This is a genomic window from Salinimicrobium catena (assembly GCF_900102915.1).
GTDB lineage: Bacteria > Bacteroidota > Bacteroidia > Flavobacteriales > Flavobacteriaceae > Salinimicrobium > Salinimicrobium catena.
This window is the reverse complement of record NZ_FNGG01000002.1, coordinates 230,687-288,357: the sequence shown is the minus strand read 5'-3', so window position 1 is coordinate 288,357 and position 57,671 is coordinate 230,687. Positions and strand designations below refer to the sequence as shown.

The following is a 57,671-nucleotide window of genomic DNA, read 5'->3' as shown; positions in this document are numbered from 1 at the left end:
CTTACTGCCAGGTACGCCCGGCAGCCCAATATTCTTCTTCCAAATTGCAGGACATCTCCTGGGTTTATATCGATCACATGATTGTTTTCAACCGGCTTTCCGTTCACCTCCGGTGACAAAACCGCTCCGGTAATAGCAATAGCTGTGGCTGCCGAAAATCGTACTTTAGGGCCCATCTGGGTGACCTCCATGACAGAGGCATCTTCCGGATTATTGAGCAGCAAATTTGCCATTTTAGAAGAAAAGGAATCCATTGCCCCGCTTACCGGTACTCCGTACTTCATGAAGCCATACCTCCCGCCGTCCTGGATAGAGGTGAAAAGACCGGGATGTAAAACCTCTACTTCAGCCGACATACAGTTCGTTTTTAAATTTGAAAATTCCATCATCCACCTCCTTTTGAATTCTCTCATGCTCCTCCAGATCTATCGCATAAAATTTCAGTTTATCACCGGGAGAAATTTCGCAGGGCGGGATCTTATTTTTGTCAAAAAGAGGTACCGGGGAATTACCAATAATTTGCCATCCGCCGGGACTGGTTTTGGGATAAATTCCGGTCTGATTTTTACCTATGCCAACAGCCCCCTTTTCGACCCTCATTCTTGGCTGCTCCTTACGCGGAAATTGCAGTTTTTTATCGAGTCCTCCCAGGTATAAAAATCCGGGTAAAAATCCGATGAAATAGACGGTATAAATTGGCGCAGAGTGAAGCCTGATTATTTCCTCTTTTGAGATCTTCTTCTGCTGTGAAATGAGTTCCAGGTCAAGAGCAAAAGCCTCCTCATAACACACCGGAATTTGAAAAATTTGCTGTTCAGTTTTATTGTGTATATTAGCCTTCTCCACAAGGGTTTTCACCTTTAAAACCTCATTATAAACATCCTCTATAGCTAAAGGGTAATTTATTAATAATGAACTAAATGTGTTTATCACTTCAACCTTTTCTTTAAGTAATTCTTTTTGCAGGAATATTTTTAGCCGGAGCAGTTTTTCAAGCAACTGTTCACTGATCTCAGGTTGAAAATCAATGAGGATCCCCCGCTCTCCCAATGGTTTGATCTCCGGAAAATACCTCATGAAACATTCTTTATTGTAATGTCATTTTCGAGGAACTTACGATGCAGGAATTGAAGAATTTCGACGGAATTTGGAGTGTCGCTGTGCAGACAAAAAGTATCTGCCCTACAGTCTATTTTTTCACCGGAATTGGTGGTAATTTTCCGGTCATTGAACATGGCAAAAAGATGGTCAAAAACTTCTTTTTTTTGAGTGATGAGCGCGTTGGATTTTAGTCGCGAAACAAGGCTGTGATCGGAGTTGTAATTCCGGTCTGCAAAAGCCTCGAAAATCACCCGAAATTCCCCTTCTGCCATCCTCACGATCACCGAATTTTCGGGAGAGTAAAGCACGGGCAGATCATCAAATTCCCGAAGCGCATCGAGTACAACAGCTGCCGTTTTTTCATCTTTCTGACAGTCGTTGTAAAGAGCGCCGTGAGGTTTTACATGTACAAGGCGTGCACCTTCAGCTTCAGTGATCTGTTTTAAAGACAGGATCTGGGCCACGAGAGAACGCTTCAGTTCTTTAGGATCTATTTTGATGCTGATCCTTCCGAAGTTCTCCTTATCGGGATAGGAAGGATGTGCTCCTATTTCCACCCCATGTTTCATCGCCAGGTCAACGGTATGCTGCATAGTCTCCAGGTTCCCGGCGTGACCTCCGCAGGCAATATTACAGGCAGAGATAAGTGGCATGATCTCCTTATCATGGTTTCCTCCTTCTCCCAGGTCACAGTTGATATGAATACTTCGCATTTTTCTGGCTTTTTTAAATTCCTTCTAATACCGTGTAAATTGATTTCGCGCCCAGGAAAATGGTCACAGCGATGATCAATGTTCCCAGAACATTCTGAAGGACAGAATTTTTATGTTCTCCCATTACTGAAGCTCTGTTCACGATCCAGAACAGGAAGATGGCAACTACCGGCAACAGGATACCGTTAGCAACCTGCGCAAACTGAATGATCTCTACCGGCTTAAGCCCTAGCGATGAAAAGAACACGCCAAGCAATAGGACTCCGGCCCAGACCATTTTGAACTTTATTGAATTTAATCCTTTTTTCCATCCTAAACAACCTCTTACCACATAAGCTGCTGCCAAAGGAGCGGTAATAGAGGAAGAAATTCCTGCAGCGAACAGGCCAAGGGCAATGAAAAAAGTAGCGTAACTGCCGAACAGAGGTTCCAGGCCGGCAGCAAAATCGGCTGCTGTGGTTACGCTGGTAATCCCTGAAGCGGCCGCTGTTATAACAATGGACATGCTAACAACTCCACCCAGCAAAATGGCCCAGAAAAGCTCTTTTCGGGCGATCTTCAAAGCCTGCTGTCCCTTCCACTTTTCGCCTACCAGTGATGCGTGCAGAAAGAGATTATAAGGCACCACTGTAGTTCCTATTAAAGCCATAACAGTTAGCAAACCAGCACTTCCGCTTTTGGGAATAAAAAGGCCTTTTAGAAGAGGGATTACTTCAGGCCGGGTCATTACGGCGGTAACCACAAATGAAATGCTCATAATAGCTACGAGAGCAATAAATACTTTTTCAAGGATCTTGTAATTTCCTATTGCCAGTAAAATAAAGGCGATCAACCCTATCACCAGGCTCCAGAGATCCAGGCTTATTGCACCTATTTCAAGGACGGGCGAGGGCACCACGGCCGACATTCCCAGCACGGCGCCGGTGATATTTCCCGCTTCATAAGCCGCGTTGCCCAGAACAATGGCGGCAAAAATGAGGATAATGGATAACCATTTAAAGATGGGATTTTTGACCTCTTCCCTTATCACTTCGCTTAGCCCTCTACCTGTGATGATCCCGAGTCTTGCGGCCATTTCCTGCAGAACTATGCAGGCAATGATAGACAATAACAGCGCCCATAGCAGGGAGAAACCAAAATCAACTCCTGCAAGGGTACAAACGGTGACCGTACCGGGGCCAATAAAAGCTGCCGAAACAAGCACCCCCGGCCCCACATTTTTTAACCAGTTTCTCACTGCTTAGGCCTTGATTCCTGAAGCGCATACAGCGCAAACGATCCCAACCAGTGGCCGCCTTCGTATGTGTCTCCTACCAGGTTTGGAAACGAATAGGAGATGTGCTGATTTGCCACAGTTTTCAAATGGCTGTAACGCTTTGGATATTGATTTGCCAGGCCGTGAAGCACCCAGGCACGACTAAAATTAAGTCCGTCCAGGTGTACCAGTTTCCCGTCTGTCCTATCAGAAACTTCGGCCACCTCAAGGGCGAATTCCTTGGTCTTGAGCTGCGGCATGAAATCTTCCATCCATAACCTGAAGGCATTTTCGGGAAGGACGCGACGCATGATATCAATTTCCGAAAAACAGGGAGAAAGGAAATCAAATCCACTTGGCTCCCATGCCAGCGGACAGTTGTCATCATTCAGATAAAAATCCCTGGCTCTTTTTTCGATGAGCTTCTGGAAATCCTCTTTTTGGGTAGCTTTGGCATAGTCATAAGCCAGCGATAGCGCGAAAGCCGTGTTAGTATGCTCTCCTACTCTAATTGGGTAAACCAGCTTCGGAAGGAATTCCTTGAATTTCGTGGTGATCAGGTCAGTTAGAGGCTGTAGGTTCTGCTCCAACTCCCTGGCCAATGGATCGTCCCAGGTATGCAGCTCTTCCGCCAGCTTCAGCAGCCATGCCCATCCATAAGTGCGCTCATAAGAACCCTCTTCAGCATTCTGAAAATACTGCACCTCTGCCTGAATGTTTTCAGCAGAAAGGGAAGCCTGCAGCTTCTCTCTTATTTCCTGCTCCTTTTTAAGTTCAGGGAATCCTTTCAGCAAACTCACCAGGGTCCAGTGCCCATGTACTGATGAATGCCAGTCAAAACAACCATAAAAGGCGGGGTGCAGCTCTTTTGGCTCGCCAATCTCAGAAGAATTAGCTAAGGTCTGATTAAGTTTATTGGGATATTCGACATTTATACAGTCCAGCGGAAGCTGAGCAAGCTTGTTTGCCTGCTCCAGACTTAGCTGCACCGGTTTTTGTCCCTCCAGAACAGAGGTGGCTTCCTCGATAAGCGTAGAATCTTCTTTGGTCTCCATCACCTGTTGTGGTTCGTTATCATTTCCTTTACAGTTCACCATTGCTATGGCAGTTAGTAATAAAATTATTCTTTTCATTTTAAGTAGGTTTTCATGTTTCTTTTAGCCCAGCCATCCTTCCCGGTCAAGGCTTCGGTATTGAATGGCCTCACTGATGTGTGCACCTTGAATTTGTTCTGTGTTCTCAAGATCGGCAATGGTCCTGGCCACTTTCAGGATCCTGTCATATGCCCTGGCAGAAAGATTCAAACGTTCCATAGCCGTTTTGAGCAGGCCTGAAGAAGTGGCGTCCAGGCCACAATGTTCCCTTATCTGCCTGCTGCTCATCTGCGCGTTGTAATGCACCTTTTCATCATTTTCAAACCGCTGGGTTTGCTTTTCTCTTGCCGCCGTGACCCTTTTCCTGATCTCTTTACTGCTCTCTCCCCTTCTCTCTTCGCTAAGTTTTTCAAACGGCACAGGCGTTACTTCGATGTGTATATCAATTCGGTCGAGTAAAGGTCCGCTGATCTTGCTCAAATATCGCTGCATCTCTGAAGCCGAGGTAGTAACAGGAGCGTTAGGATCATTGAAATACCCTCCCGGACTCGGGTTCATACTGGCCACCAGCATGAAGCTAGACGGATAGGTAACGGTGAACTTGGCACGGGAAATGGTCACTTCCCGATCTTCCAACGGCTGTCTCATCACCTCTAAAACACTTCTTTTAAACTCCGGAAGTTCATCTAAAAAGAGAACTCCATTATGTGATAAGGAGATCTCCCCGGGTTGCGGATAGGCTCCGCCGCCGACTAAAGCTACGTCTGAGATCGTGTGGTGCGGACTCCTGAATGGGCGGTGCGCCATTAACCCTGCGCTTTCCTTTAATCTACCCACCACGCTGTGGATCTTGGTGGTTTCCAAGGCCTCGTGAAGGGTCATTGGCGGCAGGATACTGGGAAGTCGCTTTGCCAGCATGGTCTTTCCCGCTCCCGGAGGACCGATAAGAATTATATTATGTCCGCCTGCTGCAGCGATCTCCATACAACGTTTAATGGATTCCTGCCCCTTGACATCGGCGAAATCATGCTCGGGGTTCTCGAGTTCGTTGTAAAATTCCTGCCGGGTATCGATCACCGTTTTTTCCAGTTCTTCGCCTTCATCAAAGAACCTGATCACCTCCTCGATATTTTCGACTCCATAAACATCCAGGCCTTTTACAATAGCCGCTTCTTTTACGTTCTGCTTTGGCAGAATAAAACCTTTAAAGCCCTCCTGTTTAGCCTTTATAGCTATGGGAAGTGCTCCTTTTATGGGCTGCAGGCTTCCGTCAAGGGAAAGCTCTCCCATAATGATAAAGTCTGAAAGATTTTCGGCCCTTATCTGGCCCGAGGCGGTGAGGATGCCAATGGCAAAAGTAAGGTCATAGGCCGATCCTTCCTTCCGAAGATCGGCAGGGGCCATATTCACAGTGATCTTCTTTCCCGGAAAGTTGCGGCCGACATTTTTCAAGGCGGCCGCTATCCGGAAACTGCTTTCTTTTATGGCAATGTCGGGTAACCCGACGAGGTGATATCCAATACCGGAGTCTACGTTCACCTCTACCGTTATGGTAGTGGCTTCCACGCCAAATACAGCACTCCCGTAAACCTTTACCAGCATTTAAAAAAATGTTTTTTTAAATGTAGTAAAATTATGAATAAGGGTCCTTAACCCTGCACCTTTAACACATTTTTGCGATAGTAGTCAAGAATACCATCTATAGGACGTTGTACAAAATTTCCCGGTTCAAGTCGGTAAGGCTGTAAAGCGTCTTTTATGATATCCTGGGAAAAATATGCTATAGATCCTACAAAATGAATTGGAACATTCTGAGCTTCCTTGAAACACAACACCCTGTGCTCAATGAAGTTCTGCATTCCTTCTGCGATCAGCTGATAGAAATAGCCGTTTCGTTCATTTTTAAAGATGAATTCGGCAAAATGCGCCAGGTAGGTATTAGGATTTTCCTTTTTGTAGATATTCTCTTTGATGGTGTCTGAAGAAAGATCGTATTCTTTTTCAAATTTATCTGCCAGTTCCTTTGGCATTTTCTTGTAATAGTAATCCCTGATCAACCTTTTTCCGAAGTAATTTCCGCTGGCTTCATCCATAAGGATATATCCGAGAGAGTCAACTGCGGTTCGCACGGTCTTGCCGTCAAAGTAACAGCTGTTGGAACCGGTACCAAGAATACAAACAATTCCCGGTTTATCGGTCACGGCATAAGCCGCCGCAACCATATCCTCCTGAACCTGGACCTCACTGGCGCTAGCAAAATACGCTTCCAGTATCTCCTTTAATTTAGCGGTGGGTTTTGGGGTACCACAACCTGCACCATAAAAATGAACCCGCTCTACCCTGTCCCTTACCTGTTGAAGGTCAAGGTTCTCTTCCAGTCTTTCCTGAAGCACTTCGGCTTTGAAAACTGCAGGATTCAATCCTTTGGTGCGTGTTTTAAGCAGCTGCTTTCCTTCAGAATCCAATAAGATCCAGTCACATTTGGTTGAGCCGCCGTCTGCAATTAAAATCATAGTAAAAAATTAATAAAAAACCCTGAACGCGGTTCAGGGTTTTTAAATATTATTAAAGTGAAGCTACATGTGCAGACATTTCAACAAGCTTAGCCGAATATCCATACTCGTTATCATACCAGGCGATCAATTTGAAGAAGTTGTCATTGAGCGCGATCCCTGCCCCTGCGTCAAAATTACAGGTATGAGCATCAGACACGAAATCCTGTGACACCACTTCTTGTTCGGTATAGGAGATCACTCCTTTGTAGTCACCTTCGGCAGCCTCTTTAAAGGCTTTTTTGATCTCTTCGTAAGTAGTTTCTTTTTCGGTCCTTACAGTAAGGTCAACCACAGAAACATCGGCAGTCGGTATCCTGAAAGCCATTCCGGTAAGTTTTCCTTTTAGTTCAGGAATTACTTTAGTTACTGCTACGGCCGCACCGGTAGTACTTGGAATGATGTTTTGCAAGGCGCTTCTACCCAAACGGTAATTCTTGCGAGAAGGTGAATCTACAGTGAATTGCGTCGCGGTTGCGGCGTGAACGGTAGTCATCAATCCTTCTACCAGGCCAAATTTATCATTGATCACTTTGGCAAGCGGCGCAAGACAGTTAGTTGTACATGAAGCGTTAGAGATCAAAGTATCTTCAGCTTTAATGTCCTGGTGGTTAACCCCCATCACATACATTGGAAGGTCTTTGGAAGGCGCAGAGATAACCACTTTTTTGGCCCCTGCGGTAAGGTGCTTACCGGCTCCTTCTTTCCCGGTAAAAATTCCGGTACATTCCATTACTACTTCTACTCCTGCTTCATCCCATTTAAGATCTTCAGGATTCTTTTCTGCGGAAACACGGATCTTCTTACCGTTCACCACCAAATGCCCGTCCTGAACTTCAACAGTCCCATCAAATCTTCCGTGCACGGAATCATACTGAAGTAAATATGCCAAATGCTCAACATCAAGCAGGTCGTTTACGGCAACTACCTCTACATCTTCTCTTTTGGAAGCGATCCTGAAAGCGATCCTTCCAATTCTCCCAAATCCGTTTATTCCTATTTTAGTACTCATAATTCAATTGTTTGTAATTATACTGTGGTGATATTTAACACCCTTCTTAATTCCTTATCTAAAGGTTTTTGTTCCTTTATAGCTACCTCAAAATCTACCGAGGTTACTATTTTGTTAGTGATTCCGATCATGACATTGCTTTCTCCTCGCAACAGCGCTTCTATTGCGCCAACACCAAGCCTGCTGGCCAACACCCTGTCATAACAGCTTGGAGCGCCACCACGCTGAATGTGCCCTAAAACAGAGACACGAATGTCATATCCTTCAAGATTTTCCCCTATGAAATCGGCCAGTTCAAAGATGTTCTTACCACTCTTTTCTCCTTCAGCCACTACGATGATGCTTGAAGTTTTTCCGGCCTTACGGCTTTTCTCCAGAGAATACATCATTTGCTCCACTCCCTTGTCTTCTTCTGGGATCAGGATCTCTTCAGCTCCTGCTCCAACTCCGCTGTTCAAGGCAATGTCACCGGCATCGCGGCCCATCACCTCCACCAGGAAAAGTCGGTTATGAGAACTCGCTGTATCACGGATCTTGTCAATGGCATCTACCACCGTGTTCAAAGCGGTGTCATACCCAATGGTGTAATCGGTTCCGTTGATATCGTTGTCTATGGTCGCAGGAATTCCCACTACCGGAAAGCCGTGCTCCTGTTGCAGAAGCATGGCACCTGTAAAGGTACCGTCCCCTCCAATAACCACCAGCGCATCAATGCCGGCCCTTGTAAGGTTGCGGGCAGCTTTCTCCCTTCCTTCTTTGGTGCGGAATTCTGCAGAACGTGCAGACTTGAGGAAAGTTCCTCCCCTGTTGATCACGTTCCTTACAGACCTTGCGGTCAATAGCTCAAAATCATTTTCGATAAGGCCCTGATAGCCTCTGTATATCCCGATGCAATCGAGGTTGAAGTAAGCGCAGCTTCTGGCTACCGCTCTTATCGCTGCGTTCATTCCGGGGGCATCTCCTCCGGAAGTCAATACACCTATTTTCTTGATCTTTTCTAACATTAATGTAAAGCTATTTTAATTAGAGAATATAACCTAATTTGCCTATAAACTCAAACGTTTTCGGTTAATAAAAAATAAAAATGCTCCTTTTTAGGAGCATTTTTGCAATTATTTTTGAGAAATTTTAGTTATTTAATAATACTACATATTCCCAGGGTGAAAATTTATGATCGGGCTTGTCCGAAGCGAAATCTTGCTTACCCATGTAGACCTGAAATTCACCTTCAAGTTCTAAGGTAAACTCGGTTGGCTCATCGCTCATATTGGCGATATACACCATTTTCTCCCCGTTCGCACTTCGTTCAAAAGCAAGTATGGATTCGTCTGCCGAAGTGGTCAGTCTGTTATAAGCTGCTGCTTCCTTGCCGCCGTGCAGCGCCGGATTTTCATTTTTCAGCTCTCCCAGCTTCTTGAGGATAGGCCACATCTTTCCTTTTGTTTTAGGAATAGTATCTTTTTCAAAGAACAATAACCGCTTGTCCATATCGTATTCCTGCCCGCTGTAGATCAAAGGCATTCCGGGAATGGTATAGGTCAAAGCCACCATAGCTTCAGATGCTTCTCCCATTCTCTCTCTCACTGTTCCGTTCCAGGAATTCTCATCGTGATTGGTCACAAAGTTCATTAAGTAATCATCTTCCTGATAAGTAGTGTCGATCTTCTTCATGTACGCATCCCATTCTTTTACAGTGATCTCTCCCTTTGCCAGCTGGTTCATCAAATGGTGGCCTTCCCAGTTGTAACCCATGTCAAAGGCATTGTGAAAAAGCTCCTTTTCTTCAGATTCCGCCAGCATGAAGACCGGTTTTGTTTCCTCGAGCTGCGGCAAAGCCTGCTCCCAGAACTCAGTTGGTACTTCCCCGGCAACATCAGCCCTAAAGCCGTCGATGTCGTGCTCGTCGATCCAGTATTTCATTTCGGCGGTCATGTCTTTCCATAACTCCTTGTTTTCATAGTTAAGATCGGCAACGTCTGTCCAGCCCCAGGATTCCCCTGTCGCAGGATTTAGAGGATCTACAGGTTCCCCTTTTTCGTTCTGAGTGTAATATTCAGGATGTTCCTCCAGCCAGTGATGGTCCCACCCGGTATGGTTCGCCACCCAGTCAAGGATCACGTACATCCCATTTTCATGGGCCGTCGCCACTAATTCGTCGAGATCTTCCTTGGTCCCGAAATTCGGGTTTACTTCAGTATAGTCTGAAATCGCGTAATAACTTCCCAGGTATTTTTTCCTTTCTTCAGGGTCCTCGATATCCTCCACGCTCAGATCACCCGTAGCCTTGCGCTTTGTTTCTGAGATCGGATAGATAGGCATTAACCATATCACCTTCACACCCAGCTCTTTCAGCTGCGGAATGTCTTCGGTAAAGGCGTCAAAAGTACCTTCGGGCGAGTATTGCCTTATATTGGCTTCATAGATCACTGCCGACTCCATAGCTTCGTTGGAAACCGGCTCAATTCGCTCTTCCTGAACGACCTCTTCCTGCACCTGTTGCCTAGGTTCGTCTTTACAGGACACAAGAGTCATGAGCCCCAGTAGAAAAATGCTTATTTTCTTCATAAAATTGGTTTTTTAATTGATAATAATCGTGGTTTTGTCCCCTTTTACTCTAACGGGAACCGTTAATTGCTTTTTTTCGTTGAATTCAGGTTTTACTTTGCTGCCGTTCACCTCTATTTTCTTCGGAAGAAAATTCAGGTTATGGATGATAAGTTCAGTTTCCTGAATTTCCGGATCTTTTTTCGCTTTTCCGGGCTGTCTTTCCATCTCAATGAGCCATTTTTCACCCTCTCTTTTACTGCGGAAAAGAAGCAGCTCAAAATTGCCTTTTTCAATAGTATTGGCAGTTATCCCATCATCCTGGAACAGGCTGCCTGAACTTTCCTTTACCTCCTCATCGAAAAAGTAATGAATCTCGATCTTTTCTGCGGAAAAATCTTCAGTGGTCTGTACGATTTCAGACATAGGAACAAAAGCTCCGCCCCTTATGAAGGTAGGAATGTGCTCTTTTTTCAGCTGAACTGTGGCTGATTCACCTCCAGGGTACTTTTCGCCGGAATAAAAGTCGAACCAGTTGGATTTCCCCGGAAAGTAGATCTCCTTTTCGGAAATATTCGGTCTTACGACAGGTGAGACCAAAAAGGCATCTCCCCAGAGATAGGTATTGGAAACAGCATAAAGTCTGTAATTGTCAGGTTCTTCAAAGAACAGCGGCCGCATTAAAGGCAACCCCTCAACCGAATTTTTAAAGGACAGCGTGTAATTGTACGGCAACAGCCTGTAGCGCAGCTCAATGGCTTTTTTAGCCAGTTCCATCACTTCAGGTGTCCTGAAAACAGGTTCAGAAGGCACGGCTTCCTGCGCATGCGGTCTGAAAACCGGCTGAAAAACCCCGTACTGAAGCCAGCGCACGTACAGCTCATCATCATAATGATCCCCGGCAAAGCCGCCGAGATCTGAATGCATATAAGCCAAGCCCTGTAATCCCATTTGCAGGGAGATCTCGGACTGAGCTTTGAGTCCGCCCCAGCTTCGGCTCACATCGCCAGACCATGGAATAAGGCCATAGCGCTGGGAACCCGCGGCCCCGGCACGCATGAGAATAAACGGTCTTTTTAACGGGTAATTCTCCTGATATCCTTCATACAACATTTTTGCCCAGTAATGCCCGTAGATGTTATGAACCTCATCAGCTGTTCCGCCATGGTGCTGTAATTCTTCCGGGTGCACCTCGGGTTCTCCCAGGTCGCCCCACCATCCGGCCACGCCCATTTCTGCCAGGCCTTCATAGATATCCCAGAACCATTTGCGGGCTGTGTGATCAAAAATGTCAATTAGGCCGGTGTTTCCGAAGTAAAAATCATAAGTAAAAGGATTTCCTAAAGTATCAGTCGCGAGCACATTTTCAGACACTGCCTCCTCCCACCTGTTGGAAGTGGTTAGAACAAAGGGTTCTGTGACGAGGATGGTCTTCACCCCTTTTTCAGCAAGCTCACTGATCATCTTTTCAGGTTGGGGAAAAGAATCTCTTACAAAAGCGAGATTTCCCATAGTGCCTTTGATATCATGCCCAAACCAGAAAAGGTCAAGGATCACGGCATCAACAGGGATTTTCTCATTTTTAAACTTTTCAATGGTCTGCTCTACCTCTTTTTGGGAATGGTAACCAAAACGACTGGAAAAATTACCCAAAGTCCAACGTGGCGGGAGCGGCTGTCTACCCGTCAACAGCGTGTAATTGCCAACAACAGCTTCCCAGGAGTCGCCAGCCACAAGCTGGTAAACTTTTCTGCCGTTAATGGTCTCATATGCAAGTGTGTTGTCACGACCACTGTCCAGATCAAGATAGCCGATGGGTGCATTGTCAAAATGAAGCGCGTACTTCTTGGAAGACAATACTACCGGCAAAGTATAGTTCAAAAGTTCACTTTTCGAACCATATCCGTAATGCGCCTGGTTATACAGTTTCAACCTGTGGCCACGGCGGTTCATACCCAGTGCCCGGGCGCCTCCTCCAAACAGCATTTCAGGTTCGGTAAGATTGAAATCTAGTTTTTCGTGATCTTCGGTTCTTGAATATCCTGTCTTTTCTGAAATGATCTTTTCTCCTTTGAAAAAATACGAGACCTGAAAAGGGCTTTTTTGGATCACCACATCAATTCCTTCTGAATCTATGAGCACCGACAAAGAGTCTTCAGTAAGCTCAAAAGGAACCTGCTGCGGCTGCAGTACCACAGCGTGTGATCCTGTTGAAATTTCTTCTCCCGAAGGCAAAAAGCTGGTTTCAATGATCTCCGGCGTGTAGGGTGTAAAAATGTATTTCCCGTCACCGGTCTTTACCTCTACAGAATTCTCAACCTGCCTTACCTCCAAAAATTCCCTTTCCGGATTCTGTCCATACAGGGTGATCGAAAACAGAAAAGCAAGGCAAAAGCTATATTTTATAAGACCGGTGTAGAAATTCATTTTCAAATCTTACTCAGTCTTAGTTGTGAACATATATGCTCCTTCGGCAGGCAGCTCCAGGGTTTTGTCCCATAAAAATTCTTCTTCTGTAATTATGTTCTGCAGCGTAGCACCTTCAAGTCCTAGCTCCTCAAATCGCTTCAGATCCAGTTTCACGGATTCTTCGTTCTTGTTCAGGATGATGATCACCTTTTCATTATCTGAACTTCTGGTAAGGAGATAAATTCCGTTTTCCGGAGCAAAGTGAACGGTCTTTCCTGAATGTATGGCCTCACTGTCCTTTCTGTAGTTCAGGACCTTTTTCAGGTACTCCTGCATTTCTTTTTGTTCCGCAGAAAGACCCTCTCCCGAAAATGCATTGACCGAATCATTTTTCCAGCCGCCGGGAAAATCGGTCCTGATAAGGCCGTGGTCTCCGGGTTTGGCAGTATCATTCATCAGGATCTCAGTTCCGTAGTAGATCTGCGGGATCCTGGGCAACATCAACAGGTAGGAAACTGCCATTTTTGTCCTGGTCACGTCTTCGTTCAGCTGGGTAAAGATGCGGCTCATGTCATGGTTATCTGGGAAGATCATGATGTTCTCCGGCGAGGCATAGGCAAAGTCATTGGCAAGCCCCTCATAGATCTTCACCAACCCGGTATCCCAGCGTTCCTCTTCATTAAGCGCCTGTACGATTTTGGATTGCATGGCAAAGTCCATGGTGGCCGGTAGATTGGGATCATACCCGTCTTTATTGTCCACCCCTTCCTGCCAGTATCTTATCAGCAACGGATTATTGCTCCACTCTTCCCCAACAATGGTGAAGTTGGGATATTCGGTCATGATGGCTCCCGCCCAGTCACTCATGAATTCCTTTTCGGGGTAAGGGTACGTGTCCTGGCGAATGCCGCCAAGGCCAAGGGTCTCGATCCACCAGATGCTGTTCTGCGTAATATAATTGGCCATAAAAGGATTACGCTGATTAAGATCGGGCATGGAATCCACGAACCAGCCCCGGGTCATACCTTTTTTATCTGCTTCGGAAGCATACAGATCCTGGTTTGTAGTGCGCCTGTGGTTGGAATAGACCACCGGCTCATTGTCTTCATATCGTTCCTGAAAGTTGATCCAGTCATTGAACGGAAGGTCTTCCATCCACCAGTGCTCCACGCCTGAGTGGTTAGCAACCTGGTCCATTATAAGCTTTATACCTTTTTCACGGGCTTTATCGGCAAGTTCTTTGTATTCTGCCAGGGTCCCAAACCTGGGATCCACTTTATAGAAATCGGTCATAGCGTAGCCGTGATAAGACCCGGAATGCATATCATTGATCAATAACGGAGAAGACCAGAGTGCCGTGAAGCCCATATCCTCGATGTAATCCAGGTGCTGAATGATCCCCCTTATGTCACCGCCGTGACGGGCGTAATCATCTTTACGGTCAATGGTAGTTTCGTTAAGGTGGTTGAAAATGTCGTTAGAAGGATCACCGTTGGCAAACCTGTCTGGAGTGATAAGGTAAACAGCATCTGAACTATCAAAACCAACATAATCTTCCGCCGGTTTTGAACGCTCTTTCAGTTCATATTGGATCGTCTCCTTCTTCCCATTCTCGTATTGAAAAACTATTGGAAATTTCCCTGCCTTGGCTCCTTTTTCGATCTTAAGGTCCAGGAACAGGTAATTAGGGCTATCGGCCCGGGTTATCCTTTCTAGCTCAATTCCGTCCTTGGTGATCTTTGGAGTTGCAGAACCTATATTTTCACCATAGACCATTAATTGCAAAGAAGGATCTTTAAAACCTGTCCACCAGTTTGGCGGCTCTACCCTTTCGATTTGTCCAAAGGTAATTCCGCTTAACAACAAGAACAGAAATAAGAGAGGTCTTTTCATTTTTAGAAATATTTAAAAAGCTCCCCGACGCATCAGGAAGCTTTTTGATTTTAAACTGTTATTAGATTATTTGGTTCAACTACAATAGAATTTCCTTTTACCAGGATCTCGAGATTTTGGTCTCCTTCCAGAATAAAGCTGGTCTTCTCTGGAGCCACATTTATCTTAAGGATCTGGTTCCTGAAATTGATCTTAAAAGAAAAGCTCTTCCAGCCATTTGGGATCTGCGGATCAAAAGACAATTTCCCGTTTCTGATCCTCATCCCTCCGAAGCCTTCTACAACGCTCATCCAGGTACCGGCCATACTGGTAATGTGACAGCCCTCTTTCACTTCATTATTGTAATCATCAAGATCCAGCCTTGAGGTTCTTAAATAGAACTGGTACGCCTGCTCCATTCTTCCCAAAGCCGCAGCCTGAATGCTATGCACACAAGGTGAAAGGGAAGATTCATGCACGGTCAAAGGTTCATAAAAATCAAAGTGCTTCTCCAGGTCTTCTTTTGAAAAGTGGTCTTCAAAGAAGTAGAAGCCCTGCAGCACATCGGCTTGTTTAATATAGCAGGAGCGCAGAATACGATCCCAGCTCCATTTCTGGTTAATGGGCCTTTGCGCTTTGGAAAGTTCAGAAACCGGTACGATCTCTTTGTCAAGGAAATTATCCTGCTGTAAAAAAACCTGGTATTCTTCGGAATAAGGGAAATACATCTTATCTGCAACTTCCTGCCATCCGGCGATCTCTTCCGCAGAAAGTTTGGTTTTTGACATTATCCTTTCATAGTCTGAAGAATAGTCGCTCTTTACCTTCTCCAGGTTCTCGATACAGTATTCCATACACCATTTTGCGATATAATTGGTGTACCAGTTGTTATTGATGTTGTTCTCGTACTCATTAGGACCTGTAACCCCAAGAATCACATATTTATCTTTCTGGCGACTGTAGTTGGCTCTTTGCTGCCAAAAGCGTGCAATGGCGATCATCACTTCGAGACCCTTTTCAGGAATATAATCGTAATCTCCGGTATAATCCACATATCTTTTTATGGCAACCACCATGGCACCGTTACGGTGTATTTCTTCAAAGGTGATCTCCCACTCGTTATGGCTTTCTTCCCCGTTCATGGTCACCATTGGGTAAAGGGCGGCCCCATTTGAAAAGCCGAGTTTTTCAGCATTTTCTATGGCCTTGTCCAGGTGATTGTACCTGTAGGTCAAAAGATTCCTGGCCACATGCTGGTCTTTGGTAGCCATATAAAAAGGAATACAATAGGCTTCTGTGTCCCAATAGGTGCTTCCGCCGTATTTCTCCCCGGTGAAACCTTTAGGCCCTATGTTAAGACGGGCATCTTCCCCAAGGTAGGTCTGGTTAAGTTGAAAAATGTTGAACCTTATTCCCTGCTGTGCCTTGACGTCACCTTCAATAGAAATATCGGCCATTTCCCAGATCTTCGCCCAGGCCAGTTTTTGTTCCTGAAGCAATTTTTCGAATCCGCTATCTACAGCATTATCCAAAACTTTCCCAGCTGCCGCGGTAAGTTCCTCACGTTTGTGGTTCATGTCTGTAACGTAACCTCCAAACTTGTGCAGGTTCACCTTTTCGCCCTTTTTGGCTTCGGTAGTGTACCTAAAAGAGATCTTTTCTTCAAATAATACTTCCTTGGCTTCGGTATTGATTTCACTCCCGTTCCTAAACAATTGAGACTGCATGAAAACGGTAGCATGAAATTCGGTTTTAAGGGTCTTTGAGGTAATAAAGGCCTTATGATCAACGGTTTTCACCTCCAGGGTTTCCCAGAATTTTTCCTCCCAGTTGGCATCTTCATTGGTGATCCCGCTGTCAATATAGGGTTCAAACACTATGGTGGCATCTGAATTCAATGGCTCCACCTCAAAATTGATCGCCCCCAGCTCGTTCCTGCTAATGGAAAGGAAACGCGTGATCTTCACTCTCATTTCAATATTATTAGGCAGGGTGGCCACAAAACTGCGCTCATACCAGCCTTCTTTCATATTGAGTTCTCTTCGGAAATCCCTAACCTCCTTACAAGTGAACAGGTCCAATGACTCTCCGTTTACCAGTACATTGATCCCTATCCAGTTGGGGGCATTGAGCACTTTGGCAAAATACTCGGGGTAGCCGTTCTTCCACCACCCTACTTTGGTCTTATCTGGATAATAGACTCCTGCAATATAGCTTCCCTGAAAGGTCGCACCTGAATACTGCTCCTCAAAATTGGCACGCTGACCCATGGCCCCGTTCCCAAGGCTAAAAAGGCTTTCAGATGATTCTACTCTGCCGGCCTCAAATCCTTCTTCAATTATTGACCAATCGTTTGGTTTTATATAATCCTGATTCATTTCTTCTAGTTTGTAACAATTTTTTCAATAAACTCCAGTTCGATCTGTGTGAAATCGGCAAAAATATGGTCTGCTTCCCGCAGCACATCTTCCTGCCCAATTCCAATACTCAGCATATTCGCTCTCTTAGCTGCCTCGACTCCGGCTACCGAATCCTCAAAAACCACACAATTCTCAGGTTTTATCTTCAGTTTTTCCGAAGCGATCAAGAAAACTTCCGGATCAGGTTTAGCTTTAGAGACATCATTCCCGTCTACAATAGCCTCAAAACGATCATAAATATTCAGGCTTTTAAGAATAGGACGAGCATTTTTGCTGGCCGATCCCAGGGAGTACGGAATATTATTTTCGGTAAGATAGTCAAGCACCTTTTTCACACCGGGCAAGAGGTCTTTTTCAGACATTCCCGAAATACGGGAAAGATAATCCTCGTTTTTGGTGATCATCAATCGGTCAAACTCCTCCTTTGAAATGGATTTACCACCCCAGTTAAGGATCTGTTCCAGCGAATGAATTCGACTCACTCCTTTTAATTGTTCGTTCTGTTCAAGAGTGATGTCAAATCCAAGGTCATTGGCTAGTTTTCGCCAGGCCAGAAAATGGAATTTCGCGGTATCCACGATCACTCCATCCAGGTCAAAGATCACTCCTCTCTGCTCATTCATTAATGTTCAATCTTTTATTTGTTTTTACCCTTAATGTCAGCAATCCTGAAAGGATCATGGATAAACCACCGATGATAAGGGCATACACCGGTTCATTGCAGAAAATTTCTTTTACCAAATATCCTAATATCGTTGCCGCCACAATTTGCGGGATCACGATAAAAAAGTTAAAGACTCCCATGTAATACCCCATTTTGGCTGAAGGCAGGGAACCTGAAAGCATGGCGTATGGGAGGGACAAAATACTGGCCCAGGCTATACCCACGCCGATCATGGAAAGCAAAAGTCCTGCTTTACTGCTCAAAAAGTAAATAGAGATCAATCCTATACCACCCAAACAAAGGGCGATCAAATGGGTGACCTTATTATTTGTCTTTTGTGCCATTACAGGAAGTAAAAAAGCAACGGCTGCCGCAACCCCATTATAAACGGTAAACATCACCGGCACCCAGTCGGCCGCATCGTTATACAATTCAGACGTCGGATCGGTGGTACCAAAAACATGACCAGTAACAGCGGCAGTGGTGTAGATCCACATTGAGAACAATGCGAACCAGGAAAAGAATTGCACCCACGCCAGCTGCTTCATGGTATCGGGCATGTTCAGCATGTCTGTAACGATGACCGTAAAACCGTTCTTTACGTTCTTTTTCCGAAGCCGTGAAGTAAGCATGAACAACACGCCCACGATCACAAGGCCGACAAAAAGAATATATAATTCCTTGGTAAGACTGTTGGCATAAATGTACCAAGAAACAACGGCGCCTATTACAGCCATTGCTATTCCTGCGTACAATTGATTTTTAATGTTCTTTTCTTTGTCTGCCGCGGTTTCCTTTACGGGACGTGCGGCTTCTTTATCTCTTTTTTCAAAGGCAGCCAGTTCTTCGGGAGTATATTCTTTCGATTTAATGACCGTCCAAAGCACCGTAAGCAGGAAGACGATTCCTCCTACGTAAAAGGACCATTTTACAGAATCCGGGATAACTCCTTCGGGCGCAGTATTACTGATGCCAAACCAGTTGGAAAACATATATGGTAAAAGCGAGCCCACAACTGCCCCGGTTCCAATAAAGAAACTTTGCATGGAAAACCCAAGGGTTCGTTGTTTTGCCGGAAGATTATCTCCCACAAAAGCCCTAAAGGGTTCCATGGAAATGTTGATCGAGGCATCCATCAACCATAAGGTTCCCGCAGCTATCCATAAAGTGGGAGAATTAGGCATGATGTAAAGGGCAATGGATGAAAGGATGGCCCCTGCCAAAAAATATGGCCTGCGCCTCCCTAACCTGGTCCAGGTGCGATCGCTAAAATATCCTATTATTGGCTGTACCACGAGTCCGGTAACCGGCGCCGCGATCCAAAGAATAGGGATCTGATCAACATCAGCTCCTAAGGTTTCAAAAATACGGGAGGTATTGGCGTTTTGCAGGGCAAAACCGAATTGTATACCAAGAAACCCGAAACTCATGTTCCAGATCTCCCAAAAACTCAATGTGCGTTTTTGCATTATCGTAGTGTTAGATTACGATAAGCTGTGAGACTTATCAAAACTTAAAAGGAGAGAGAAAATATAAGTTTCGATAAATTCAGGCCAAATATATAAAATAAATTGAAAGTCGGCTTTTTTATTTATGTCTGGTGGACTCTCTTTCGATAAGGCTGGTCTCGACGATCTGGGTTTGGTAGCTTTCTTCAGCATCAACAGAGCGTTCAAGTCTTTCTATTAAAAGACGGGCCGCCCTTGCCCCTATTTCGGCTCCATGTTGATTAATAGTGGAAAGGCTGGGAATAAATCGGTGCGCCAGTTCCCCATCAGAAAATCCTATCACCGAAACATCATCAGGCACTTTAAGGCCTTTGTTCAGCAAACCTCGAATGGCACTAGTGCTAAACTGCTCATTAACCGCAAAGATCCCATCCAGATCCCGGGTCTTTAAAAATTCAGCAATTTCCTTTTCACTGCCTTGCATATCCTCGATCTTGAGAATAAGATCTTCATCTGGGCTCATCCCATTTGCTTCAAGAGCTTCAAGATAACCCTGGGTTCGCAATTTCCCAACGCTTATATAGTCTACAGTAGTGATTATGCCAATTCTTTTACATCCTATATCAATAAGATGCTGTACCGCTTTTTTGGCACCAGCAGTATCATCAATGATCACTTTATCACATTTGATCTCGTCAACAACCCTGTCAAACAATACGAGCGGCATCCCCTGGTTGATCACCTCCTCCAAATGGTGATAGTCCTTTTTTTGCTGGGTCTCCTTGGCGATAGAAAGTATAAAACCATCTGTACTGCCGTTTGCCAGCATTTCCATGTTCATCACTTCCCTGTCAAAGGAATTATTCGACAAACAAATGATCACATTATATCCTTTTTCATTAGCCACCTGTTCTACTCCGCTAATTACGGTAGCGAAAAAATCATGAACGATCTCGGGCAACACGATCCCGATGGTGCGGGTTTTTCTGTTCTTTAGGCTTAAAGCAATATTGTTGGGCTTATAATTATAAAGTTTGGCGAAAGCCTTCACTTTTTGGCGTGTCTCCTCGCTGATCTCTATGCTGTCGCGTAAAGCCTTGGATACGGTAGAAACAGAAACATCAAGTTCCCGCGCGATCTGTTTTAGAGTTAGTTTTGGTTTCATGTTATTCTTCTTCTGTAGGGTGAAAGTGTAAAGTTATGGTAAATATATCTTAAATTCACCTAAAGAAAGTTTTCAACACGAAAACGTTTTCGGGCCTGTATATGACGGGGATCATCATTTATTGGCGAAGAAAATACCTACTTTTAAACCCGGAGAGTGAAAATATAAGGTTAAAATAACGTAAAACTAATATTCCAATTTTATGAGAACATTTATTAAAAGCACATGGCTTCTCTTGTTTATGATGCCATTGAGCTTTTTTGCCCAATCCACGCTCAGCGGTATTGTCACCGAGCGGGATACAGGAATGCCGATACCGGGTGCAAACGTGGTTATCAAAGGCACTACCAACGGAACAACAACTAATTTTGATGGGGAATACACGCTTACCGGGGTTGACCTGGATGACGTGATCGTCTATTCATATGTAGGGCTGGAAACCCAGGAAGTTCCCTTTACAGGCCAGGAAACGATCAATGTCGCCCTTGCACCAGATGCTGCCATACTTGAAGAGGTGGTATTGATTGGTTACGGTTCTACCCGTAGACAAGATGCCACAGGATCTGTTGAACAGATCTCCTCGGAAGAATTCAACCAGGGAGCTATTGTTTCTCCCGAGCAATTGATCCAGGGAAAATCTGCCGGGGTAAGGATCACTTCCGGAAACGGAGCTCCCGGAGGCGGAACCGAGATCAGGATCCGTGGTGGTTCCTCCCTTTCAGCAAACAACTCTCCTCTTATTGTAGTAGATGGAATTCCGCTTGACCAAAGAGGAGTTCAGGGAGTAAGAAACCAGTTGAACGCCATAAACCCAAATGAGATCGCAGATTTCGTGGTACTTAAAGACGCTTCGGCAACTGCAATTTACGGGTCAAGGGCTTCTAACGGGGTTATTCTTATTACTACCAAAAAAGGAAAGAAAAACGCTGACCTCAAATTCGAATACGACCTAAAAGTTTCGGTTGGGGAAGTAGTGGAAACCGTGGATATTCTAGATGCAGATCAATTCAGAAATCTTATTGAGACTACTCCTGGTACAGACGTTGGCCTTTTAGGTACCGCCAATACAGACTGGCAGGATGAGATCTACCAAACTGCCGAAGGAGCAATCCACAACCTTACCGTTTCCCAGGGGCTTGACAACTTCTACTATAGAGTGAACTTCAACCATACTTCTCAAAAAGGGGTTTTAAAGACCGATCTTTACCAGAGAAATGCCTTGAACACAGCATTCAATTATGATCTTTTAGATAATGATCTTAAGTTAACGCTTACCGCCAAAGGAAGTGTGGATCAAAACGATTTCGCAGACGAAGCAGCTATTGGAGCGGCAGTGAACTTTGATCCTACTAAGCCGGTATATGACGAGAACAGTAACTATGGAGGGTTTTATGAGTGGACAAACAACAATGGGGTTGCATTGCAGCAAGCCACACGAAACCCGCTGGCGCTTCTCCTGCAACGCGACGCTGAAGGAAAGACAAAACGTATTATTACGAATTTTAACATTGATTACGATATCCCATTGATCGACGAACTTCGTTTTAATCTTAATGCCGGTGTTGATTACGCTGAAAATAATGGTTTCACCTTCCGCCCTACCACTTCGGCCACTGTGCTTCAGAATATACCTGCTGAAGAGGTGTACTGGGGAATTAACCGAAACCAGTTACTTGATTTCTACTTTAATTACAAACCTTACGTAGAATCTATTAGTACAGCCATTGATCTTACAGCTGGTCATTCATTCCAGGAATTCTACATGTCAAGCCAACAAAGGTATACAGACGAAGCAGTAGAAGGAAACTGGGTTCTTAACCCCTTAAGTATTAACCGTAACGCGCTGGAATCTTACTTTGCCAGAGCTAGCTTTGATATAGATGACAAGTACCTTATTTCTGGTAGTTACAGAATGGACGGATCTTCAAGGTTTAGTGAAGATAACCGCTGGAGCTCCTTCCCAGCAGTTTCTGTGGGTTGGAAGATAAACAACGAAGATTTCCTTAAAGATTCTGGGATATTATCTGAACTTAAACTGAGAGCAGGTTACGGGGTTACCGGTAACCAGGAAATTGGTCCTAATTACGGATACCTTGGAGTTTATACTCCAAGCCAAAGAGGAGCAAGTTACCAGTTTGGTGAAACTTTCTACCCTACTCTTCGTCCTGAAGAATATGATAAAGAGCTGAAATGGGAAGAGCTGCAGACCTACAACGTAGGTATGGACTTTGGGTTCTTCAATGACCGCTTTACCGGAAGTGTAGATGCATATCACAGAACAACTGAAAATCTTTTAGCCGAAGTACCTGTTCCTGCCGGGGCTAACCTATCTGACAGACTGGTGACCAACGTAGGGGAAACGGTAAGTAAGGGGATTGAGGTTGGACTGAACGGAAAACTGATCCAGACAGACAAGATCAACTGGAATCTGAATTACAACATCACCTTCCAGGACCTTGAGATCACCAAACTTTCTTTGGGAGATGACCCTAACTTCTTTATACCTCAGGGAGGCATCAGCGGAGGGGTTGGTAACATGATCCAGATCTGGAAAACAGATATTGATCCAACTACATTCTTTGTATATCGCCAGGTTTACGATCAAAACGGAGAACCTATTGAAGGAGCTTATGTTGACGTAAACGGAGATAACACTATCACTGAAATTGACAGGCAACCGTATAAAAAGGCTTCTCCTGATTTCTTCATGGGCTTGACAAATAATTTCACTTATAAAGATTTCGATTTCAGCTTTACCTGGAGAGGTAGTTTTGGAGGGTACATGTACAACAACATGCAATCTGCGACAGGTTTTAGAGGAGCAGGAACTGTAACTCCTCAGCCTTATTATTCGAACTTCAACGCAAACGTTCTCGAGACAGATTTCAATGAAAGTCAGTTCTTTTCAGATTACTACATTCAAAGTGCAGATTTTGTAAAACTCGATAATGTTTCGGTAGGATACCTTATTCCAGGTGAAAAACTTGATTTCAGGGCTTCCTTTACAGCCTCAAACGTATTGACCATAACAGATTATGATGGCCTTGATCCTGAGATCGCCGGAGGAATAGACAATAATTTCTATCCAAGACCCCGCACCTACACTTTAGGTCTGAACCTTACTTTTTAGAGAATAAAAAACTATGAATATGAACAATAAGATAAAATCATTCTTTCTCATTTTCCTCAGCCTTACCATTTTGGGCTCTTGTGAAAATGAATTAGATCTACAACCCGAAGATAACAGGGAAGGCCCGGGACAGGTACTTCAGGATCCTGCTGCTTACAAGCAGTTCCTGGCTAAAGTTTACGCAGGGCTTGCTGTAAGCGGCCAGGTAGGGCCTGCGGGCAATCCTGACCTTTTAGGATTAGATGAAGGTTTTTCACAGTACCTTCGTCTATACTGGATGTTGCAGGAACTACCTACAGATGAAGCCGTAATTGGCTGGAACGATGGTACCATTGCCGACTTGCATGCACAGAACTGGACATCAGGAAACGAATTTATTCGTACAATGTATTCAAGGATCATGTACCAGATCGCTCAGGCTAATGAATTTATTCGTCAGTCAAGTGATGAAAATCTAAGCGCTTACGGAATCGAGGATTCTCAAAGAGCCGAAATTCAGCAATTCAGAGCTGAGGCGAGGTTCTTGAGAGCCTTAAGTTACTACCACGCTATGGATCTGTTCGGCAATCCGCCATTTATTACAGAAGAAAGCCCTATTGGAGCATTCCTTCCTCCGCAGATCAAGCGCGCTGACCTTTTCCTATACATTGAAGAGGAGTTAAATGCCATAATGGGTGACCTTGCTCCTGCCCCACATCCGGAGTACGGAAGAGCCGACCAGGCTGCAGCCTGGACTTTATTGGCTAAACTTTATCTTAATAACGAAGTGTATCTTTCTGATAAGGGATCTGCAGTTGCCGATCAAAGTCGATTCAAATCAACTTCAGAATATTACAGCCTGGCAGCAACCAACTCAAAAAAGGTGATTGATGCAGGTTATGAGCTAGTAGATGATTACCAAAAGCTTTTCCTGGCTGATAACGATTCAAACGGGGCTCAGAACGAGATCATCTTCCCAATCAGATTTGATGGAATAAACACAAATTCTTACGGAGGTTTGACCTTTGTGATCCATGCTTCAATTGGAGGAGATATGGACCCTGCTGAATTTGGAGTGAATTCTGGATGGGCCGGATTAAGAACTACTCCTGAATTTGTTGGTCTATTCCCTGACGGAGCCGATTCTTCAGATGAAAGAGAGATGTTCTATACAGAGGGTCAAAATCTTGAGATCAACAGCATAAGCAGTTTTTCGGATGGCTATGCAGTCGGTAAGTTCAAGAATGTTGATGTTAACGGAAACCAGGGAAGCGATGCTACCGGGGAACATGTGGATACAGATTTTCCAATGTTCAGACTGGGTGACATCTACTTAATGTATGCGGAAGCCTTGTTTAGAGGTACGGGCGATGCTAGTGCAGCCTTACCTTACATCAATGATCTTAGGGAAAGAGCCTATGGAGAGGGTAACGGACTTGTTTCCAGTATCACTGAAGATTTCCTGATCGATGAAAGAGGAAGGGAATTGTACTGGGAAGCCCATAGAAGAACAGATCTCATCCGCTTTGACCAATTTACCGAAAACGGAGTATGGGCATGGAAAGGTGATGTGCCACAAGGGACAACGACCGCTGCATTCAGAAATATCTATCCCATTCCGGCTTCCGATCTAGGGGTAAACACTAACTTAACTCAAAATCCAGGATACTAATAAATTATAAAATGACGACAATGAAAAAATTATCCATATTACTATTAGCTTTTGTTGCGCTTACGGGTTTTAACGCCTGTACAAGTGACGATGATGTAGTATTCATAGCGCAACCCGATCCCGAAGGCATCGCATTCACCAATACTTTCTCGCCTGAATACATCCTGACAAATGCAACTGCAGAAAATACTGTTGAGCGTTTTGTATGGAACGAAATTGATCTTGATGTTCCTACAAACATTAACTATGACCTAATGGCCTCTGCCTCTCAGGACATGAGCGATCCTGTTCTAATGGGAAGTACTGCAGGAACAAATCTTGCTGTTAAAGTAAAGCAACTTTTAAGCCTGGCTCAAGACGCAGGTCTTGACAACGACCCGGAAACCGAAGCTCCAAATACCGGCACCTTATACTTCCAGGTACAAGCTACTGCAGGTACAGCCGGTGAATTGCTTCACGAATCTGATGTTCAACCCTTAACTGTAGTAATTCCTGAAACTACTGGTGAAGGAGAGATTGAACTTCCCAAGATATACATGGTAGGTAACTTCCAAAGTGCCGGTGGATATGGCAATGACTGGACTCCTGCCGATGGAGTACCTTTAACTGCATCTGGAGAAGGCAACACTGATTTTGAAGGTTATGTGTATATAAACGTAGATTCTCCAGAGTTTAAATTCCTCCCCACAAATGAAGGATGGGATGGTGATTATGGAGACGCCGGAACAGAAGCAGGAGTCTATACGGGATCTCTTCTCCAGGAAGGTGAAGTCAATGCCGGAACCCCTGATGGAACAGGAGGATATTACCTGGTAAAGGTAAATACCGAAACCCTAACCTACACCCTGGAAAAATACTCATGGGGAGTAATTGGAAATGCCACACCAACGGGTTGGGATTCAGATACAGATATGACTTACGACACGGATAATCATGTATGGACAGTCACCATGGATTTAACCGCTCAGGATGCACCAGATAATGGGTTTAAATTCCGTGCTAACGACAGCTGGGACGTGAATCTTGGTGATACAGGAGCAGATGGCACCCTGGAACCTGGTGGAGAAAACATTGGTGTTCCTGAAGCAGGAAATTACACTATCACCCTTGACCTTAATGACTCAAGGAATCCAACATACACTCTTACAAAGAATTAAGAGTGTAAATAATTGAAAAAGGCTGCTTCACGGCAGCCTTTTTTTTAATAAACCCATAGAGATGAAAAAACAAAATTTACTATTTCCGCTGCTTTTCGTGTTGCTGGTTATGATGGGATGTTCGTCAGATGATGATATAACTCCGAATGATCCAGATGACGGGGATGGCCAGATTGATCCTCCTACAGCAGAATATGAACCCCTGAATTTAGAAAATTATTATAACGGTACGGGAGTTATGATGCAGGCTTTTTACTGGGATGTAGAGCCTAGACACCAATGGTGGGAGAAACTTACCGAAAAGGTTGACGACTGGGCAGATGCCGGAATAAATCGCATCTGGCTGCCACCTGCTTCTAAGGGGCAGTCTGGTGGATACTCCATGGGATATGATCCTTCAGATTATTTTGATCTTGGAGAGTATGAACAGCATGGTACTGTAGAGACCCGCTTTGGTTCCCGTACAGAACTTGATGCGCTCATTTCAGCGGCACATTCTAACGGAATTGAGGTTATTGCGGATATCGTTTTAAACCACAACTCTGGAGGTGGTTTAGAATTTAATCCTTATAGAGGTTATGAAACCTATACTCTCTTCAATGAAGAATTTGGAAACGCTTCGGGAAGATTTAATAGAAATTATGAAAATTTCTATCCCAACAGTACCAGCAACTGGTATGACAACAGTTTGTTCTATCCTGAAACCAACCTTGACCACAACCAGGAGTATGTGCAAAATTGGTTATGGGCTGCAGATTATTCCGTGGCCAATTACTACAAGAATGAAGTAGGGTTTGACGGCTGGAGATTTGATTATGTGTTAGGATTCGAGCCCTGGGTGGTAAAGGCCTGGCTTGATGAAGTCGGCGGGTTCTCGGTTGCAGAATATTGGGACGGCAATGCAAACAACCTGATCAACTACATTGAGGAAACCGGCAGCGGAGTATTCGACTTTGCCACCTTCTATAAGCTTGATGAGGCCTTCGACAGGAATGATGATCTTCACTCTTTAACGGGGGATATGGTATGGCAAACTTATCCAGACAAGGCGGTGACTTTTACAGCCAATCATGATACTGAAAAAGACGAAAATGAGGACAACTTCATATCCTATGAAAATAAGTTGAAAGCCTATGCTTTTATACTTACCCATCCGGGATACCCGACTATCTTCTATTCAGATTACGAAAATGCAGATTTTAAAGAAGAGCTACAGCAACTGATCCATATTAATAATACCATTGCCACGGGAGATGTGGAGGTGCTATATGTGGATGAGGATGAATACATCATGAAAAGAGCCCGTACTGCCTCAAGCCCCGGGTTAATTTTATACATCAATACTAACGGAAATACCAAGATCAAGGAAGGGATCGACACCGACTGGAACCAGGCTATGATTATGGACTACAGCGGAAATATCGACTACAACCCAATTACTGATGAGAACGGGATGGTATCCCTGCGTGCACCAGCCAATGGTTACGCCATCTACTCTATAATGAAACAGAAATAAATCAAGTGTTTTTACTGAAAACAAAGGCCGGTATTCACCGGCCTTTATTTTATTCCAATCGAACCGAAATGACTCCAACCCCATGCTGTTCCTGCTTCTGACTTTCTGTAAGCCCGGGACCAATAGAGAACTGCAAACTTTCGGCATCTTGGATATCAAAAGTTTTCTGGACATCGTGTTCAAAATACATAGGTAAAAAGGTAGGATAAGGCCTCGGCAGTGTTACCGTCTTCACCGGTTGCAGTTCAGCAAGATCAATTCTATACTCTTTTATTCCCGGTTGCAGTTCAATCACTTTTCCAAAACTCCTGCCGTTGTCCATGACCAGCGCTACCTGCAGTTTTGCAGGCTTCTCGTTCAAAGCCTGACCTTTGATCACCAGACTGTTCTTATCTATTAAGATCTCTCTCCTACCCTCTGTTTTGCGGTTAATGTTATACCTGAAGGAATAATCATAAACCGGCTCTGCATTTTTGTTTTCAGGATCAACTTCAAACAATTTCTCCACATTCACCCGGTATTCCACTTCTCCAAAAGTTCCGGTGGGAACATTTTTCAGGCTGGGCAACCATTTCCCGACCATGTATTCACTATCTTCAGAAGCATTGAACAGGTAAACGGGTGAATCTTCAGGAACTATACTGGTCTTAAAAGGCGCATCAGGATCAAAATCCCAATGCCCCGGGTCTCCCTTTTTACCTCCGGGAAAGGTATTTGTTCCTTCTGAAGTTGTGACGATCATCCGGTACTCTAAAATGCCATTTGTTAGCAGGTTATCAGGCACCTGAGCAGAATAGGTGTAAGCCGTCTCTGGCTGAAGCGTCACACTTTCGTAAGTATTTCCGTTCCTGAACCATGCCTGCACCTCATTTACCTCTTCATTGGAAACAACGGTTGCCGCGATCTTGTGCTCCTCCCCTGCCGAAAGCACCGGCACAGCTTCATGCACCAGGTATGTCCTATCAACTGTACTTGGTGGGGCTACAAAAGCATTTAGATCTTCTTTCGTCCATCCGGCATAAGTAGATTTAAGCTTTTTGCCTTTTTTAGAGAGAATATAAGTTCCGGGTTCTACGGAAAAAGTACTACCGAAAGCCATTTTAGAAACTTCATTTCCGTCATTCAATCCTTTGATAGAAAAATCACTACCAAGGTCGGGCAGATCAAGTTTCATTTCCCGGTCTGCATGATTGATCACCGTTAGTGTCTTATCGAGGCTGTTGTTTCCAAAAGGATCCTTGACCAAAATCGCATCGGGCATTACTTCCAGTCTCCAGGTGCCATTTTCCAGCTTGTCCAGGAAATATGCTCCTCTCCCACCATAATTTACCACGGGAGAACTTCCGAAGCCGGCGATCTGCTTCAGCTTTTTGGGATTCTTCGGAAGGCTTTCAGTAGAATTGGTGTAAATAAATTTTTCAGCAGAATTCATTTCAGCAAGATCATTTTCATAGTTAATGCTGAAGCTTCCGAAGTTAAAATTGGCGGGATAATTTCCCAGGTCGGCATTCAATTCCACATTTCTGAAGATCTCGCCGCTTATCATCAAGGCAAGCGTCTTTGACGGGGTGTAAACGAGGTTCATGTAATGTGTATCGTATTCGGTATTAAAAGGCGCCATATAAGTAGGGTCATAGGCAAAATGTGTCCCTATTTGGATCCCCGCTTGCCTGAAGCTGCGCGCCATCGCAGGATACATATAAGATTTCATGACATCGGCCGCATCAAATTCATAAACCAGCTTTGCCAGCCCGTGTTCTTTCCAAACATCATTGAAGGGAATTTCATAGTTGTTCACGTTTGGGAGTAAATTCCCTTCCAGTTCCTTTCCAAACCCCAGACCTGTGGGATACCATTGAAAAGTCCCGCCATCTATACCGGTTTCGGCATAAATTTCAGCTAAATGAATGCTGTGGGTTACATTGTAGAAAATCGGTTTTTCGGTGCCGGTTGAGCGCATGGCAGCAAGCATCTTCTCGATGAACTCTTTTACCTTCTGCGGCTCTTCCCGGTGGTGAGGTTCATTGCTAACTTCAAATGCGATCACGTTTGGCTCATCTTTGTAAGCCTTACCGGTGTAGGGATTCACATGCTCCAGGAATTGCGCCAGGTAGTTTTCCTGCGCTTTTATGGCTTCAGGATTAGTCAGACTGCCTTCCTTACCGTATCTATCAGAAAAACCGGGAGTATCCTCATCAGGTTCCGGCCAACCGTTGCCCCAATATGCGATGGGCGTGAGCACAAAATTGATCCCTCGGCTTTTCAGCTCATTGATCAAAAAATCGAAATGATCCAAATGTTCATTTTCCAACAGGTTGCCCTCCTCGTCGCTTATCTCGGTATCCCAAACATGAATGCGATACAGGTCAAAGCCAAGCCTTGAAAAGTGGTAGACATCCTTACGGATCTGCTCCTTTAGATCAATCCCCAGCTTCTTTCCCGTTCTAAAAGCATGGGCGAACGGCACCGAATAATTCACCCCAAAACCCTTTACTTCATCGTCATTATGGCCCCACCGCATCACTCCCTGATCATCCACATACACGTTACCCTTGCCGGAATCCTGGGCAAAAGAATTTGCCGCAAACAAAATGGTGCATAGAAGCACCATTATTTTACTTTTTATTAACCTTTGCATTTAAACTAATTTAGAGTTATAGTATTCTTTTGAAGGCCTTCAGCTTCAGCCTCAATAACAACAGGGCCTTCAAATTCTTTTGTCCTGAGGAGAATGCTGGCGATTCCGGCCTCTGCCTGCACCGGGTTCTCCCCTACCAATACCGTATTTTGATTGGCTGTCCTTACCGTGAATCTCACCTGTGGAGTGGCTGACGGTACAGGATTCCCATCCTTATCAAGCACTTTTGCATAAACAAAGACTACATCTGGAGAACGGCGGGAAATCGGTTTTCCCGAAAGATCTACAGAAAGTTCAATTTTTGCCGGCTCTCCGGGAGTGAAAATCGAGTGTGAAGCAACTTCTTGGCCATCAATATACCCCACAGCCCTTAGCTGTCCAGGTTCAAATTCAGGAACTTCAAAATAAAAGGGAGGATGAGCCAACTCTGAGGAGAACTGATCTCTTTCAGGCAACTTTTTTTCTATCAGTTTATTGTTTAGATAAAGGGCTACTTCCTGGGCATTGCTGAAAACAGTGATCTTTTTAGCAGAATCGGGCTGCCAGTAATTGGCAATAAATACCATAGCTTCTGAAAATGGATCGCCGGCAGGCTCTTTCTGGCTCTGATAAAAGTAATAGCTGATTTTAGGGATCCTGAAGATATCGGCAATTCCCGAGGCCTCCAGGTTATCGGCATAGCCGCGGTTATAATCGAACATAAGCCAGTTGGCCATTCCTATGGTCTGCGCACCCTTCAAATTAGAATTAGCGGCTTCCTGAAAGTTAAGCGCCTGCTGTAAGAGCCGTTTTTCTCCATAACCTCTTAACTGCCGACTCGTTCGCTCTTCTTCCTGCAGATCTTCAAAGGCTTTTTGATTAAACCCTGCATTCTGGGCGTAATATTCCCAGTCCCCATACTCAGCGATCAGGATCGGCCGATTCGGTTTATCATATTCGTTCCAGTACGCCGGCGGTTGTGAATGTTGCCTCGCGGGAATGAAAAGATCATAAGAAGGATGGTCAATCCACCCGGCGCTAAAGGTATCGGGGTACGGTAGTTCCTCTTTTAGCACCTGATTAGCCCTTATCATGAATTCTTCGGTCATAGCCGATTCATTCAGGGAATTTTCCCAGAATACCACCGAAGGATGATTGCGGTCCCGGCGCGCCATGTCCTTTATATCCTGCAGGGCATTTTCAACGAACTCCCCTTCCTCATAATATTGCCACCCGGGAATAGCGTTCATCACCAGTAAGCCCAATTCATCGCAAGCCTGTAAAAAAGCAGGATCCTGAGGATAGTGGGACAACCTCACAAAATTGAACCCGGCATCTTTGATCTTATAGGCATCGCGATAATTGGCTTCATTAGAAATGGCATAACCTACATAAGGATATTCCTGGTGCCGGTTAGTCCCGTTAAGGAATAGTTTTTCACCATTGAGATAAAAACCTTCGGCGGTTAGTTCGATCTTCCTTATCCCGGTAGTGACCTGTCGGGAATCGATCACATTCTCATCTTCCAACACCTGCACCCTTATCTGGTACAAATGAGGAGTATCCGGAGACCATAGTTCAGGTTCTTCTATGTTTACCTTTTGCTCAATAGACTTATCTTCACCAGGTTTGATGCTCACAGGATCTGAAATAAAAGAATAAGTTCTGCCGCCGGGAGATCGGAATTCGGTGACCAGGCTGATTTTTCCTTTTTCTTCGGAATCATTCTGAACATGAGTTTTGACAAATCCCTTAGCCCCGGCTTTGGCAACTTCATCAAAATGTATGAGGATCCCGCCGCTGTTGACCTTCTCGGCATGCACAGCATTGGTAATGTGGAGGGGATGCGTCTTTACCAGGAAAACATCCCGATAAATTCCCCCATAGTAATTGAAGTCTAGATCTTTTAAAGGTTTACCCGGGGGAATGACCGAATTATCCACGTTCCTTACCTCTACTTCGATCTGGTTCACTGCATTGTTGATCAAATGATCTGTGGCGTCTACCGTAAAGGGTAAATATCCTCCTTTATGGACCTTTACCAGGGAATCATTGATCTTTACCCTGGCTTCCTGCATCACCCCTTCAAACTGAAAGAACCATTTCTCGGCTGCGGGTTTTTGAACTTCAAAATCTTTTCTGTACAAGGAAATTCCCTGCCACTGGTCATTCACTACCAGGGGTTCGATCTTTACAGTATGAGGAATAAAAACCCTTTCCCAGGCAGCTTCAGCGGCCGCGCTATCCTTCAGCCTTTGGAATTGCCAGTCGCTGCCAAAGTTTTGAGTCACCCTCTGGTAATCCTGCTGATCCAACCCATTTTCTGCACGGTATAATGATTCACAGCCAAAGAAAATAAAAGACAAACATGCTAAGACCCACAACTTTACAGACCGATCCATATAGGCGATTTTATAAACGTAAATATTACAATTATTTTTCAGAAAAAGAAGCCTGCGAGATCTATATCTCGAAATTGTATCCCGACCTGATCAGTTTTTCATAGGTGTCGTGATCAAATTTATACAGATAAGCTCCCCTTTTTGAAGAAGATTTATCTTTTTCGTCCAGCTTGATCAAGACGTTATGCGACATTACCTTTTTCCTGAAGTTTCTCGAATCCAGTTCTTTTTGGTAAATGGCTTCATAGAGGCTTTGCAATTGCGGAATGGTAAATTTTTCCGGCAACAATTCGAAACCAATTGGGCGGTAACGGGCCTTTCTTTTAAGTTCTTCCAGGGCATCATCTACCATTTGGCGATGGTCCAGAACAAGTTCGGGAAGATCATTTACATCGTGCCACACGGCACCATGCTGCTCCACCAGCTCCTTGTCATATTCGTTTAACCTGATCAGCGCATATTGCCCTATGGATATACATCTGTATCCGGGATCCCTGTCGGCAACGCCGTAGGTCTTCAGCTCTTCCATAAAAACATTGGTGAGTCCCGTGATCTCTTCAAGCACGCGCTTGGCTGCAGAAGAAACATCTTCCTCCAGCTTTACAAAACTTCCTATTAACGACCACTCCCCTTTTAGAGGTTCTACTCGTCTTTTAAAAGTTAGCAGTTTCAAACTACCGGAATCAAATCCGAAAATGATACAATCTGTAGCTACGTACATCTTGTCCTTTTGCTGGTAGAAATCATAAAGAGCTACAGGCTCCTGTTCTTTTTCTTTGTACATTGGAAAGAGCGGATTAAAGTGTATACAAAAAACGGAAATTTCCCTTAAGAATAAAATAAAAGTAGAAAATACATTTATTATATTTGAACTATTCTAAAAATTTATTTCTTGAGTACGAAACATTCAGAACAGGACAAATATTTACCTCCCTCTTTTCAGGACTTTACCGCGGAATTTACCGTGCAGTCACCGGGAAGGATCAACCTGATAGGAGAACATACAGATTACAACAATGGTTACGTATTGCCAACTGCCATAAACAAAAACATTCTTCTTCAGTTTGCTAAAAATAGTTCTGAACACCATTGCAACATTTACAGTAAGACCTATGAAAAAAATTTCAGTTTTGACCTAAGGAAAATTTCTAGAAGTGAGCAGCAATGGGAGAACTACATCCTGGGAGTGATAAGTGAAATTCAGAAGCAGGAAAAAGAACTTACGGGTTTTGACTGCATCATCGACAGTGATCTTCCCGTTGGCGCGGGCATAAGTTCTTCCGCAGCACTGGAGTGTGGAATGGCTTTCGGATTAAATGAACTTTTTGACCTTGGCCTTGACCGGCAGACCATGGCAGAGCTGTCCCAGAGAGCGGAACACAACTATGTGGGCACCAAATGTGGGATCATGGACCAGTATGCCTCTATGCTGAGCAAAAAAGATCACCTGTTGCTTCTTGATTGCCAGATACTGAAAGCCGCCTATGTTCCTGCACATTTCCAAGGATTTAAGATCCTTCTGCTCAATACCCGCGTAACCCATAGCCTGGCAGACAGCGAATACAACACCAGGCGAAAAGAATGCGAGGAAGCGGTTTTGGCCATTCAAAAAAAGCATCCTCAAGCCGCATCTTTAAGAGATGTTAGCTTTGATATTTTAGAAGATGTTAAAGAAGAACTTTCTGATGTGCAATACAAACGAGCGCTCTACGTGCTACAGGAGAACGAAAGGGTTCTGCAGGCTGTAAAATCCATAAAGACCGGCGATCTTTCCAACTTTGGCGATCTCATGTACGATTCACATGTAGGCCTGCGCGATGATTATGAAGTATCTTGCAAAGAATTGGATTTCCTGGTCGACTTTTCCAAGGAATTTGATGGTGTCTATGGCGCCAGAATGATGGGCGGCGGATTTGGTGGTTGTACCATTAACCTTATCAAAGAAGAGGCTGTAGAAGAATTCGTTTCAAAAGCTTCAGCGGCTTATTTCGAGGCATTCGGAATTCAGCCGGAAGCTATAATCGTGGCGCCCGAAGAAGGCACAAAACTCATTCGTTCGTAAAATTGAAATATGAACAAGGAATTCAATACACATCCCCACAGAAGATACAATATACTCACCGGCGAATGGGTGCTGGTTTCACCTCACCGCACCAAGAGGCCCTGGCAGGGAAAACTGGAAAAGGTGGCTGAAGAAAAACGCCCTTCTTATGACGCCGACTGTTTTCTTTGCCCCGGAAATGTTCGCGCCAACGGTGAAAAAAATCCGGATTATAAAACTCCCTTCACTTTCCGGAATGACTTTTCAGCACTTCTGCCCAAAGGTCCTAAAGGAGCCGTAAATGAAGGACTGCTGAAAGCTGAATCGGAAACCGGGATCTGCCGCGTGGTCTGTTTTGCTCCTGATCATTCCCTTACCCTGCCATTGATGCGGGTGCCCGATATTGTAAGGGTGATCCAAAAATGGAAAGAAGAGTACGAAGACCTTGGCAGCATGGAGGACATCAACTACGTGCAGATCTTTGAGAACAAGGGTGATCTCATGGGCTGCAGCAATCCGCACCCGCACGGGCAGATCTGGTCACAACTTTCGGTTCCTGTCGAAGTTCAGAAAAAGTCGGCACACCAAAAGACATACTGGAAAAAGAACAACCGAAGCTTACTGGGAGATTACCTAAAGCAGGAATTAGAGCTTAAAGAACGCCTGGTGCTGGAAAATGAACATTTTGTGGCACTGGTTCCTTATTGGGCTGTTTGGCCTTATGAAACCCTGATCGCCTCAAAACGTCATCTTCAGCATATTGGGCAGCTAAATTCTGAAGAAGAACATGCCTACGCAGAGATCCTGAAAAAGCTCTCTATTAAATATGACAATCTTTTCCAGACCTCCTTCCCTTACTCTTCAGGAATACATCAAAGTCCTACCGATGGGAAGAATTACCCGGAATGGCATTTCCACATGTCCTTTTACCCGCCGTTATTAAGGTCAAAGACCGTGAAAAAATTCATGGTAGGATATGAGATGTTCGCCGGTCCGCAGAGGGATATCACCGCCGAACAGGCCGCCGAAACTTTAAGAGATCTGCCGGACGTGCACTATACTGAATGGTAGTATTTAACACAAGAAAAGCCGGTAAAACCGGCCTTTTTTAATTTCTTTAATTCTGGTTACCACAGCATCGCGTACAGCATGGCAACGATCAGCATGATCGCGAAGGCACCTATGTTGAATGCAGTGCCCGTCTTGAACAGGTTCCGGGTAATGACAATAGATTTGGGATGATCTTTTCCTTTGGTCTCCATTAAACTGATCACTACCATAATGGCCATAGTGAGGATCCAGGTGGCGAACATTTGATGCATGAACGGTAGTTCTAAAAATAAAGAACTGTCTGTCCAGCCGTTTGGCCCCACCTTGAAATACAGTGCAATTGGGATGGAGGCAAGGACTCCCCAAATCGCTGCATTATTGGTGGTCTTTCTCCAGAACAGGCCAAGCATGAAAACGGCCAGTATCCCCGGACTCACCACTCCGGTATATTCCTGGATGTACTGGAACACCTGTCCCAGGTTGCGCAGTTGGGGAGCAAGAAAAACCGCGATAATCAAAGCCAAGGAAGCAGAGATACGTCCCACGGTAACCAGTTTTCCTTCGGAAGCAGACTTCTGAATATAAGGTTTGTAAATATCCATGGTAAAGATGGTCGCGGTTGAGTTGAGCATAGAGGCTATCGAGGAAACAATCGCAGCAGCAAGTGCGGCCAGAACCAGCCCTTTCAGCCCTATTGGCACGAACTCTCTAATTAACCATGGGAAAGCGTTGTCATTTATGATCCGGCCACCTTCGGCAATGAAGGAAGGATCTGTATATTCCGGGCCAAAAGCTCCGCCGGGTCCCGTATTCATCACGTAAGCAATGATACCTGGCACCACAACTATTAACGGAATAAGCAGTTTTAAAAATCCGGCAAGGATGATCCCTTTTTGGGACTCCCTGAGGCTTTTCGCCGCCAGCGTTCTTTGAATGATGTACTGGTTAAAGCCCCAGTAATAGAGATTGGCAACCCACATTCCGCCTAAAAGCACCGCAAGACCGGGCAGGTCCCACCAGGCATCTTTCCCGCTGGGAGTGATGATCTCTCCTTTTTGTAGGATCATGCTGAATTTTTCGGGCACCTGTTCATAGATCTGCACCATGCCTGAGAAAATATTGCCATCTTCAGCCACATGAGACAACCCGATATAAGTAGTGATAAGACCACCTGCAATAAGGAGCACCACCTGCACTACATCTGTCCAGGCCACAGCCGCCAAACCTCCGTAAAGTGAATAGGCTGCCGCGAAAAGTGCTAGCCCAATAATGGAATACATGAAAATTGACCCGTCACCGTCCCCAATAATGGTATCCAGGGCCGTCGCTCCCAAATATAACACAGAGGTTAGGTTCACAAAAATGAATAGGCCTATCCAGAAGATGGCAAGGATGGTCTTCAGGTTGGTGCCGTAGCGTACTTCAATAAATTCAGGGATCGTGTAAAGGCCTTTTTCAATAAAAATGGGCAGAAAATATTTCCCCACGATGATCAGGGTAATGGCAGCCATCCATTCATAGGAGGCAATGGCAAGACCTATGGCGAAACCAGAGCCCGACATACCGATAAATTGTTCGGCAGAGATGTTTGCTGCGATAAGAGACGTACCAATAGCCCACCAGGGGAGCGATTTACTTGCCAGGAAATAATCTTCCGAAGTGTCTCCTTTTCCACGTGACACCCAAAGACCAATACTTATGATCAACAAAGCATAAGCTGCGAAAATGATGTAATCTAAAGCCGCGAATTCCATAAATCAAATTTTGAGGGCCTACTTTAAGCTTCAGCCCGGGGTCTAAAAGTTTTGTTAAATATAGAATTAAATCTGTTTAAACGTATTATATACACTTAAAAAGTTTTCAACTTTCGGTTTTAAAGATCCATCGCGTGGAATTCTGATATTCTTCACCCTGTCTTAATTCTACAGAAGGAAAATGTTGATGATTAGGCGCATCGGGATGTACCTGAGTTTCCAGGCATATGGCTTGCCGAGACTTTCCAATTATGGTGCTGTACTGCCAGTTATCCGGCAGTTCTTCCGGCACGTAAACAACAACCGCCGGTTGGTTCGAAATTACAGAGAGAGAAATGCCGCTTTGGTCTCCTTTTAGATGGACCTTCTCCCTCTCCTCTGTGCCTGTGGAAAATACAAAGGTGGTATCCAGTGGGATCTCATCAATCATTTTTTGCTGCTGAAAATCGCATTCTGTCGCTCTTACTTCTGAAAACTTGCCGGTGGGAAGCAACTTTTCATCCACCTCCAGGGCCTTGTCTGCGTCAATACGTAATTCATGGCCGCGAACATCTCCGAAGCCATTAAGATTGAAATAAGTGTGGTTGGTAAGATTTACAATGGTTGGCCGATCTGTTTCAGCTGAATAATCTATCCATACTTCATTAATTTCAGTCAATACATACCTGACCTTTACGCGAAGTTCTCCGGGAAAACCTTCCTCTCCATGGGGACTGCAATATGAAAGTGTGACTGAAGGGTCGGGCCCTTCCGAAGTGGTTTCTATCTTCCAGAATTTGTAGGAAAAACCGTTTTGACCGCCATGCAAGTGCACCCCTTCCTTGGAGGACACCTGATACTTACTACCTTCAATTGAAAAGCTACCTTCGGCGATCCTCCCCGCAAACCTGCCTACAGAAGCACCGAAGAACTTCCCTTTTTTCCTATAAATTGCCGAAATGTAATCTGCAGGGTCTTCGGGTCCGGTTACTACGTTCACTGTTTTTCCCCTGTTGCACAACTTTAAACTGAGGACCGTCGCGCCAAAATTTCCTATTTTGAGTTCTGTACCGCGGCTGTTTACTAGCGATACAACTTTTAATTCCTTCAAATTCTAATTTTTAGGCCATTTTTTCTGCTATCCAGTCATTCACTAAATCCTCCAGTACATTAAGCGGCAAGGCACCATTGGTAAGCACCACATCGTGGAATTCCCTGATATCAAAATCAGAACCCAGTTCCTTTTTCGCTTTTTCGCGCAGTTCAAGGATCTTGTTCATCCCAATTTTGTAGGCTGTGGCCTGCCCGGGCATAACAATATGCCTTTCCACCATTTTGACGGCGTCGCTTTCTGCATTGGGAGAATTGGTCTTATAGTATTCTATAGCCTCTTCCCTGGTCCATTTTTTGGTATGTATTCCGGTATCTACTACCAGACGGATAGAACGCCAAAGCTCCATGGCCAGGCGGCCAAAATCTGAATACGGATCTTCATAAAAGCCTATTTCCTTTGGAACCTTTTCGCTGTACAATCCCCAACCTTCCACATAAGCCGTGTAGATTTTCAGCTTTCGGAACATGGGCAGACTGTCCAGTTCCTGGGCAATGGCAAGTTGCATATGGTGCCCGGGAATTCCCTCATGATAAGCCAGCGCTTCCATCTGGTACGTGGGCATTGCCTTCATATCATATAGGTTAGCGTAATAAGTTCCCGGCCTGGAACCATCCAGGGCAGGTTGCTGATAAAAGGCTTTCCCCGCGCTTTTTTCGCGGAAAGGCTCCACGGCCTTCACCACGATATCGGCCTCGGGTTTTGTTAAGAAAAGACTGTCCAGCCTGCCTTTCATGGTATTGATAATATCCTTGGCCTCGGTAAGATATCTCTCCTTCCCTTCAGGCGTATTGGGATAATAGAACTGTTCATCTTCTCTCATGAACTTGAAGAAATCCTGCAGACTGCCCTCAAAACCAACCTTTTCTTTGATCTCTTCCATTTCCTTGTGGATCCTCGCCACTTCCTGAAGGCCTATCTCATGGATTTCTTCGGCAGCAAGATCTGTAGTGGTCATGCGTTTTAACGCCGTGGAATAGAACTCTTTCCCCTTCGGAAATTTCCAGACTCCATGATCCTGGGTCGCCCTTTGCGACTGATCTTCCAGGGTAGCGATCAACCCTTCATAGGCAGGTTTAACCGAATCTGTCAAAGCGGTTTGAGCCTCCAGTATCAAAGCCGATTTCTTTTCCGCAGAAAGATCCAGTTTTTCCACTTTCTCTTTAAAATCGGCCAAAAGAGTGCTGGGTTCAGACGATTTCTCAAAAGGTTTGCCCGAGATCAGGTTTTTGGAAGCTTCTATGGTGTGTGCGAATACGAAACTTGGCGGCATGATCTGGTTCATCTCCCTTAGCTCCAGCCCTTTTTCCACGTCTTTCATCACTTTCGGAATTTTATTCAATCGGGAGATATAGTCCTTCGCATCGCTTTCTGATTCGATCTTGTGCATATTGATCAGGAAAGCGGGCAATTCAGCGTGAATGCCATGCATTTGGTTCACCGGATAATCGTAGAACCTGAAACGATAATCTTCTATCTCATTTTCCAGCTGCTGTTTGTAAAGTCGGTAGCTAAGGGCCGCATCTTCATCAAGTGCCGCCTGATTGATGGAATCTTTGAGATAAGCCAGCCTTTTTTTGGCCTTTTTGAGATCTTCGGCATATTTAAGATGTGAAAAATCGTCCCAGGAACCATAATCTTTTTTGATACCCAGGCGCGTTTGCAGCATGGGGGATTCATTAAGATCTTTTTGAAACTCCTTTTCAAAATATTCGTTTAATTTCCGGGATTCCTGTCGCGTATCTGCTGCGGAAATATCTGTTTCCTTTTCCTTTTTACAACCGGCCAGGCTGAGAAACAGGACCAACAGCACAGGGTATATACTTGTTCGTAGGTTCATAATAGTTCGGGTTTAAAATCGAATCTCCAAAGTAAGAAAAACACGCGATTCGGGGAAATTTTCTTACGTGGAAGAATTTGCACCCAAAAAGCGTGTTTTAAAAAGTAGTTTTAGAATTTATTCCAGAACGTTAAGAATGATCTCCGAGTCATGGAACACCTTGTGCGTTTGCTTCTGAAAGTCTTCCTCATTTGCCTTAAAGATATTGTCCACATAGGTCTGCGGGTTCAAGTCTATAAGCGGGAACCAGGTGCTTTGAACCTGTATCTGCAATTTATGACCTTTCTTAAAGGTGTGATGCACATCCTGCAACTGGAAGTTCACGGCTGTCTTTTTATTCGGCTCAAAAGGTTCAGGTTTTTCAAAACTGTTCCTGAATCTGCCCCGCATCACCTCACTTCTTACCATCATATGGTAATTGCTCATCTTAAGATGATCCTGCGTCTCGGGAGTATCCTCGGCATCTGGAGGGTACACATCAATTACCTTTACGATCCAGTCTGCTGCCGTACCTGTGGTGGCCACATTTAATTTGGCAAGGACTTCCCCCGCCAGGGTAAGATCTTCTTCCAGCACCTCGGTTTCATAGACCAGGACATCGGGCCTGCGGGCGGCAAACCGCTGATCATCGGTCATATATTTTCTTGGCGTAAAAACCATTTTAATGTCTTCGGAATATGGAACCGGTTTTTTCGGGTCACTGATGAACTCTTCAGCCCCTTCTGATGCTGTTGTCATCAACTCCTGATCTTCGCCCAGGTAAAAAGACTTCTTTTTAGCTTCTTTTGGAGGCCAGGCAGAATATTCTTTCCACTTTTTAAGCCCGGTATCATACATATAAGCTTCGGGCAGCGGAATGTTCTTGTCGCCGCTTTCCTTCAAAAAATGGTTAAAGAAAAGTGTTTCCACTTCCTTTTGATAATCTCTGGAAATATTGTCCCCAAAATAGACATTCCCAATGGCCTGTCTTTCTTTAGTGCGGGCCCAGTCTCCATGGCTCCACGGCCCCATGACCAGGATGTTGAAGTTGTCACTGGTCTTCTCTATGGTCTCATAAATATTGAACGGACCGTAAAGATCTTCGGCATCAAACAAGCCTCCCACGATCATTACCGCAGGTTCGATATCATCCAGATGCTGCACAATTCCCCTTTTTTGCCAAAACTCGTCATAATTGGGATGCTCCTTTAGCTGCTGCCAGAATACATTGTCTTCCTTGTAATACTTATCAAGGTTACTCAATGGGCCTGCATCCAGAAAGAACTGGTACTGATCCTTTGTTCCCAGTTCGGGAAATGAATACCAGGTAGTGTCTGAAGGTGTGTTCTTCTCATAACCAAAAACGGCGGTAGCTCTCCAATAGCTCAACAGGTAAGCCCCGTTGTGGTGGAAATCATCAAAGAAAAAATCCCCTATCGAAGCCTGCGGGGAAACCGCTTTCACGGCAGGATGCGCATCTAACAAAGAATAAGTGGAATAGAATCCGGGGTAAGAAATTCCCCAAACTCCAACTTTTCCGTTGTTGTTGTCCACATTATTTACTAACCACTCAACTGTATCATAAGTGTCACTGGCCTCGTCTATCTCCTTGCCTTTTTTCTGCGGAATATATGGCCTCATATTGTCGTACACTCCTTCGCTCATCCACCGGCCGCGAACGTCCTGGTAAACAATGATGTTACCCTGTTTCATAAGGTATTCATTGGGGCCTATTTTTGACCGAAACTGGTCCTCTCCATAAGGCCTGGAACTATAAGGAGTCCTGGAAATAAGGATAGGATACTCTCTAGAAGTATCTTTTGGAGAGTAGATGGTGGTGTGGAGTTTAATACCATCACGCATGGTGATCTCAACCTCCTGCTTGTTGTAATTTGCCGCAACATCATATTCATCCTGTTCCTGCGCAAAAACAGGAGCAGCGACAAAAGGTAAAAACAGCCATAAAAAGGTTTTTGGAAATAATTTCATTCTTCAGGGTTTTTAAAAAGTTCCTAAAGATAAAAATTCCCGCGAACTGCTGCAGCTACCTGTTAAACTGTTTTACTCCTTCAGAAAGCCAGTCCAGAAACTTATCTGCATCTGGAGTATAACCTACTGGCTTGTTAAGCAGGTTCATTTCTGAATCCATCAGCACGTAAAACGGCTGGGAATTGTTCCTGAAATTAAGCGTCTGGAAAGTGGCCCACTTATCGCCTACCGTACGTATTTCTTTCACCGTACCGTTAGGCCTTACATAATTAAACTGTTCTGCTTCAGGCAATTGCTCCCGGTCGTCTACATAAAGGGAGATGAGTATGAACTCATCCTGCATCACGTCAAAAACAGCAGGATCGCTCCACACCTGTTCTTCCATTTTACGACAGTTCACGCATGCCCAGCCTGTAAAATCCAATAAAATGGGTTTATTCTGTACCTTTGCTGCAGCCACTCCTTGCTCAAAATCCTTGTAGGCCTTCAATCCTAAAGGACCTTCGGTCTCTTTTTCGTAGATACTGTAGAATAACGGCGGTGGAAATCCGCTCAACAGCTTCAGGTTAGCATGATGTGTGTTGGAAAGACCGGGTATCAAATATGCCACAAAAGCCAGGGTGATGAATCCTAAGAAAAGACGGCCTTTGCTGAGTTTCGTTTTGGGACCGTCGTGTGGAAACCGAATGATCCCGAAGAGATACAGCAAAAGACCTATTCCAACGATCACCCAGATCCCGATGAAAATTTCCCTTTTCAGGATCCCCCAATGCTGCACAAGATCGGCATTGGAAAGGAACTTGAAAGCCAGTGCCAGTTCGATAAAACCCAGGACCACTTTGACTGAGTTCAGCCAACCACCGCTCTTCGGAAGGGAATTGAGCCAGTTTGGGAACAGCGCGAAAAGCGCGAAAGGCAAAGCCAGGGCCAGCCCAAAGCCTCCCATTCCGAAGGAAAGCTGCATGGCACCGCCATCTGTGGTGAGCGAACTTCCCAATAAAGATCCTAAAATAGGCCCTGTACAGGAAAAAGAAACTATGGCAAGAGTAAGCGCCATAAAGAACACTCCTAATATCCCACCAAAACTCGAAGCTTTATCATCCATTTTATTGCTCCAGGAACTGGGCAGCGTGATCTCGTAATATCCGAAAAAGGAAAAGGCGAAAAAGATGAAGATGACAAAGAAGATGATGTTCAGCGTGACATTTGTGGAGATATTATTGAGGATCTCAGGGTTAACCGAATCCAACAGGTGAAACGGCAGACTCAGCAAGAGATAAATGAAGAAAATGAAGACCCCATACATGATGGCGTTCACCAAACCTCTTTTCTTGGTCCTTGCGCCCTTGGTAAAAAAGGATACCGTTAGCGGGATCATTGGGAATACACAAGGTGTTAGCAGGGCGATCAAGCCACCAATAAAGCCAAGAAAGAACAGGGACATGTAACCTGCTTCCTCTTCTTCCTCCAGTTCCACGCCGGCAGCTCCTTTCACATTAATATTTAAAGCAGCGGTTTTCGCATGATCCTCTTCAGATATCTCGACTTTGGATACAGTTTCAAGAGCTCTACCGGCAGCTAATGAGAGGGTAAACGGTACGGTTTCAGGAGCGAGGCACTGCTCTTCATCACATACCATGAAAAACACGCTGGCTTCCACAGTGGGCAAGGCTTCAGGCTTTACTTTGATGGTCTGTCCAAATTCAACCTCATCTTCAAAATACTTGATGTTCATTTCAAAGACCGGGTCGAACAAAGCTACCCCATCGGGTTCCCTGGTTTCACCTATAAGTTCATAATTTCCTTCCTCTGCATTAAAATTGAATTCGGTCGGCAAAGGCCCTCCCGCCGCTACTTCTTCCTGGGAATACAGGTGCCAGCCAGATTCCATTTTTGCAGTGAAAACCAGGTCATATATAGAATCATTCCTTTGCTCTACCTCTGCGGTCCACTTTACAGGGTTCAGGATCTTTGAATCCTGCTGATCGAATAACTGCGCATTGGCGGTTAGAACCGAAGTCAAAAAAAGGAAGCTTAGTAGTAAAAATCTCATGGTGTAAAAGTTAATTTTAAAATGGTCGAAGTTTTTTCGTCCACTCCAAATCTCGCATCTGCCCTGTAGCCGATCACCCAGACGATCTCATCGTCTGAGCATAACAACCAGCAATTCTCTTTCTCGGGCAAAGATAACTTCTCATCTTTAAAAAATTTGCTCAGTTTCTTTTTTCCTTTCATTCCAAAAGGGTGGAAATGGTCCCCTTCTTCCCATTTTCTTACAGTCAGAGGAAATTTAAGCTTGTTTTGATCCAGAAAGATAGAATCTTTTCCCACTTCGCTCAATTCCCTGGCGGTTTCGAACTGAAAAGTTCCCATTGGAAGCATAACGACCTCCTCTTCTGCCAGAATCTCATATTCGCGCTCATCTTCGGAAGAAAGGGTGGTCAGCAACAGCTTTTCCCGGTCCTTTATCAGTCTGTGCGTCTTGGAATATACGATCTTTCCCGGTTGCGCTTCAAGCAGTTCATACACATCGTTCCATTCGGTAAAACCGAAAGACTTGAAAAGCTGATACATAACTGCCCTTACATTAGGAATGGTCTTCAGCATTTTGATCCTGAAACTGTACCCGTAATCTTCCTGTTTGGCAATCCGCGGAAAAAGCGCTGAAATATAATCCTCCACCAGAACCGCGCTTTGTTGCAGGTGCTCCTGGGTGTTGTTGAAGCTTTCCAGCAGCTGCGGGTTAAGTTCCAGTAATTTTGGTACCACTTCCTGCCGTATCTTATTCCGCATGTATTTGCCCGAAGCATTACTGCTGTCTTCCCTCCATTTAAGGTGAGAATTGTGCGCGTACTCCTCGATCTCGGCTCTTGAAAATGACAACAAGGGCCTTAGAATAGCACCGTTCTTTTCGGGAATTCCCGTGAGCCCTTCCAGGCCGGTACCGCGAACCAGGTTGATCAGGAATGTCTCAAGATTATCATTGGCGTGATGGGCCGTAAAAATATAATCAAAGTCCAAAGTTTCCCTGAGTTCCTCAAACCAGTGGTAACGCAGTTCCCGTGCAGCCATTTGGATGGATATTTTCTTACTCCTGGCATAGGCTTCGGTTTCAAAGCTTTCAATAAAGACCTCCACTTCCAATGCATCTGCCAGTTCCAGCACGAAAGCCTCATCCCCTTCACTTTCCTCTCCGCGCAGGTGAAAATTGCAATGGGCGAGGGAGATATCGAGGTTCGCCTTTTTACAAAGGTGAGCCAGGACCACACTGTCAACTCCGCCACTAATGGCTACAAGTATTCGTGACTGCTCAACTTTAGGGAAATGCTCCTTGAGATGATCTTTGAATGGTAGAAACATAGACCTCAAATATACCAAAAACGGGATTCAAAAAGGCTCTCTTCCCTTAAGATTCTTAGCGGTTCAGGTTCAGTCGATAGCCGAAGAACCTAAAACCTCAAGAAGGGCCTTTGCCTTCACCAGGCACTCCCGGTATTCATTTTCGGGAATGGATCTTGAAGTGATAGCGCCACCCACAGAAAAAGAAACATATCTTTCAGAGGCATTATAGAGAATACTCCGGATCACCACGTTGAAATCAAAATCTTCCCGGGGCGTGAAATAACCCACTGCGCCGCTATAAACACTTCTTTTGGTTTCTTCCAGCTCCTCTATGATCTTCATGGCCGAGATCTTAGGCGCGCCCGTCATACTGCCCATGGGAAAGGTGCTGCGCAGCACTTCAACTGCCGGGATACCCACGGCCAGACGCGCTTTTACCGTGGAGATCATTTGGTGCACCTGTTGAAAAGAGTAGATCTTGCATAGCTCCGTGACCTCAACAGAGCCTTTTGCCGCTATTTTTGAAAGGTCATTTCGAACAAGGTCCACAATCATTACATTTTCAGAACGTTCTTTCGGATCTTTTTCCAGCTCCGTGGCCAGTCTTTGGTCTTGGACAGGATCTTTACTTCTTGCTGCCGTGCCTTTAATAGGTTGAGAAATGATGGTTTTGCCTTTTTTCTGAAGATATCTTTCAGGCGAGGCCGAAAGCAAATAAAGGTCATAAAGCTTCACATAAGAAGCGAAAGGCGGATTGGAAATATTATTTAAAGTCCGGTAAGTGTGCAACGGTTGTATTTTGGCATTTTCCGAAAAGAATTCCTGGCAAAAGTTCGCTTCGTAGATATCTCCCCGCTGAATGTGCCTTAGCATTTCCCGAACTTTCTCCAGGTAGGCCGCTTTCGGGATCCGCGGCTGAAGATGAAGCGAATTCGGTTGTGGTTCGTCCTCTTCCGAAGAGATCATTTTCAAAATTTCCGAATAATCCTCTTCGATCTCATCGTCCACCAGCCGTAGATACAGGAGCTCCACCTCTTGTCCCCTGATCAAAAAGAGCTTTTTTGGCTGAAAAAAATAAAGTGCAGGAAAATGCAGCCCGTCATGGTTTTTGGAAGATAAGGCTTCAAGGTCATTTTTAAGGTCGTAAGAAAGATATCCAAAGATCCAGTCGGCTGTGGTTTGCTGATACTCTTCCAAAGCATCAAAGGCTCCTGCTTCTCCGGTCTTAAGGGCCGTAAAGGCATCTACGGCAAGAATAGCATCATATTTTGAATGCTCCTGCCCATAATCATTACTGTCAAGCCACACTATCTCCTGGAATTGCTGCGCCCATTTAAGCAATGCATTCTTAAAACCGGAAATATTCTCTAGCGTTCGCTTTTTTGAAACCCGCATCTATTCTTTGATCTGCTGTGAGAAGGAGGTGACTACTTCAACCACTCCCAGTTCAAAAACTTCATTCTTAATAGTACCTTTTTCAAGGTCAAAATTCTCATAGAATTGTGGCAGGCTGAAGCTTTCCACTACCACACCACCAAACCTGGTAAAAATGAACTTGCTGTATTCCAACGCTGCCGCTCCCCCATGTCTTCCCGGGGAAGTACTCATAAGCAGGATCTTTTTGTCCTGCAGAAACTTTCTTTCTATACGCGACAGCCAGTCTATTATATTCTTAAAATAGGCAGAAACCATTCGGTTGTTCTCATTTACAGAGATGATCAGGGACTTAGAATTCCTGATCTTCTCATACAGCTCCTTCACCACCTGTGGCGCGCCCTCTTTTTCCCTTACAATGCTGAACATGGGAATTTCCATTTCGCTCATTTTTAGCACCTCCACCTCATGTTCCGAAATTCTTTGGCTCACATTCAGGATCAATTGGTGGTTGATGGAGGTGGGACTGTTTGACCCGGCAAAGGCGAGAATCTTGTTCATACTAATGTTCTTTCGGGCAAAAGTACGAATTACCCCCGATTCCTTCAGAAGACATAAATTCAATTGAATTCCAGCGGAATTAAGTGAGCAAAAACAAACTTTTAAACCTTACCTTTGCGGACTAAATTTAATGACGTGAATTTTCAGGACCTCAACCTTACCACTCCTCTTTTAAATGCGCTGCAAGATCTGGAACTCTCCAGCCCCACCCCAATTCAGGAGCAGTCATTTCCGGTCATTCTCTCCGGAAGGGACATGGTAGGAATAGCGCAGACAGGTACAGGGAAGACTCTTGCCTATCTTTTGCCCTTGCTGAAGATGCTGAAATATTCCGAACAAAAGAATCCTCGCGTCTTAATTTTGGTCCCTACCCGTGAACTGGTTGTACAGGTGACCGAAGAACTGGAAAAGATCTCGAAATACATCAATAACCGCATTTTGGGAATCTATGGTGGCACCAACATCAATACACAAAAACAAATGGTGGCACAGGGTCAGGATATTATTGTGGCCACTCCCGGAAGACTTTACGACCTGGCCATTAATCGCGACCTCCAGCTAAAGTCGGTCCAAAAACTGGTCATAGACGAGGTAGATGTGATGCTTGATCTTGGTTTCCGCTTCCAGCTGAACAACATTTTGGAGCTGCTTCCTAAAAATCGCCAAAATATCATGTTTTCGGCTACCATGACGGAGGATGTTGAAAACCTGATCGGCGATTATTTTAAAGGTCCCGAAACCGTTTCGGTTGCCGCAAGTGGAGCGCCCCTGGAAAACATTCATCAGGTGGGGTATGAAATACCTAATTATTATACCAAGGTGAATCTGCTGAAAAACCTACTGCAGGAAAGTGAAAAGTTTCATAAGGTCCTGATCTTCACCGGCAATAAGCGGATGGCTGACAGGCTTTTTGGGGATCTAGACCTGCTCTTTCCCGGGGAATGCTCGGTGATACACAGCAACAAGACCCAGAACTACAGGTTAAGGAGCATTGAGGAGTTTGGCGAAGGCCATTCCCGTATTCTCATCGCGACAGATGTCATGGCGCGCGGGCTGGATATTGAGCAGGTAAGCCATGTGATCAATTTTGACACTCCGCCATACCCTGAAAATTACATTCACCGCATTGGTCGTACGGGCCGTGCAGAAAAAGAAGGACAGGCTATTCTTTTCTTTACACCCGCGGAAAAAGAAGAGCTTAAAAAGATAGAATCCCTGATGAACCTGGAGATCGAGAAAATTCAGCTTCCGGAAGAGGTAGAAATTTCAGATAAAAAGATCCCTGAAGAACAACCACAGATCAAAGAAATCTACAATCCTGCGAATTATAAAGATGAGGATGCACCGGGGCCGGCTTTTCATGAAAAGAGCGACAAGAACAAAAAAGTGAATCTTGGTGGCTCATATCGGCGTGAGATCAAAAAGAAATACAAGAAGCCAAAAACACGGGGAGATAAGAATTATAACCGCCGAAAAAAGAGGTGATTCCTGCTGTTCCTAACAGGAAAAAAGATTAAATCTACATTAACTTTATTTTACAAAAATAACTGTTAAACAGCTAATTATCAGCCAATTTACTAAGAGTGATTGTTAACGAAAAACTATAATCAGCCATACCGGAAGTGTGGTTTCCCGCCAACTCTGGGTTCAGTAAGGGCTGCTCCTGCCGAAAAGGAGAAGAAATAAACGTATATTGAACCCTCTAAAAGGGTAGTTCAGAGTGGGTTGAGTCCGCCAATTAACAAATTTCGATTTTTTTTTTCTTTCAGGAAATGCAGTAGCCACAAGGGTTCAGAAGAAATTTTTGAATAAAACATAAAAAACTGATACTCTGTGTATTGCGTATTCATATTTTTATATTAAATTTAACTTAATATTACCCCCCTCATTTTTATTCGTCTGAACTACTGAATTTTAAGAAGTAGTTTCAGTTATAAATGTTGTTTTCGCATGAAAAAAGACAATTATATACTCGATGAACAACTACTGGGGATTCCTCACAGCCTCTTTGAGGGCAATAATGGGTATGGACACCAGGAGTTCCTCCTGTTCATCAATTCTGCGGAAGATTTGCACCTCAAAGGAATAAATTACAAAGGGATCAAGTATTTTCACCAGTTTCTAGATCTGCATCTTGAAGGTGAGGATTTTTATGACCGGGTCATACATCCTGAAGATTACCCGTTTTTTCTGCATTTTTTAAGCTCATGTGAAGACCTGGCACAGGGGGAGGAAAAGGAAACCACCGTAAGGCTGCGCTCTCCTTTTGGTTACTGGAAAAAATTTCATTTTAAAACGCGTATCTATAATGGATTTGAAAATAAGGAGGAGAAATTCTTCATAAGTCTCGCAAAGGCAGTTGATCCATATAAAAACACCTATACCAGAAACACCGGAGTCAACCTGAGCGCGGAGAAATCGCTGCAGGAAAGCCTCAACAGGTACAGAATGCTCATCAATTCACTCGATGACGGATTCTCAATCATAGAGCTCATTTTCAACGTCAAGCGAAAACCGGTAGATTATCTTTTTGTAGAGATAAACCCCGCTTTTGAAAAACAGATACACCTTAAAAATATCCTAGGAAGAACAATGAAAGAGCTCTCAGGCAGACACAGTAAGAAGTGGTTTGAGACCTATGCAGAGGTAGTTCTTGAGGGTCAGGCCGTGCGATTCGAAGAATATGCCAAAGACCTGGGAGCCTGGTTTGATGTGTATGCCTTTCCCATTGGCAGCATGAGGAGCAGAAAGGTGGCTATCCTTTGTTCAGATATTACAGAACGTAAAGATGCGGAAGAGAACCTAAGAAGGATCAACGAAACCTTAGAGAACACGGTCAAAAAACGCACTGCAGAGCTGAAACATAAGAAAGACCTCATGCAAATGGTCTTTGACACTGTGAACCAGGGTATTTTCATGCTTAAGCCCGTTTTGGATAAGGATCATCATATTGTGGATTTCACCTATCTAAGTGTGAATAAGAAGATCAAGAGGTATTACAAAATGGATGACCTTATTGGCAGAAGTTTTCTTGAATTGAATCCACAGGCTCATCGAACAGGGGCTTTTGAGATCTTTAAAAAGACGATGATAACCGGGGAATCCAAAGATTTTGAAGTATGCTTCAGGCGAAACGGAAAGAAGAACTGGTTTAAAATAAGCACTCGAAGACAAAAGGGAATGCTGATCAACTCCCTTGAGAATGTGACACGTAAAAAACGTCGCGCCCAAAATTTAAAGGATAACATCAGGTTTAAAAAACAATTAATCACCACCTCACCAGATGTGATCATCATATTTAACCTCTACGAAGAAAGGATTCGATTTATAAACCGGGATTTTACCACGAATCCAAGTATGTCTAAAGAAAGGCTGGTAGGAATGCCGCTTTTAGATATCCTGCCTTTGATCCATCCTATGGACAGGGAAAAAGCGTTGGAATTTCATTTTAAGCTTATGAAAGCTTCAGATAAAGATGTGGTAGATTTTGAATTCCGGTTGCAGGGCAAAGGCGGAGACTGGGTTTATTATAATGCCCGTGCCAAGGTTTTCATGCGCAACAAAAAAGGTAATCCATACGAGTATATTATCCTGTTAAGAAATGTTCAGGAACAGAAAAAGACGCAACAAGCCCTTATGAATGCCGAAAAGCTTAGTATCAAGGGAGAAATCGCCAGGACCCTTGCCCACGAACTAAGGAATCCGCTGGCCAGTATTGGCATGTCTGCAGACATTCTGGATAAGAAGCTTAAGGATCCGTTGAAAAAAGAACTGGATACTTACCTCAATATTATTAGAAGAAGTACCTCAACCCTCAACAGTCTTGTGACCGACCTGTTAACCTCTTCTAATTACAAACCGCCAAAACTGCACAAATGTTGCCTGGCTACAACGATGAACCTTGCCCTGGAACAGGCAAAAGACAGGATCTACCTGGCCGGGATCAAGGTGGTCAAAAATTACAAAGGTCATTATTATATCCATGGAGATAAGGAAAAGCTTAAGATCGCCTTTTTGAACCTCATCGTAAATGCCAGTGAGGCCATGATGGATAATGAAGGGGTGCTGCAGATCAACATCAACCCCCAAAAAGACAACTACCAGGTGGTGATCACCGACAATGGTTGCGGTATGGAAAAAGAACAAATTGACAGGCTTTTTGAATCCTTCTATACCAATAAGGCCGGCGGAATGGGAATTGGATTAAGCTCTGTGAAAAATATCCTGGAAGAGCATCATGCTACAGTAGATGTGGAGAGTGAACCAAACGTAGGCACCTCTTTTATTCTTTCTTTCCCCATGTACCGGGAGCAGGGAATTTCAAAATAACTTCTATTATAAATCCGATTATTACGTATCTTCGGCAATATTTTTCGGAAGGATTCTTTCCTGAACTTTCCGGTAAAATCATGAAAACCACAAAAGTCGACGCCGAATTGTATGGGGATAATTGATTCCATAGGAAATCTGGTTATGAAAAGCCGGATGGAAGAATTAGAGAATTCTATAAATAATCCGCAAAGGACTCAGGAAAAGGTACTTTCCAACCTCCTGGATACTGCAAAGAACACCATTTATGGCCGGGAATATCATTTTAAGGATATAAAGAACTACCGACAGTTCCAGAAGCAGGTGCCGCTGGCCAACTATGAAGATCTCTTACCCTATATTGAAAATATTCTTAGAGGAGAGCAGAATATGCTTTGGCCTACGCCCATCAAGTGGTTTGCTAAATCATCGGGTACCACGGGAGCAAAAAGCAAAATAGTCCCCGTTTCTACCGAAGGACTTGAGCAATGTCATTACCAGGGCGGCAGGGACATGCTGGCGCTATACATCAATAATTATCCCGATGCCAAGCTATTTTCGGGCAAAAATCTTTCTATAGGCGGAAGCCAGGAAAATAATTTCTCCAATAACAAGAACGGATTTTACACTGCCAACATTTCGGCGATTGTCATGAAAAATCTTCCTTTTTGGGCGCAGTTCGGAAGAACTCCCGGGCTGGATGTTACCATGATGAATAACTGGGAAGAAAAGATCAAAAAAATAGCTGAAATCACTACAGAACAGAATGTCACCAGCCTGGCAGGATCACCAATGTGGATGCTTTTGTTGCTGCAGCACATCGTTAGAGAACAGAAAATAGAATATATTCAAGACATTTGGCCAAACCTGGAAGTCTTCTTTCACGGATCGGTCTCTTTTGCACCTTACCGCCCACTTTTTGAGAACCTGGACAGGAACAACAGCCTTAGATACCTGGAGATCTTTAATGCTACCGAAGGATTTTTCGGCCTTCAGGATCAAAAACATGACCCTGCTCTCCTCTTAATGCTAAACTACGGTATCTATTACGAGTTCATTCCTGAAAAGGAATTCCTGCTGGAAGAACCTACCGTTCTCCCGTTGCATGAGGTGGAATTGGGCAAGAATTATTCAATGGTGATCAGCACCAATTCAGGCTTGTGGCGATATAAGATCGGGGATACCATTAAATTTACGAGTACCAGTCCGTACAGATTCGTGATTACCGGAAGGACCAAGCATTGCATCAATGTTTTTGGGGAAGATCTTTTCGTGGAACACGCTGAAAAAGCCCTTTCTGTGGCCTGTAAAAAGACGGGAGCCATTTTGCGCGATTTCACGGCCGCTCCTTTCTTTTACGAGCGCCAGAAAAAAGGTTACCATGAATGGTTGGTAGAGTTCGTTCGTTCGCCGCATGACCTCAAAGAATTTACCGCTATTCTGGATAAGGAACTGGGCGAGCTAAACGATGATTATGCCAGCAAAAGAAAAGAAAACATCGCCATTGAAGCTCCTTTGGTGAGAGAAATGGCTTCGGGCACTTTTTACCAGTGGTTGAAACGAAAAAATAAACTTGGCGGACAGCATAAGATCCCAAGGCTATCCAACAGCCGGGAATTTGTAGAGGAGTTACTGGAATTGCAAAGAAACCTGCAAACAGAACTGTAAATTTTACTCTGCCAGTAACTCGTCCAACAGCTTTCTAAATTTGCTATCATTCCAGTTAGCTGCTCCTTTTTTATCTACCACCAACTTTCCAGTTTTAGAAATTAAATAGGTAGTAGGAAGGCTGTTTGAGTGCATCTTTTTAGGAATGGCAGAAAGCGGCTGGTAAACCGGAAGTTCATATCCCTTTTTTTCCAGGAAAGGCAGCAGCCTTTCCTTTTCTTCAGAAGAAACAAAATAGAATCTTACCTTATCCCCATAATCATTGTACAATTTCTGAAAAGAAGGCATTTCAGCTATACATGGGGGGCACCAGGTAGCCCAGAAATTTACCAGCACCACCTCCTCTTCGGCCTCATTGAAGTAATGCATCTCTCCGTCGAGGTCTTGCAGCCGCCAGGAATAGTCTTCCAGCACTTCTCTTTTTTCTTCAGCAATTTCAGAAGGACTAAAAGCTATTAATCTGTTCAGGGTTACCTGTATGGGTTTTCTGGTCTGGGGGATCAGCAACAACAGAATGACCAGGATGAAAAGGATGTTGGACCAGTTTTTTTTGAGGAAGTTCATTTTTCAGGTTTAAGTTTCACAAAATTAAGATTTAAACCTTTTCATCCCAATTATGTCTTATGAGGAAAGCTCAAAGGCTTCTGAGTTTTTGAGATAATTAGTATCTTCAGGCAAATTTTTATCAATATGAAATACAAGTTAAATACCCCCCGAAAATCAGGTCTTGGTCTGGTAGCGGCAATGCTGATCGCGGGTTGCGGCCCGGGAACAGGCACTACCGCCTCCCAAACCGAACCTGTCACTGATAATCAACAAGTTCAATCGGCAGTTATGGAAAATGATCTATTACAGGAATGGAAAGGCCCTTATGGAGGCGTACCGGCATTTGATGAAATGGACCTGGCCGAACTAAAACCGGCTTTGGAAAAAGGAATGGCGATGCATCTTGAAGAGATCGAGGCTATTGCAAATAACCCTGCAGCGCCCACTTTCGAGAATACCATCCTGGCCATGGAGAAATCTGGTAAGCCGCTTGACCGCGCTTTTACCTATTACGGCATCTGGAGCAGCAATCTTTCCTCTCCCGAATTCAGGGAAATTCAGCAGGAATTAGCGCCTAAGATTTCCGATTATTCTTCTCAAATTTCCCAAAACAAAAAGCTTTTTGAGCGAATCAAGACTGTATATCAAAGATCACAGCAGGATTCCCTTCCGCCGCAACAACAAAGAGCGGTGCAGCTTATTTATGAAGAGTTTGCCATGGAAGGAGCCGATCTGAATGAAGCGGACAAAGAGCGTTACGCAGCGATCAATAAAGAGCTCTCTAAACTCTACACTACTTTTTCCAATAACGTGCTCGCGGAAGAGGAGAATTACGTGGTATACCTTACCGAAGACCAGTTAAGCGGTCTTCCCGAATCTTACGTAAAGGCAGCTGCCAAAGCCGCAGCCGATCGTGGAGAAGAAGGAAAATATGCCGTTTTGAACACCCGTTCTTCTATGGATCCTTTCCTCACTTATTCAGATGAAAGAGAACTTCGGAAAAAAGTGTGGACCAACTATTATTCCCGCGGAGACAATAATGACGAATTCGACAATAAGGATATCATCAAAGAGATCCTGAAGCTGAGAGACGAACGTGTTGAATTGTTAGGTTACGAAAATTACGCCCAGTGGAGACTGCAAAACAGGATGGCAAAGACACCCGAACGTGCCATGGAACTCATGGAAGCCGTTTGGCCTGCTGCCCTTGCCCGTGTTGAGGAAGAGGTTGAAGACATGCAGGCTCTTGCCGAAGCCGAAGGAAAGGACATAATCATTGCTCCCTGGGACTATCGTTATTATGCCGAAAAGGTAAGACAGGAGAAATATGATCTTAATTCAGATGAAGTGAAGCAGTACCTGCAGCTTGATAAGCTTACTCAAGCCCTTTTCTTCACTGCTGAAGAAGTTTTCAATTACAAGTTCACTCCGGTTCCTGAAGGCACTGTTCCTGTCTACCACGAAGACGTCAAGGTATGGGAAGTAACCGATAAAGGTTCCGGAAAACATATTGGACTATGGTACCTGGATCCTTATGCGAGAAAAGGAAAACGTTCAGGTGCATGGGCTTCACAATATCGTAGCCATGCCGAATTGGATGGTAAAGAAGAGACCGTACTGGCATCCAATAACTCGAATTTCATCAAACCTGCACCCGGGGAGCCTACTTTGATCTCCTGGGATGATGCCACCACTTTTTTCCATGAATTTGGGCATGCCCTGCACTTCTTCTCCTCTAATGTGAATTACCCTGTACTTAACAGCGGAGTTCGGGATTACACCGAATTCCAGTCGCAGTTACTGGAGAGATGGTTGTCTACAGACAAGGTGATCAACCAGTTCCTGGTTCATCACGAAACCGGAGAACCGATTCCAAACGAGCTGGTAGAAAAGATCAAAAAGGCTTCTACTTTCAACCAGGGATTTGCCACTACAGAGTTTCTTGCTTCGGCCTTGATGGACATGAAACTGCACACCACAGATCCTGCAGAGATCGACATGGACACTTTTGAAAAAGAAACTTTAGAGGAATTGAACATGCCAGAGCAGATCGTGATGAGACACAGAACTCCGCATTTTGGACATGTTTTCTCAGGTGAAGGTTATGCCACCGGCTACTATGGGTACCTTTGGGCAGATGTACTGACATCAGACGCTGCGGAAGCCTTCCGTGAAGCACCGGGAGGATTCTATGATGAGGAAGTAAGTGCAAAACTGGTGAAATATCTTTTCGCACCACGTAATGCCATGGATCCTGCGGAAGCTTATCGCCTTTTCCGCGGAAGGGATGCAAAAATTGATGCATTAATGAGAGACCGGGGATTTCCGGTTCCTTCAGAAAGTGAAGAATAGCATTGGAATAAAATTCAGAAAAAGCCGGCCGCAGAGCCGGTTTTTTTAATTAAGATCCCGAAAATGGTCTTTCAGCACCTTTTCTGAAGCATGGAAGCCGCACATGCCATGCACTCCGCCGCCCGGCGGGGTGGAAGAAGAACAGATATAGGCTCGGGGATCTGGTGTGGAATAGGGAGAAAGCTTAGCGATTGGCCTGGTAAAAAGCTGGGTGATATCCTGCTTTCCGCCGTTTATGTCCCCTCCTACCAAATTTGGGTTAAAGCGTTGCAGATCGTGCGTATTCATTTTTGAGCGGGCGAGAATGGTTTCTTTAAACCCGGGAGCAGCCCGTTCGATCTGGTTTTCGATGACTTCCGAAAAATCTGTGGTACTTCCGTTTGGCACATGAATATATGCCCAGGCAGTATGTTTTCCTTCAGGAGCTCGCGAGCTGTCAAAAGGCGTATGCTGCGCAACCAACACAAAAGGTGTATCGGTGGTGTTCTTTTGATGGATCTCTTTTTCAGAATTCTCAATTTCCTCCTTGGTAAATCCAATATGAACAGTGGCCGCTTTTCGACATTTTTCGCTTTTAAAAGGAATAGGTTCGCTCAGGGCCCAGTCCATTTTAAATACCCCGGCTCCATATTTATAGAATTCCATTCTTTTTCTGTACAAGGAAGAGAAGTTTAGGCCTTTGATCTCCAATAGTTGCCTGGGAGTAAGATCAAATAAATAGGCGTATGCATTTGGAAGATCGCGGACATCGCTTACAAGTTGATTCAGAACTAGTTCCCCACCCAGTTCCCGGTAGTGATCCAGCAGCGCCGCGGTAAAATTCCCGGCGCCTCCTTTAGGAAAAGGCCAGTTATATTTATGGGCGCTGGTACTCAGCACCAGCCCAAATGAAGCCGAGGCTATATTGGTCAACGGCAGTGTGGAATGTGCCGCAGAGCCGTAAAAGAACACTTTTGTTCTATCATTTTTAAAATAATGGTCCACAAGCATTCGTGCCGAGGGCATGGCCTTCATTCCGAATTTCATGAATGGCCAGGGATGCTCGGGAATTCCAA

The 57,671-nt window shown here is 44.5% G+C and carries 39 protein-coding genes (2 of these 39 running past the window's edge); 10 read left to right on the top strand and 29 right to left on the bottom strand.

Features of this window, described 5'->3' with window-relative positions:
• The 16 genes from BLS64_RS05890 to BLS64_RS05815 all read right to left on the bottom strand — a co-directional run.
• Positions 1-356, bottom strand: partial view of a 5-oxoprolinase subunit C family protein gene (locus tag BLS64_RS05890; RefSeq protein ID WP_093112589.1) — the 5' portion only. Its footprint begins 514 nt before the window's first position; the window shows 356 of its 870 coding nt (coding positions 1-356); it begins with the start codon at positions 354-356; its stop codon lies off the left edge, out of view.
• Positions 346-1,077 (bottom strand): 5-oxoprolinase subunit PxpB, encoded by a 732-nt coding sequence (gene pxpB, locus BLS64_RS05885; RefSeq protein ID WP_093112588.1) that lies wholly within the window; start codon positions 1,075-1,077, stop codon positions 346-348. Before pxpB ends, BLS64_RS05890 begins: the two co-directional genes overlap by 11 nt.
• Positions 1,074-1,814 (bottom strand): 5-oxoprolinase subunit PxpA, encoded by a 741-nt coding sequence (gene pxpA / locus BLS64_RS05880; protein ID WP_093112587.1) that lies wholly within the window; start codon positions 1,812-1,814, stop codon positions 1,074-1,076. Before pxpA ends, pxpB begins: the two co-directional genes overlap by 4 nt.
• A 13-nt stretch (positions 1,815-1,827) precedes the next feature.
• Complete coding sequence (locus BLS64_RS05875; protein ID WP_093112586.1) at positions 1,828-3,051, bottom strand: Nramp family divalent metal transporter; 1,224 nt, start codon at positions 3,049-3,051, stop codon at positions 1,828-1,830.
• Positions 3,048-4,202 (bottom strand): DUF2891 domain-containing protein, encoded by a 1,155-nt coding sequence (locus BLS64_RS05870; protein WP_093112585.1) that lies wholly within the window; start codon positions 4,200-4,202, stop codon positions 3,048-3,050. Before BLS64_RS05870 ends, BLS64_RS05875 begins: the two co-directional genes overlap by 4 nt.
• Positions 4,203-4,226: 24 nt before the next feature.
• A complete protein-coding gene (locus tag BLS64_RS05865; RefSeq protein WP_093112584.1) occupies positions 4,227-5,765 on the bottom strand; it encodes a YifB family Mg chelatase-like AAA ATPase in 1,539 nt (512 codons plus the stop codon).
• A gap of 47 nt (positions 5,766-5,812) precedes the next feature.
• A complete protein-coding gene (locus BLS64_RS05860) occupies positions 5,813-6,676 on the bottom strand; it encodes a BadF/BadG/BcrA/BcrD ATPase family protein (RefSeq protein ID WP_093112583.1) in 864 nt (287 codons plus the stop codon).
• A 52-nt stretch (positions 6,677-6,728) separates the two neighbouring features.
• Positions 6,729-7,727 (bottom strand): type I glyceraldehyde-3-phosphate dehydrogenase, encoded by a 999-nt coding sequence (gene gap, locus BLS64_RS05855; RefSeq protein ID WP_093112582.1) that lies wholly within the window; start codon positions 7,725-7,727, stop codon positions 6,729-6,731.
• A gap of 17 nt (positions 7,728-7,744) precedes the next feature.
• The gene (gene pfkA, locus BLS64_RS05850) at positions 7,745-8,731 is read right to left on the bottom strand and encodes a 6-phosphofructokinase (RefSeq protein ID WP_093112581.1); all 987 of its coding nucleotides are present in this window, start codon (positions 8,729-8,731) and stop codon (positions 7,745-7,747) included.
• Between the two features lie 124 nt (positions 8,732-8,855).
• Positions 8,856-10,292: an alpha-amylase family glycosyl hydrolase gene (locus BLS64_RS05845; RefSeq protein WP_093112580.1), complete on the bottom strand. Its 1,437-nt coding sequence runs from the start codon at positions 10,290-10,292 to the stop codon at positions 8,856-8,858.
• Between the two features lie 12 nt (positions 10,293-10,304).
• Positions 10,305-12,698: a glycoside hydrolase family 31 protein gene (locus BLS64_RS05840; protein WP_093112579.1), complete on the bottom strand. Its 2,394-nt coding sequence runs from the start codon at positions 12,696-12,698 to the stop codon at positions 10,305-10,307.
• A gap of 9 nt (positions 12,699-12,707) precedes the next feature.
• Entirely contained in the window at positions 12,708-14,573 is a 1,866-nt protein-coding gene (locus BLS64_RS05835) for a glycoside hydrolase family 13 protein (protein WP_093112578.1), read from the bottom strand.
• A 50-nt stretch (positions 14,574-14,623) separates the two neighbouring features.
• Positions 14,624-16,930, bottom strand: coding sequence for a glycoside hydrolase family 65 protein (locus tag BLS64_RS05830; protein WP_093112577.1), 2,307 nt, complete (start codon positions 16,928-16,930; stop codon positions 14,624-14,626).
• 5 nt (positions 16,931-16,935) lie between these two features.
• Positions 16,936-17,595: a beta-phosphoglucomutase gene (gene pgmB / locus BLS64_RS05825; RefSeq protein WP_093112576.1), complete on the bottom strand. Its 660-nt coding sequence runs from the start codon at positions 17,593-17,595 to the stop codon at positions 16,936-16,938.
• Positions 17,588-19,105 (bottom strand): MFS transporter, encoded by a 1,518-nt coding sequence (locus BLS64_RS05820; protein ID WP_093112575.1) that lies wholly within the window; start codon positions 19,103-19,105, stop codon positions 17,588-17,590. Before BLS64_RS05820 ends, pgmB begins: the two co-directional genes overlap by 8 nt.
• 118 nt (positions 19,106-19,223) lie before the next feature.
• Complete coding sequence (locus tag BLS64_RS05815; RefSeq protein ID WP_093112574.1) at positions 19,224-20,249, bottom strand: LacI family DNA-binding transcriptional regulator; 1,026 nt, start codon at positions 20,247-20,249, stop codon at positions 19,224-19,226.
• Between the two features lie 202 nt (positions 20,250-20,451).
• On the opposite strand from BLS64_RS05815, the gene BLS64_RS05810 reads away from it, so the two are divergent.
• From BLS64_RS05810 to BLS64_RS05795, 4 genes are all read left to right on the top strand, one after another.
• Positions 20,452-23,379: a SusC/RagA family TonB-linked outer membrane protein gene (locus BLS64_RS05810; protein WP_093112573.1), complete on the top strand. Its 2,928-nt coding sequence runs from the start codon at positions 20,452-20,454 to the stop codon at positions 23,377-23,379.
• Positions 23,380-23,398: 19 nt separating this feature from the next.
• Positions 23,399-25,030: a RagB/SusD family nutrient uptake outer membrane protein gene (locus tag BLS64_RS05805; protein ID WP_093112572.1), complete on the top strand. Its 1,632-nt coding sequence runs from the start codon at positions 23,399-23,401 to the stop codon at positions 25,028-25,030.
• A gap of 20 nt (positions 25,031-25,050) precedes the next feature.
• Positions 25,051-26,187: a SusF/SusE family outer membrane protein gene (locus tag BLS64_RS05800; protein ID WP_176763436.1), complete on the top strand. Its 1,137-nt coding sequence runs from the start codon at positions 25,051-25,053 to the stop codon at positions 26,185-26,187.
• Between the two features lie 61 nt (positions 26,188-26,248).
• Positions 26,249-27,703 (top strand): alpha-amylase, encoded by a 1,455-nt coding sequence (locus BLS64_RS05795; protein WP_093112570.1) that lies wholly within the window; start codon positions 26,249-26,251, stop codon positions 27,701-27,703.
• Between the two features lie 49 nt (positions 27,704-27,752).
• On the opposite strand, the gene BLS64_RS05790 is transcribed toward BLS64_RS05795, so the two are convergent.
• The 3 genes from BLS64_RS05790 to BLS64_RS05780 all read right to left on the bottom strand — a co-directional run bounded on the left by BLS64_RS05790 (position 27,753) and on the right by BLS64_RS05780 (position 33,506).
• The gene (locus BLS64_RS05790; protein WP_093112569.1) at positions 27,753-30,314 is read right to left on the bottom strand and encodes a cellulase family glycosylhydrolase; all 2,562 of its coding nucleotides are present in this window, start codon (positions 30,312-30,314) and stop codon (positions 27,753-27,755) included.
• 32 nt (positions 30,315-30,346) lie between these two features.
• On the bottom strand, positions 30,347-32,722 hold the full coding sequence (locus BLS64_RS05785; RefSeq protein ID WP_093112568.1) for a glycoside hydrolase family 2 TIM barrel-domain containing protein: 2,376 nt from the start codon (positions 32,720-32,722) through the stop codon (positions 30,347-30,349).
• Positions 32,723-32,783: 61 nt separating this feature from the next.
• On the bottom strand, positions 32,784-33,506 hold the full coding sequence (locus tag BLS64_RS05780) for an NUDIX hydrolase (protein WP_093112567.1): 723 nt from the start codon (positions 33,504-33,506) through the stop codon (positions 32,784-32,786).
• A 108-nt stretch (positions 33,507-33,614) separates the two neighbouring features.
• Here BLS64_RS05780 and galK point away from each other — a divergent pair, with 108 nt between their 5' ends.
• Together galK and BLS64_RS05770 are read left to right on the top strand one after the other, a co-directional pair.
• Complete coding sequence (gene galK, locus BLS64_RS05775; RefSeq protein ID WP_093112566.1) at positions 33,615-34,784, top strand: galactokinase; 1,170 nt, start codon at positions 33,615-33,617, stop codon at positions 34,782-34,784.
• A 9-nt stretch (positions 34,785-34,793) separates the two neighbouring features.
• Positions 34,794-35,834: a UDP-glucose--hexose-1-phosphate uridylyltransferase gene (locus tag BLS64_RS05770; RefSeq protein ID WP_093112565.1), complete on the top strand. Its 1,041-nt coding sequence runs from the start codon at positions 34,794-34,796 to the stop codon at positions 35,832-35,834.
• A 56-nt stretch (positions 35,835-35,890) separates the two neighbouring features.
• Here BLS64_RS05770 and BLS64_RS05765 read toward each other — a convergent pair whose 3' ends face one another.
• The 8 genes from BLS64_RS05765 to BLS64_RS05730 form a co-directional block, all read right to left on the bottom strand.
• Positions 35,891-37,567, bottom strand: a complete 1,677-nt coding sequence (locus BLS64_RS05765; protein WP_093112564.1) for a sodium/sugar symporter — start codon at positions 37,565-37,567, stop codon at positions 35,891-35,893.
• Positions 37,568-37,673: 106 nt separating this feature from the next.
• A complete protein-coding gene (locus BLS64_RS05760; protein WP_093112563.1) occupies positions 37,674-38,657 on the bottom strand; it encodes an aldose epimerase family protein in 984 nt (327 codons plus the stop codon).
• Between the two features lie 10 nt (positions 38,658-38,667).
• Positions 38,668-40,497 (bottom strand): DUF885 domain-containing protein, encoded by a 1,830-nt coding sequence (locus BLS64_RS05755; RefSeq protein ID WP_093112562.1) that lies wholly within the window; start codon positions 40,495-40,497, stop codon positions 38,668-38,670.
• Between the two features lie 117 nt (positions 40,498-40,614).
• On the bottom strand, positions 40,615-42,465 hold the full coding sequence (locus tag BLS64_RS05750; RefSeq protein ID WP_093112561.1) for a CocE/NonD family hydrolase: 1,851 nt from the start codon (positions 42,463-42,465) through the stop codon (positions 40,615-40,617).
• A 55-nt stretch (positions 42,466-42,520) separates the two neighbouring features.
• A complete protein-coding gene (locus tag BLS64_RS05745; RefSeq protein WP_093112560.1) occupies positions 42,521-44,518 on the bottom strand; it encodes a protein-disulfide reductase DsbD family protein in 1,998 nt (665 codons plus the stop codon).
• Complete coding sequence (tilS, locus tag BLS64_RS05740) at positions 44,515-45,825, bottom strand: tRNA lysidine(34) synthetase TilS (protein ID WP_093112559.1); 1,311 nt, start codon at positions 45,823-45,825, stop codon at positions 44,515-44,517. The genes BLS64_RS05745 and tilS overlap by 4 nt, the downstream gene beginning before the upstream one ends.
• Positions 45,826-45,894: 69 nt before the next feature.
• On the bottom strand, positions 45,895-47,202 hold the full coding sequence (locus tag BLS64_RS05735) for an anthranilate synthase component I family protein (protein ID WP_093112558.1): 1,308 nt from the start codon (positions 47,200-47,202) through the stop codon (positions 45,895-45,897).
• Positions 47,203-47,742: an NADPH-dependent FMN reductase gene (locus BLS64_RS05730; RefSeq protein ID WP_093112557.1), complete on the bottom strand. Its 540-nt coding sequence runs from the start codon at positions 47,740-47,742 to the stop codon at positions 47,203-47,205.
• Between the two features lie 135 nt (positions 47,743-47,877).
• Between BLS64_RS05730 and BLS64_RS05725 the strand changes: the two genes are divergently transcribed.
• From BLS64_RS05725 to BLS64_RS05715, 3 genes are all read left to right on the top strand, one after another.
• Complete coding sequence (locus BLS64_RS05725; RefSeq protein ID WP_093112556.1) at positions 47,878-49,227, top strand: DEAD/DEAH box helicase; 1,350 nt, start codon at positions 47,878-47,880, stop codon at positions 49,225-49,227.
• Positions 49,228-49,692: 465 nt separating this feature from the next.
• Complete coding sequence (locus BLS64_RS05720) at positions 49,693-52,071, top strand: PAS domain-containing sensor histidine kinase (RefSeq protein WP_093112555.1); 2,379 nt, start codon at positions 49,693-49,695, stop codon at positions 52,069-52,071.
• Between the two features lie 156 nt (positions 52,072-52,227).
• Entirely contained in the window at positions 52,228-53,718 is a 1,491-nt protein-coding gene (locus BLS64_RS05715; protein WP_245693380.1) for a GH3 auxin-responsive promoter family protein, read from the top strand.
• Between the two features lie 3 nt (positions 53,719-53,721).
• On the opposite strand, the gene BLS64_RS05710 is transcribed toward BLS64_RS05715, so the two are convergent.
• Complete coding sequence (locus tag BLS64_RS05710) at positions 53,722-54,282, bottom strand: TlpA family protein disulfide reductase (RefSeq protein WP_093112553.1); 561 nt, start codon at positions 54,280-54,282, stop codon at positions 53,722-53,724.
• A gap of 126 nt (positions 54,283-54,408) precedes the next feature.
• On the opposite strand from BLS64_RS05710, the gene BLS64_RS05705 reads away from it, so the two are divergent.
• Positions 54,409-56,616, top strand: a complete 2,208-nt coding sequence (locus tag BLS64_RS05705) for a M3 family metallopeptidase (RefSeq protein ID WP_245693379.1) — start codon at positions 54,409-54,411, stop codon at positions 56,614-56,616.
• 45 nt (positions 56,617-56,661) lie between these two features.
• On the opposite strand, the gene BLS64_RS05700 is transcribed toward BLS64_RS05705, so the two are convergent.
• Positions 56,662-57,671, bottom strand: the 3' portion of a protein-coding gene (locus BLS64_RS05700; protein ID WP_093112552.1) for a phytoene desaturase family protein. 424 nt of this gene lie beyond the right edge of the window; the window shows 1,010 of its 1,434 coding nt (coding positions 425-1,434); its start codon lies off the right edge, out of view — the gene reads right to left on this strand; the stop codon is at positions 56,662-56,664.

Coding starts and splice junctions, on each gene's coding strand:
- pxpB (WP_093112588.1), bottom strand. CDS start 1,077: ATGAGGTATTTTCCGGAGATCAAACCATTGGGAGAGCGGGGGATCCTC.
- pxpA (WP_093112587.1), bottom strand. CDS start 1,814: ATGCGAAGTATTCATATCAACTGTGACCTGGGAGAAGGAGGAAACCAT.
- BLS64_RS05870 (WP_093112585.1), bottom strand. CDS start 4,202: ATGAAAAGAATAATTTTATTACTAACTGCCATAGCAATGGTGAACTGT.
- BLS64_RS05865 (WP_093112584.1), bottom strand. CDS start 5,765: ATGCTGGTAAAGGTTTACGGGAGTGCTGTATTTGGCGTGGAAGCCACT.
- BLS64_RS05860 (WP_093112583.1), bottom strand. CDS start 6,676: ATGATTTTAATTGCAGACGGCGGCTCAACCAAATGTGACTGGATCTTA.
- gap (WP_093112582.1), bottom strand. CDS start 7,727: ATGAGTACTAAAATAGGAATAAACGGATTTGGGAGAATTGGAAGGATC.
- pfkA (WP_093112581.1), bottom strand. CDS start 8,731: ATGTTAGAAAAGATCAAGAAAATAGGTGTATTGACTTCCGGAGGAGAT.
- BLS64_RS05845 (WP_093112580.1), bottom strand. CDS start 10,292: ATGAAGAAAATAAGCATTTTTCTACTGGGGCTCATGACTCTTGTGTCC.
- BLS64_RS05840 (WP_093112579.1), bottom strand. CDS start 12,698: ATGAATTTCTACACCGGTCTTATAAAATATAGCTTTTGCCTTGCTTTT.
- BLS64_RS05835 (WP_093112578.1), bottom strand. CDS start 14,573: ATGAAAAGACCTCTCTTATTTCTGTTCTTGTTGTTAAGCGGAATTACC.
- BLS64_RS05830 (WP_093112577.1), bottom strand. CDS start 16,930: ATGAATCAGGATTATATAAAACCAAACGATTGGTCAATAATTGAAGAA.
- pgmB (WP_093112576.1), bottom strand. CDS start 17,595: ATGAATGAGCAGAGAGGAGTGATCTTTGACCTGGATGGAGTGATCGTG.
- BLS64_RS05820 (WP_093112575.1), bottom strand. CDS start 19,105: ATGCAAAAACGCACATTGAGTTTTTGGGAGATCTGGAACATGAGTTTC.
- BLS64_RS05815 (WP_093112574.1), bottom strand. CDS start 20,249: ATGAAACCAAAACTAACTCTAAAACAGATCGCGCGGGAACTTGATGTT.
- BLS64_RS05810 (WP_093112573.1), top strand. CDS start 20,452: ATGAGAACATTTATTAAAAGCACATGGCTTCTCTTGTTTATGATGCCA.
- BLS64_RS05805 (WP_093112572.1), top strand. CDS start 23,399: ATGAACAATAAGATAAAATCATTCTTTCTCATTTTCCTCAGCCTTACC.
- BLS64_RS05800 (WP_176763436.1), top strand. CDS start 25,051: ATGAAAAAATTATCCATATTACTATTAGCTTTTGTTGCGCTTACGGGT.
- BLS64_RS05795 (WP_093112570.1), top strand. CDS start 26,249: ATGAAAAAACAAAATTTACTATTTCCGCTGCTTTTCGTGTTGCTGGTT.
- BLS64_RS05790 (WP_093112569.1), bottom strand. CDS start 30,314: ATGGTGCTTCTATGCACCATTTTGTTTGCGGCAAATTCTTTTGCCCAG.
- BLS64_RS05785 (WP_093112568.1), bottom strand. CDS start 32,722: ATGGATCGGTCTGTAAAGTTGTGGGTCTTAGCATGTTTGTCTTTTATT.
- BLS64_RS05780 (WP_093112567.1), bottom strand. CDS start 33,506: ATGTACAAAGAAAAAGAACAGGAGCCTGTAGCTCTTTATGATTTCTAC.
- BLS64_RS05770 (WP_093112565.1), top strand. CDS start 34,794: ATGAACAAGGAATTCAATACACATCCCCACAGAAGATACAATATACTC.
- BLS64_RS05765 (WP_093112564.1), bottom strand. CDS start 37,567: ATGGAATTCGCGGCTTTAGATTACATCATTTTCGCAGCTTATGCTTTG.
- BLS64_RS05755 (WP_093112562.1), bottom strand. CDS start 40,497: ATGAACCTACGAACAAGTATATACCCTGTGCTGTTGGTCCTGTTTCTC.
- BLS64_RS05750 (WP_093112561.1), bottom strand. CDS start 42,465: ATGAAATTATTTCCAAAAACCTTTTTATGGCTGTTTTTACCTTTTGTC.
- BLS64_RS05745 (WP_093112560.1), bottom strand. CDS start 44,518: ATGAGATTTTTACTACTAAGCTTCCTTTTTTTGACTTCGGTTCTAACC.
- tilS (WP_093112559.1), bottom strand. CDS start 45,825: ATGTTTCTACCATTCAAAGATCATCTCAAGGAGCATTTCCCTAAAGTT.
- BLS64_RS05735 (WP_093112558.1), bottom strand. CDS start 47,202: ATGCGGGTTTCAAAAAAGCGAACGCTAGAGAATATTTCCGGTTTTAAG.
- BLS64_RS05730 (WP_093112557.1), bottom strand. CDS start 47,742: ATGAACAAGATTCTCGCCTTTGCCGGGTCAAACAGTCCCACCTCCATC.
- BLS64_RS05720 (WP_093112555.1), top strand. CDS start 49,693: ATGAAAAAAGACAATTATATACTCGATGAACAACTACTGGGGATTCCT.
- BLS64_RS05715 (WP_245693380.1), top strand. CDS start 52,228: ATGGAAGAATTAGAGAATTCTATAAATAATCCGCAAAGGACTCAGGAA.
- BLS64_RS05710 (WP_093112553.1), bottom strand. CDS start 54,282: ATGAACTTCCTCAAAAAAAACTGGTCCAACATCCTTTTCATCCTGGTC.
- BLS64_RS05705 (WP_245693379.1), top strand. CDS start 54,409: ATGAAATACAAGTTAAATACCCCCCGAAAATCAGGTCTTGGTCTGGTA.